Source organism: Photobacterium japonica (assembly GCF_050337005.1).
Classification (GTDB): Bacteria; Pseudomonadota; Gammaproteobacteria; order Enterobacterales; family Vibrionaceae; genus Photobacterium; species Photobacterium japonica.
Window position 1 is genome coordinate 1 of the sequence record NZ_JAKJSN010000033.1, and the last position, 57671, is coordinate 57671.

At 51.9% G+C, this 57671-nt stretch carries 49 protein-coding genes and 1 pseudogene (1 of these 50 running past the window's edge); 15 read left to right on the forward strand and 35 right to left on the reverse strand.

All coding sequences use genetic code 11. The features are described from left to right. Window positions 1–110 precede the first annotated feature (110 nt). From L4C36_RS13865 to L4C36_RS13875, 3 genes are all read right to left on the reverse strand, one after another. Entirely contained in the window at window positions 111–842 is a 732-nt protein-coding gene (locus L4C36_RS13865; RefSeq protein ID WP_428478394.1) for a hypothetical protein, read from the reverse strand. 148 nt (window positions 843–990) lie between these two features. Continuing rightward, window positions 991–1575, reverse strand: coding sequence for a uracil-DNA glycosylase family protein (locus L4C36_RS13870; RefSeq protein WP_428478395.1), 585 nt, complete (start codon window positions 1573–1575; stop codon window positions 991–993). Between the two features lie 94 nt (window positions 1576–1669). Then, entirely contained in the window at window positions 1670–2581 is a 912-nt protein-coding gene (locus tag L4C36_RS13875) for a D-2-hydroxyacid dehydrogenase (RefSeq protein ID WP_428478396.1), read from the reverse strand. A gap of 83 nt (window positions 2582–2664) precedes the next feature. Between L4C36_RS13875 and L4C36_RS13880 the strand changes: the two genes are divergently transcribed. Together L4C36_RS13880 and brnQ are read left to right on the forward strand one after the other, a co-directional pair. Continuing rightward, window positions 2665–3252: a YjaG family protein gene (locus tag L4C36_RS13880; RefSeq protein ID WP_428478397.1), complete on the forward strand. Its 588-nt coding sequence runs from the start codon at window positions 2665–2667 to the stop codon at window positions 3250–3252. 535 nt (window positions 3253–3787) lie between these two features. Next, complete coding sequence (brnQ, locus tag L4C36_RS13885) at window positions 3788–5113, forward strand: branched-chain amino acid transport system II carrier protein (RefSeq protein ID WP_428478398.1); 1326 nt, start codon at window positions 3788–3790, stop codon at window positions 5111–5113. 72 nt (window positions 5114–5185) lie between these two features. On the opposite strand, the gene L4C36_RS13890 is transcribed toward brnQ, so the two are convergent. Continuing rightward, entirely contained in the window at window positions 5186–6238 is a 1053-nt protein-coding gene (locus tag L4C36_RS13890) for a CNNM domain-containing protein (protein WP_428478399.1), read from the reverse strand. A 227-nt stretch (window positions 6239–6465) separates the two neighbouring features. Here L4C36_RS13890 and hupA point away from each other — a divergent pair, with 227 nt between their 5' ends. Continuing rightward, complete coding sequence (hupA, locus tag L4C36_RS13895; RefSeq protein ID WP_428478400.1) at window positions 6466–6738, forward strand: nucleoid-associated protein HU-alpha; 273 nt, start codon at window positions 6466–6468, stop codon at window positions 6736–6738. A gap of 40 nt (window positions 6739–6778) precedes the next feature. Then, window positions 6779–7486, forward strand: coding sequence for a DUF1481 domain-containing protein (locus L4C36_RS13900; RefSeq protein ID WP_428478401.1), 708 nt, complete (start codon window positions 6779–6781; stop codon window positions 7484–7486). Window positions 7487–7579: 93 nt separating this feature from the next. Here the strand turns inward: L4C36_RS13900 and purD are convergent, their stop codons facing one another. Then, the gene (purD, locus tag L4C36_RS13905; protein ID WP_428478441.1) at window positions 7580–8869 is read right to left on the reverse strand and encodes a phosphoribosylamine--glycine ligase; all 1290 of its coding nucleotides are present in this window, start codon (window positions 8867–8869) and stop codon (window positions 7580–7582) included. A 208-nt stretch (window positions 8870–9077) separates the two neighbouring features. Then, window positions 9078–10670: a bifunctional phosphoribosylaminoimidazolecarboxamide formyltransferase/IMP cyclohydrolase gene (gene purH / locus L4C36_RS13910; protein ID WP_428478402.1), complete on the reverse strand. Its 1593-nt coding sequence runs from the start codon at window positions 10668–10670 to the stop codon at window positions 9078–9080. A gap of 215 nt (window positions 10671–10885) precedes the next feature. Here purH and zntR point away from each other — a divergent pair, with 215 nt between their 5' ends. Both zntR and ppnP read left to right on the forward strand, forming a co-directional pair. Next, window positions 10886–11347, forward strand: coding sequence for a Zn(2+)-responsive transcriptional regulator (zntR, locus tag L4C36_RS13915; protein WP_428478403.1), 462 nt, complete (start codon window positions 10886–10888; stop codon window positions 11345–11347). A gap of 101 nt (window positions 11348–11448) precedes the next feature. After that, window positions 11449–11730, forward strand: a complete 282-nt coding sequence (gene ppnP / locus L4C36_RS13920; protein ID WP_428478404.1) for a pyrimidine/purine nucleoside phosphorylase — start codon at window positions 11449–11451, stop codon at window positions 11728–11730. Window positions 11731–11847: 117 nt separating this feature from the next. On the opposite strand, the gene L4C36_RS13925 is transcribed toward ppnP, so the two are convergent. From L4C36_RS13925 to L4C36_RS13980, 12 genes are all read right to left on the reverse strand, one after another. Continuing rightward, complete coding sequence (locus L4C36_RS13925; RefSeq protein WP_428478442.1) at window positions 11848–12384, reverse strand: fasciclin domain-containing protein; 537 nt, start codon at window positions 12382–12384, stop codon at window positions 11848–11850. Window positions 12385–12554: 170 nt separating this feature from the next. Then, window positions 12555–12851, reverse strand: a complete 297-nt coding sequence (fis, locus tag L4C36_RS13930) for a DNA-binding transcriptional regulator Fis (protein WP_005372656.1) — start codon at window positions 12849–12851, stop codon at window positions 12555–12557. A gap of 22 nt (window positions 12852–12873) precedes the next feature. After that, on the reverse strand, window positions 12874–13839 hold the full coding sequence (gene dusB / locus L4C36_RS13935; RefSeq protein WP_428478405.1) for a tRNA dihydrouridine synthase DusB: 966 nt from the start codon (window positions 13837–13839) through the stop codon (window positions 12874–12876). Window positions 13840–14002: 163 nt separating this feature from the next. Continuing rightward, window positions 14003–14887, reverse strand: coding sequence for a 50S ribosomal protein L11 methyltransferase (prmA, locus tag L4C36_RS13940; protein WP_428478406.1), 885 nt, complete (start codon window positions 14885–14887; stop codon window positions 14003–14005). A gap of 117 nt (window positions 14888–15004) precedes the next feature. Next, entirely contained in the window at window positions 15005–16462 is a 1458-nt protein-coding gene (gene panF / locus L4C36_RS13945) for a sodium/pantothenate symporter (protein WP_428478407.1), read from the reverse strand. Then, a complete protein-coding gene (locus L4C36_RS13950; protein ID WP_428478408.1) occupies window positions 16455–16736 on the reverse strand; it encodes a YhdT family protein in 282 nt (93 codons plus the stop codon). The genes panF and L4C36_RS13950 overlap by 8 nt, the downstream gene beginning before the upstream one ends. Before the next feature lie 176 nt (window positions 16737–16912). Next, window positions 16913–18256, reverse strand: coding sequence for an acetyl-CoA carboxylase biotin carboxylase subunit (accC, locus tag L4C36_RS13955; RefSeq protein ID WP_428478409.1), 1344 nt, complete (start codon window positions 18254–18256; stop codon window positions 16913–16915). Window positions 18257–18268: 12 nt separating this feature from the next. Next, complete coding sequence (gene accB / locus L4C36_RS13960) at window positions 18269–18733, reverse strand: acetyl-CoA carboxylase biotin carboxyl carrier protein (protein ID WP_428478410.1); 465 nt, start codon at window positions 18731–18733, stop codon at window positions 18269–18271. Window positions 18734–18753: 20 nt separating this feature from the next. Beyond that, window positions 18754–19209 carry a type II 3-dehydroquinate dehydratase gene (gene aroQ, locus L4C36_RS13965; protein WP_428478411.1) on the reverse strand — a complete coding sequence of 152 codons (456 nt, stop codon included), beginning with the start codon at window positions 19207–19209 and terminating at the stop codon, window positions 18754–18756. Window positions 19210–19583: 374 nt separating this feature from the next. Next, entirely contained in the window at window positions 19584–21533 is a 1950-nt protein-coding gene (gene acs, locus L4C36_RS13970; RefSeq protein ID WP_428478412.1) for an acetate--CoA ligase, read from the reverse strand. 249 nt (window positions 21534–21782) lie between these two features. After that, the gene (locus L4C36_RS13975) at window positions 21783–22412 is read right to left on the reverse strand and encodes a 3'-5' exonuclease (RefSeq protein WP_428478413.1); all 630 of its coding nucleotides are present in this window, start codon (window positions 22410–22412) and stop codon (window positions 21783–21785) included. A 14-nt stretch (window positions 22413–22426) separates the two neighbouring features. Beyond that, window positions 22427–24241, reverse strand: coding sequence for a DUF294 nucleotidyltransferase-like domain-containing protein (locus tag L4C36_RS13980; protein ID WP_428478414.1), 1815 nt, complete (start codon window positions 24239–24241; stop codon window positions 22427–22429). Window positions 24242–24564: 323 nt separating this feature from the next. Between L4C36_RS13980 and L4C36_RS13985 the strand changes: the two genes are divergently transcribed. Together L4C36_RS13985 and L4C36_RS13990 are read left to right on the forward strand one after the other, a co-directional pair. Next, the gene (locus tag L4C36_RS13985) at window positions 24565–25737 is read left to right on the forward strand and encodes a 3-phenylpropionate MFS transporter (RefSeq protein WP_428478415.1); all 1173 of its coding nucleotides are present in this window, start codon (window positions 24565–24567) and stop codon (window positions 25735–25737) included. Window positions 25738–25844: 107 nt separating this feature from the next. Continuing rightward, the gene (locus L4C36_RS13990; protein ID WP_428478416.1) at window positions 25845–29345 is read left to right on the forward strand and encodes a PAS domain-containing hybrid sensor histidine kinase/response regulator; all 3501 of its coding nucleotides are present in this window, start codon (window positions 25845–25847) and stop codon (window positions 29343–29345) included. A gap of 186 nt (window positions 29346–29531) precedes the next feature. On the opposite strand, the gene L4C36_RS13995 is transcribed toward L4C36_RS13990, so the two are convergent. The 5 genes and pseudogenes from L4C36_RS13995 to L4C36_RS14015 form a co-directional block, all read right to left on the reverse strand. Beyond that, window positions 29532–31235 carry a sodium:solute symporter family protein gene (locus L4C36_RS13995; RefSeq protein ID WP_428478417.1) on the reverse strand — a complete coding sequence of 568 codons (1704 nt, stop codon included), beginning with the start codon at window positions 31233–31235 and terminating at the stop codon, window positions 29532–29534. A gap of 11 nt (window positions 31236–31246) precedes the next feature. Next, window positions 31247–31513: a DUF4212 domain-containing protein gene (locus L4C36_RS14000; RefSeq protein WP_428478418.1), complete on the reverse strand. Its 267-nt coding sequence runs from the start codon at window positions 31511–31513 to the stop codon at window positions 31247–31249. A gap of 220 nt (window positions 31514–31733) precedes the next feature. Then, entirely contained in the window at window positions 31734–32372 is a 639-nt protein-coding gene (locus L4C36_RS14005) for a response regulator (RefSeq protein ID WP_428478419.1), read from the reverse strand. 244 nt (window positions 32373–32616) lie between these two features. Then, window positions 32617–33951: pseudogene (locus L4C36_RS14010) on the reverse strand (protein-disulfide reductase DsbD); the annotation flags it as partial. A gap of 345 nt (window positions 33952–34296) precedes the next feature. Continuing rightward, the gene (locus tag L4C36_RS14015) at window positions 34297–35214 is read right to left on the reverse strand and encodes a LysR family transcriptional regulator (protein WP_428478420.1); all 918 of its coding nucleotides are present in this window, start codon (window positions 35212–35214) and stop codon (window positions 34297–34299) included. Window positions 35215–35654: 440 nt separating this feature from the next. Between L4C36_RS14015 and L4C36_RS14020 the strand changes: the two genes are divergently transcribed. After that, a complete protein-coding gene (locus L4C36_RS14020; RefSeq protein WP_428478421.1) occupies window positions 35655–35819 on the forward strand; it encodes a hypothetical protein in 165 nt (54 codons plus the stop codon). Window positions 35820–35835: 16 nt separating this feature from the next. On the opposite strand, the gene L4C36_RS14025 is transcribed toward L4C36_RS14020, so the two are convergent. Further along, window positions 35836–37143: an anaerobic C4-dicarboxylate transporter gene (locus L4C36_RS14025; RefSeq protein ID WP_428478422.1), complete on the reverse strand. Its 1308-nt coding sequence runs from the start codon at window positions 37141–37143 to the stop codon at window positions 35836–35838. 111 nt (window positions 37144–37254) lie between these two features. Further along, complete coding sequence (gene aspA / locus L4C36_RS14030) at window positions 37255–38718, reverse strand: aspartate ammonia-lyase (protein WP_428478423.1); 1464 nt, start codon at window positions 38716–38718, stop codon at window positions 37255–37257. Between the two features lie 632 nt (window positions 38719–39350). Here aspA and L4C36_RS14035 point away from each other — a divergent pair. After that, window positions 39351–39899 (forward strand): FxsA family protein, encoded by a 549-nt coding sequence (locus tag L4C36_RS14035; protein ID WP_428478424.1) that lies wholly within the window; start codon window positions 39351–39353, stop codon window positions 39897–39899. Window positions 39900–39975: 76 nt separating this feature from the next. Here L4C36_RS14035 and L4C36_RS14040 read toward each other — a convergent pair whose 3' ends face one another. Beyond that, entirely contained in the window at window positions 39976–41319 is a 1344-nt protein-coding gene (locus L4C36_RS14040; protein WP_428478425.1) for an MATE family efflux transporter, read from the reverse strand. Between the two features lie 210 nt (window positions 41320–41529). On the opposite strand from L4C36_RS14040, the gene L4C36_RS14045 reads away from it, so the two are divergent. Both L4C36_RS14045 and groL read left to right on the forward strand, forming a co-directional pair. Next, window positions 41530–41820, forward strand: coding sequence for a co-chaperone GroES (locus tag L4C36_RS14045; RefSeq protein ID WP_428478426.1), 291 nt, complete (start codon window positions 41530–41532; stop codon window positions 41818–41820). Between the two features lie 41 nt (window positions 41821–41861). Beyond that, window positions 41862–43508 carry a chaperonin GroEL gene (gene groL, locus L4C36_RS14050; RefSeq protein ID WP_428478427.1) on the forward strand — a complete coding sequence of 549 codons (1647 nt, stop codon included), beginning with the start codon at window positions 41862–41864 and terminating at the stop codon, window positions 43506–43508. An 878-nt stretch (window positions 43509–44386) separates the two neighbouring features. Here the strand turns inward: groL and L4C36_RS14055 are convergent. The 3 genes from L4C36_RS14055 to epmB form a co-directional block, all read right to left on the reverse strand. Beyond that, window positions 44387–44893 (reverse strand): MgtC/SapB family protein, encoded by a 507-nt coding sequence (locus L4C36_RS14055; RefSeq protein ID WP_428478443.1) that lies wholly within the window; start codon window positions 44891–44893, stop codon window positions 44387–44389. Window positions 44894–45006: 113 nt separating this feature from the next. Continuing rightward, window positions 45007–45915 carry a 30S ribosomal protein S6--L-glutamate ligase gene (gene rimK, locus L4C36_RS14060; protein WP_428478428.1) on the reverse strand — a complete coding sequence of 303 codons (909 nt, stop codon included), beginning with the start codon at window positions 45913–45915 and terminating at the stop codon, window positions 45007–45009. 644 nt (window positions 45916–46559) lie between these two features. Continuing rightward, the gene (gene epmB / locus L4C36_RS14065; protein WP_428478429.1) at window positions 46560–47582 is read right to left on the reverse strand and encodes an EF-P beta-lysylation protein EpmB; all 1023 of its coding nucleotides are present in this window, start codon (window positions 47580–47582) and stop codon (window positions 46560–46562) included. A gap of 33 nt (window positions 47583–47615) precedes the next feature. On the opposite strand from epmB, the gene efp reads away from it, so the two are divergent. Beyond that, entirely contained in the window at window positions 47616–48182 is a 567-nt protein-coding gene (gene efp / locus L4C36_RS14070) for an elongation factor P (protein WP_428478430.1), read from the forward strand. 244 nt (window positions 48183–48426) lie between these two features. Next, window positions 48427–49815: an SPFH domain-containing protein gene (locus tag L4C36_RS14075; protein WP_428478431.1), complete on the forward strand. Its 1389-nt coding sequence runs from the start codon at window positions 48427–48429 to the stop codon at window positions 49813–49815. Window positions 49816–49922: 107 nt separating this feature from the next. Here the strand turns inward: L4C36_RS14075 and frdD are convergent, their stop codons facing one another. Genes frdD through frdA form a run of 4 tightly spaced genes read right to left on the reverse strand, consistent with a single transcriptional unit; the run spans window position 49923 to window position 53233 of the window. Continuing rightward, a complete protein-coding gene (gene frdD / locus L4C36_RS14080; protein ID WP_428478432.1) occupies window positions 49923–50285 on the reverse strand; it encodes a fumarate reductase subunit FrdD in 363 nt (120 codons plus the stop codon). Between the two features lie 10 nt (window positions 50286–50295). After that, window positions 50296–50679, reverse strand: a complete 384-nt coding sequence (gene frdC, locus L4C36_RS14085; protein ID WP_047874550.1) for a fumarate reductase subunit FrdC — start codon at window positions 50677–50679, stop codon at window positions 50296–50298. Between the two features lie 2 nt (window positions 50680–50681). Next, a complete protein-coding gene (locus L4C36_RS14090) occupies window positions 50682–51422 on the reverse strand; it encodes a succinate dehydrogenase/fumarate reductase iron-sulfur subunit (protein ID WP_428478433.1) in 741 nt (246 codons plus the stop codon). Continuing rightward, window positions 51422–53233 (reverse strand): fumarate reductase (quinol) flavoprotein subunit, encoded by a 1812-nt coding sequence (gene frdA / locus L4C36_RS14095; protein ID WP_428478434.1) that lies wholly within the window; start codon window positions 53231–53233, stop codon window positions 51422–51424. Before frdA ends, L4C36_RS14090 begins: the two co-directional genes overlap by 1 nt. A gap of 568 nt (window positions 53234–53801) precedes the next feature. Here frdA and epmA point away from each other — a divergent pair. After that, window positions 53802–54773, forward strand: a complete 972-nt coding sequence (epmA, locus tag L4C36_RS14100) for an elongation factor P--(R)-beta-lysine ligase (RefSeq protein ID WP_428478444.1) — start codon at window positions 53802–53804, stop codon at window positions 54771–54773. Window positions 54774–55141: 368 nt separating this feature from the next. On the opposite strand, the gene L4C36_RS14105 is transcribed toward epmA, so the two are convergent. Both L4C36_RS14105 and L4C36_RS14110 read right to left on the reverse strand, forming a co-directional pair. After that, on the reverse strand, window positions 55142–55867 hold the full coding sequence (locus L4C36_RS14105; RefSeq protein WP_428478435.1) for a carbonic anhydrase: 726 nt from the start codon (window positions 55865–55867) through the stop codon (window positions 55142–55144). Between the two features lie 253 nt (window positions 55868–56120). Next, window positions 56121–57671: the 3' portion of a methyl-accepting chemotaxis protein gene (locus L4C36_RS14110; protein WP_428478436.1), read on the reverse strand. The gene runs 333 nt beyond the window's last position; the window shows 1551 of its 1884 coding nt (coding positions 334–1884); its start codon lies off the right edge, out of view; the stop codon is at window positions 56121–56123.

Sequence of the window (57671 nt, forward strand, 5' to 3'; positions counted from 1 at the left end):
GTCATCGCATTTAGTTAATAATATATAACTATAATTATATTGATTCCAATAAATATAAATACACATTGAAGAAATAATAACGAATGATATTGCAAGGTAATGTTTTATTTTCATGACACAACCTCATTAATATAATCAACCGCATCTTTTCTACCTAGGCTTATCAATTCGGCCTCAATAGGTTTCCAATTAATGACATCATTAACTTTGTTCTGAATTCCTACAATTGTTTTATACATGCCATGATAAAGTGCGACTGCAAATTTTAAGGTATCATCTTCAGAACGACCTGACTTAGATGCAGCATTAATACGAATGGTAATTTGAGATAACTTATTAAGTGGTTTATCTAATTGCTTAGCTATATAGTATTTTGTTGAATAATCATCAAAGTTCTTCTTTAAATATTTTGGTGATGATACATCTTGAAAGGCTGGTTGACCTAATTGCCCTCTACCAATCGTCTTTCCATCAATGCCTAACTTCTCTAGAAAACTAAGGCGCTTAGTTTCTGCAGCATAGATCTTGTTGAGTAGGTTAACCGTTAATCTTCTCTGTATAATACTTGATTGAGGAAATCCTTGTTTGACGCTATCAATAGCGTATTGTTGATTAAAATATTTTAGTGAAAATGATGAATAAGTGGATAATTTTTTTATTGCTGCTTTATCACGAGTAGAGACTATTCTTAGCCCCTTTAATGCTAGTGCCTCGTATAAGCGAAGAATGTTTTCAGCGCTTAGAGATTTTATTTCCTGATTAGATAGTCGGCTTACAATGTTTTGTGCAACATTGTCTATTTGATTTCGTGGTGCATTATGTAATTGGTTCTTAATGTTCATGTATAAGTATCCATAAAATGAATACATGATTTCATATAACAGCTTTGTATCAATGCCATTATTTTAACTTGTGGAAGTACCTCTCAAAAGACCATTTCCGTTTACTTCTGTTTTGCTGTGTCAGTCTGAGCGTCTATCTCAAAGTGAGCTATATCTTCAACTGCTGGTGGACATACTCACGGATATACGGCACTACTTCTTCTTCAAACCACGGGTTTTTCTTTAGCCATAAGGTATTGCGGGGAGACGGGTGCGGCATCGGGATATAGCGCGGTGCCCAATTTCGCCACTGGCGGACGGTGTCCGTTAAGGTCTTCGGGCGGTCGGGCAGGTAGCGTTGCTGGGCATACTGACCGATCAGCAGTGTCATGCCTAGTTGTGGCAGCAAAGGCAGCACATGCGGGTGCCATTGCGGAGCACACTCTGGCCGAGGCGGTAAATCCCCGGATTTGCCTTTGCCCGGATAACACAAGCCCATCGGCATGATGGCGATTTGGCACGGGTCATAAAAAGTCTCCGGAGCGATGTCGAGCCAGCGACGCAGGCGGTCGCCGCTGGGATCATGCCAAGGAATGCCGCTTTCATGCACCCGTAGCCCCGGCGCCTGACCGATGATCAACAGTTTCGCGCTGCTCGCTGCCTGAATCACCGGGCGAGGCCCTAGTGGGAGATGATCCGCGCAGATCGTGCAGCGCCTTACTTGATCCAGTAGGTTATCAAGTTGTTGCGTCATCGCCAGTATCCTTTAGGTATGAGAAACGTTGGTATGGACTGCTGGCATGGGTTGATTGGTATAAATAGCTCGGCATTGAGCGTTTGGCTCCTATTTAATAGCCACGGGCAAAATCGATTTGATACAGCAAGGGCTCACCTTGGTGCCAGCGGCGGTAGTTATCGGCAAAAATGGCCATCACCTGCTCAGGGAAGCTCTCTGCCGCGATATGCGGGGTCACACTGATCTGTGGATGCCGCCAGAACGGGTGAGTGGCAGGTAGAGGCTCTTGCTGGAACACATCCAAGAAGGCATGGTGAATATGCCCCTTCTCGATAGCCTGCAACAACCCTTGCTCGCACACGGCATTGCCGCGTCCTACGTTGAACAACATGGCGTCCTGACAATGCGCCAGGCTATTTGCATTGAGCAGGTGGTGTGTCGCTGAGGTCGCTGGGAGCACAGAGACCACCACATCAGCCTGTGCCAGTGCTTCTGGCAAGGCATTGATGGCATAGCAGCGGGTAAACGTCGGTTCCGCAGTTGTGCCAGTGCGGTTGACGCCGATGACCTGCATACCGAAAGCGTGTGCCACTCGGGCTAAATGGCTGCCAATACTGCCTGTTCCCAGAATGACGATGCGTTGCCCTGCAATCGTCCGATAAGGCTGTGGCTGCCAGTGTTGCTGCTGTTGTTGCTGGTGGTAGGTGGCGACATGACGGGTCTGGTTCAGGAGTTGGCCAAACACGTATTCCGCGATTAAGGGCCCAAAGCAGCCTTTGATATTGGTCAGGCAGTAATCTTGTCGCAACGCGGGATGAATGAGGGCGTCGACACCCGCGTACGTCGATTGCAACCAGCGCAGGCGAGGAAATTGCCCCAGTTTCGCGATGATCGCTGGGGGATCCGCTAAAATGATGGAAGCGCGCTGGGGATCGTGGGTGAGGCTCAATTCAGGCAGTTGCGCTTGATGGAGCAAATCCTCGTAAAGGGCTTGCTGGCGGGAGACTATCATTACCTCATGCATTCTCTTATATCCCTTTTTCATATGTTGAAGTAGCCGGGGGATCGCAGTAAGATCCGGATCAAATCACTATTGCAGACAATCTAATGCTAAAGAATCCTGTTCAGCTTCGTCTAGAAAAATTAGAACCATGGCAGCACCTTACCTTTATGGTATCGCTTTGTGAAAGAATGTACCCGAATTACGCATTCTTCTGTCAGGAAACTGAGTTTGCTGATGCGCAGAAATACCGCTCTATCCTGGACAGTATCTGGGAGATCCTGACGGTAAAAAATGCCAAGATCAATTTTGAAAACCAGTTGGAGAAGCTGGAAGAATTGGTACCAAGCACTGATGATTTCGATTTGTATGCGGTAAACCCAGCGGTTGATGCGTGTGTGGCGCTGGCAGATTTGCTGCATGCGATGCTGGATCGTGATTTGATGCTAGAAACGCTGGAGAAGCTGAGTTCATTGTCTGCGGAAACCGTGGCCGATCTTGAGTATGCTCAGACGGGCATTGAAATCACCAATGAAAACCAAAAAGAAAATGAAGCGGTGTGTGCCGAGTGGGACATGCAGTGGGCGATTTTCCGTGCATTGAAAGAAGCGGAACGTCGCGATATTGATCTGATCAAAGGTCTTCGCCAAGAGTTGCGTGAAGATCAAATCAGCAACATCGGGATTGAATTGTAATCACCCCCATAGGGTTGATGTTGATGATTAAGAAGAGCCGTTCTCGGCTCTTTTTTTATACCTGAAATACGCACATCGCAAGATGCAAGGTGAGGGCGATGATAACCCCTTATCGTATCCCTTACAGGAATGTAATCGCCCTGTTAAGTGCTAAGTTCTGAGTTTTTGTTTTAATTTGGCATAAACAACCAGTTTTGTACGGTGAGCCTCGGTCAATACACTTATTTTATTTTGTCGCTTGTGTTGAAGGGGGGCGGACGTTTATAACAGTAGACGAACGGGAAAGCACAACGCTTTCTTCCATTAACCTGTTAGCGAGGAATGAGCATGCATGATTTGAAGCACCCATCAGTCATGATCTCCCACAGCACGTCTGTGGCGACGACTCAGCTCCTCCTGCTCTCTCTGACACTGATTCAGGGCTGACAGGCCGTACCGATTTTCTGTCAGCTTGGATTGAAGCTGACAGGGCAAAATTTTCTTCCGACATTTTCCTCTTGCCTCTTCCTCCAAGCGACAGCTAGCGAGGATAACTATGTTAAGCACACGCAATATCGCCGCCTTAGGCTTCATGACTTTTGCCATGTACCTGGGGGCCGGTAATCTGATCTTCCCCCCCTTCTTAGGCTATCAAGCCGGTGAGCACTTTGCCGCGGGTATGACAGGCTTTTTGCTCACGGGCGTCGGGTTACCCGCGTTAGCGTTGGTGATGGTCGCATTGGTGCGAGGATCTGATAATCTGACCGCCGCGCTACCTCGTCCGATTGCGACCAGTTTTTGGGTGATGGTGTTCATTGTGATTGGCCCTGCGTTTGTGATCCCTCGTGCTATTACCGTAGCGTATCAATTCAGCGTAGCGCCGTTTTGGGGCGACAGTGGGTTGGCCGTGTTTACCGCCTTGTTTTGTGCGCTGGCGATTGTGTTCTCGCTGTATCCGGGCAAGCTGGTGGATACTCTTGGCAAATGGCTGACACCCATGCTGCTGGCGATTCTGGCGGCGATGGCACTGGTAGCCTTCCTGTTTCCGGGCGAAGCCGTTCAACAGGCGACAGGGCCGTACCAGAACGGGGCATTGGCGGAAGGCTTAACCCAAGGCTACATGACCATGGATGCACTGGGCTCTATCGGCTTTGGTTGGGTGATTTTCCGAGCCATTCAGAGCATGGGGATCAGCTGTCCGAAAGCGACCGCGAAATACACCCTGATGGCCGCCGTGATGTATGCCGTGGCCATGGCCTTGGTGTATTTGGCGTTGGCTTATATCGGGGCGACCAGTGCCGGATTGGGTGAGGACTTTACCAATGGCGGCGATATTCTTACCGCGTTCACCATTGCGCATTTTGGCACGTTTGGTGTGCTGTTATTGGGCGCCGTGATGATTCTGGCGTGTTTGACGACCGCGATTGGTGTCACAACGGCCGGCAGTGAATTTTACAGTCGCACGTTCACCGCAGTGACGTACCGCCGCAGTGTATGGGCAACGATGCTGGTTGCTGGCTTGGTGGCGAATGTCGGGTTAGATCAGCTGTTGGCGATCACCTTACCGGCTGTCGTCGCATTGCACCCGATAGCGATCAGTCTGCTGTTGATTGCCCCGTTGCGTAAGCAACTCAACCGTACGGCGATGTTGGCGGTATTGGCGACAGCCTTGGTGTTTGGTGGGATTGACGCGCTGCATATTCTCGCAGCCATGCCGGCGGGGATTGAACCGTGGTTCAGCCAGTACTTACCGTTGTATGCGTATTACGCAGGCTGGGTGGTACCGACGCTGGTGGTCTTAGGCCTGAGTTGGGTCGGCTGTGTATGGCGTCAAACGTCAGTTGGTGCCCTACAGGCATGCAAGAATAACGCAATAAACTAAATGACAGACAAACAAAAAGGGGCCGATGGGCCCCTTTTTTTGACGGTAACAAACAGATACTTTGCTTATTGCTTAGTCGTCTTTGCTCTCAATCACACCGTGGGTTTTCTTCCACTTTTCCCAGCGTTGGTAAGCCAACTGCTGCATGTCGGTGTTTTTATCCGCTTCATCGACGATCTCTTCACCCACCAAGTGTTCAAAGATATCTTCCATGGTGACCAGACCTTGTACCGTGCCGTATTCATCCACGACCAATACCAGCTGTGAACGCTCTTTCATCAGCTGCTCAAACGCTTTAGGGACGCTTGAGGTGTTCATGATCACTGGCAGTGGGCGCATAAGGGCACCCAGTTCACGTTGGCCGCGGCCCGCTTGGCTTTCAGCGAACAGCTCGAGGCGGTGAACGAAACCAATGATGTTGTCTTTTTGCTCGGAGTAGATCAACGGGCGAGAGAACGGGCTGTCTTTGTGTTGTGACAGGAATTCATTGATTGGCTGTTCAGCATCGATACGGAACAGCACCGGGCGTGGGGTCATGATCTTCGTGACGTTCACATCACGGAATTGCAGCAGGTTCGCCAGGATCTTCGACTCACCTTCTGCCAGCTCGCCTGATTCGTGCGCTAGCATCGCCATTGCGGATAGCTCATCACGCAGCTTAGGGGCTTCGTGACCACGGGACAGGCGACGCGTAATTTGTTCTGAAACCCAAACAAACGGGGTCAATAGCAATACCATCCAACGCAGTAACGTCGCGCTAAGCGGCGCAAGCTGGCGCCAGTATGTGGCACCGATGGTTTTTGGAATGATCTCAGACAGCAGCAAAATGCCGACGGTTAGTGCGCCCGAGAAGACCCCTAGCCACTCACTACCGAATACCACGGCAGCTTGTGCACCTGCGGTAGCTGCACCGACAGTGTGAGCAACGGTATTAAGCGTGAGGATGGAGGCAAGAGGACGGTCAATATTTTCTTTCAAAGCAGCCAGACGTGGCGCAGCAGGGTGACCTTGATGGCGTAGGGTGCCAATGTAGCTTGGCGAAATACTGAGGAGTACGGCCTCAAGTACCGAGCAAATAAACGAAACACCAATCGCGACAGCGATGTAAATCGTAAGGAGTATCATGGTTACCTTGGTTAATTACTAACGGAGATGCCTATATTAATCGGTGCAGGAGTGAATAAATACAACTATTTCATCTTTCACCTTCGTAACATTTTGTGAACTTGCGCTCACTTTATGGTTAAAGACTCCCCACCTAACCACAGGATAGCTGACAAACCTTTGCCACACGGGCTTCTTTTGAATTAGAGTTGATGCGTCTTAAGAAAAAACCTTAGAAGGGAAACCTAATGAACAAGACCCAACTGATTGACCTGATCGCTGAAAAAGCAGATCTTTCTAAAGCTCAAGCAAAAGTTGCCCTAGAGTCAACTCTAGACGGCATCACGGCTGCGCTGAAGGAAGGTGACCAGGTTCAACTAATTGGCTTTGGTACTTTTAAAGTGAACCACCGTGCTGCACGTACTGGCCGTAACCCACAAACGGGTCAGGAAATTCAGATTTCGGCGGCGAACGTTCCTGCATTCGTTGCTGGTAAAGCACTGAAAGACTCAGTGAAATAATCTATACTCCGCCAGGTCTCTTATCTGGCGGAGTTTTTCGATGAAACCTCTCTTTCTTTTTCTCTCCCTCTCGCTTCTGGCGGGATGCGCCTCCAGCCCGACGGTTACCGTTCCTGAAAATAGTCTGACGCCTGTTTTGACTCACACAGGGGGCGAAACCCTTGGCGATCAAACTGCCGTGTATTGGTATACCTCACAGCAGAACCGTCCGGTTCGTCTCGCTGATTATGTGACGACGGGCGATCAGGGCCACTACCAGTCTGATTACCGTTGGCGTGCTGGCGAGCTTCGTGAGTTGCAACGTGAAGGCGAACAATTCGACGAGCAGCAACTGAAACCGTTTTCCTTAACGGTGCGTTACGACACCCAAGGCCGTGCGGTCTTTCAACGTTACACCCTCGGTGATGAACGCATCCCCCTGACCAATACCCAGCTGTATGAGCTGACCAAAGATGCCCAACAGGGCGTGGAGGTGGTGAAGCAGCAGCGTCGCCAAGGCCAGAGCTTGGTCCAAGGCCATTGGCAGCAAGGACACTTCTACCCGTGTGGCAAAGAAACCGCCCTATCCGTGACCTTTACGCCAGCCTTGCCGGATCATGTGCGTCAGCAGTTTGAACCGATCCAGCAATCGGGTTACATGGCGGTAGTCGGGGACGTGAAGCGTGATGCACTGAGTGCGCAACAGTTGTTGATTTTCAATGATGCTGCGTCGCAGTGCCTGAGTGCGCCGGCTTTATTGGATGGTTAAGACTGTCTGTTAGACACAAAAAATGCGCCATTGGGCGCATTTTTTGTTTTGAGGACGGGTGGTTTTTACCGCGCCTTTTTCATCCGCGAGTGATTAGCTGTTTTGTTCACGTGCAATGGCACGGTAGCCGATGTCATTGCGGTGGAACATGCCATCCCAGCGGATCTGTGTTGCCAGCGCGTAGGCACGCTGCTGCGCCTCAGAAACCGTATTCCCCAGTGCTGTCGCACACAGGACACGGCCACCATTGGTGACGACATCGCCACTCTGGTTCGCGGTGCCAGCATGGAAGACTTTCTCGCCGTCCACTTCTTGCTGTGGTAAGCCACTGATCACATCGCCTTTGTTGTACGCGGCAGGGTAACCCCCGGCGGCCAGCACGATACCAATCGATGCACGTGGGTCCCACTTAGATTCCACGCTGTCCAGCTTGCCGTCAATCGCCGCCAAACACAGCTCAACCAAGTCCGACGCCATACGCATCATGATCGGCTGGGTTTCCGGATCGCCAAAGCGGCAGTTGTACTCAATCACTTTCGGCGTGCCGTCAGCGTCAATCATCAACCCCGCGTAAAGGAAACCGGTGTACGGGTTGCCTTCTGCCGCCATGCCGCGCACGGTCGGGTAAATCACTTCTTCCATGATGCGGTTGTGGATCTCAGGTGTCACGACAGGGGCTGGTGAATACGCACCCATGCCACCGGTATTCGGGCCGGTGTCTTTGTCGCCGACACGTTTGTGATCTTGGCTGGTGGCCATAGGCAATACGTTTTCGCCATCGACCATGACGATGAAGCTGGCTTCTTCGCCATCAAGGAATTCTTCAATCACCACGCGGCTGCCGGCATCACCAAACATATTGTCCGCCAGCATGTCTTTAATTGCGGATTCTGCTTCTTCCAGCGTCATCGCCACAATCACGCCTTTACCGGCGGCTAAGCCATCGGCTTTCACCACAATCGGTGCACCTTGTTCACGCACGTAGGCAAGCGCAGGTTCGATTTCGGTGAAGTTTGCGTAGGCACCGGTTGGGATTTGGTGACGCGCCAAGAAATCTTTGGTGAAGGCTTTGGAGCCTTCCAGTTGTGCGGCGGCTTGAGTTGGGCCGAAAATCGGTAAGCCAGCTTCACGGAATGCATCGACCACACCAATGACCAGTGGCGCTTCTGGGCCGACAATGGTCAGCTCAATCTGTTTCTCTTGAGCAAAGGCCACCAACGCAGCAATGTCTTCCACGTCGATGTTGACGTTTTCTAGCTTGGGTTCCAGCGCGGTACCGGCGTTGCCCGGTGCGATGAAGATAGTGTCTACGTTCGGGTTTTGTGCGGCTTTCCAACCCAGTGCATGTTCACGACCGCCAGCGCCAATGATTAATACATTCATCATTTTATCCTTCACTGCTGCGCCCTTTCTCCGATCTCTGCGTCACCCATGCTCACTTATGTCCATAAGCTCCGCGTGCGTTCCTTGACCTCGAAAAAATGGCGTTGCATTTAATGGCTAAAATCGCTCTTTTACACAGAAAAGAGCGATGTCCTTAATTGTTTAGTGACTTACGAAAAAGTCGGTACTCATCTAGATGACGAGAGGATCAGTGGCGGAAATGACGCATGCCCGTAAAGATCATCGCCATGCCGTGTTCGTCGGCAGCAGCAATCACTTCGTCATCACGCATTGAGCCACCTGGCTGGATCACACACTTGATACCGGCTTCTGCTGCCGCATCAATACCGTCACGGAACGGGAAGAAGGCATCAGAGGCCATCACGCAGCCTTCCACTTGCAAGCCTTCGTCTGCGGCTTTAATGCCCGCAATTTTCGCTGAGTACACGCGGCTCATTTGACCCGCGCCCACACCGATCGTCATGTCACCTTTTGAGTAAACGATCGCGTTCGATTTCACGTACTTCGCTACTTTCCAGCAGAACAGCGCATCTTTTAGCTCTTCGTCGGTCGGTTGGCGTTGAGAGACGACTTTCAAGTCATCCTGCGTCACCATGCCTTGGTCGCGGTCTTGTACCAGTAGGCCGCCGTTGACGCGCTTCACATCAAAGCCCGTTGTCTTGCTGCTCCATTCGCCACACTCTAGCAGGCGTACGTTCTTCTTCGCCGCAATCACGGCAATCGCTTCAGCAGAGACTTTCGGTGCGATGATCACTTCCACGAACTGACGCTCAACAATGGCGGTGGCCGTTGCCGCATCTAGTTCACGGTTGAACGCAATGATGCCGCCAAACGCTGACGTTGGATCGGTCTGGTAAGCACGGTTGTAGGCTTCCAGAATGTCTTTCCCCAGAGCGACACCACACGGGTTAGCGTGTTTCACGATCACACAGGTCGGCTCGTCGAACTCTTTCACGCACTCAAGGGCGGCATCGGTATCGGCGATATTGTTGTAAGACAGGGCTTTACCTTGAATTTGACGCGCGGTAGAGACAGACGCTTCTTCCGGGTTCGCTTCCACGTAGAAAGCGGCGGCTTGATGGCTGTTCTCGCCATAACGCATGTCTTGTTTTTTCTCAAACTGCTGGTTGAAGGTGCGCGGGAATTTTGATGCCTCGTCGCCTTCTTTGTTGTCGCCGTAAGACGGCACCATGGTGCCGAAGTAGTTCGCGATCATGCCATCGTAAGCGGCCGTGTGTTCAAACGCGGCAATGGCCAAATCAAAGCGGGTGGCGTGGGTTAAAGAACCGTCATGGGCGGCCATTTCGGTCAGGACGCGATCGTAGTCGTGCGCGTTAACCACGATGGTGACATCTTTGTGGTTTTTCGCCGCAGAGCGCACCATGGTTGGGCCACCGATATCGATGTTTTCTACCGCATCTTCCAGTGTACTGTTCGGGTTGGCAACGGTGGCTGCGAATGGGTACAGGTTCACCACGACCATGTCGATGGGTGCAATACCGTGCTCGGCCATAACGGCATCGTCAGTACCGCGGCGGCCTAGCACGCCCCCGTGAATCATCGGGTGCAAGGTTTTCACGCGGCCATCCATCATCTCAGGGAAGCCTGTGTGATCGGATACTTCGGTGACCGCAATACCTTGCTCGGCGAGCAGTTTGGCTGTACCGCCCGTCGAGAGGATATCGACACCACGTTCAGCAAGTGCTTGAGCAAATTCAACAATACCGGTTTTGTCTGACACGCTAATGAGCGCACGGCGGATAGAACGAGCGTTTTCCATTGCTACCATCTCTTATATACACGGGGAATATTTGCCAAAAGCCATCGCGTGGGGTGCTGGCTTTTGGTAAATACCCTCGGTTAAACTCAACGATACAGGGCATGCCTTTGCTAGATGGATCCTTGTGATCAACGTGGCATATTTTACATTAATTCTCGTGTTGCGCAAACGTTTGCTTTTTGGCGTTGTGTCATCCGTAATAGAAAGGGCTTACGATGTATTTGATTGGGCAGCTGGCCAAGCGCTGTGAGGTCAGCAGTGACACCTTACGCTTTTATGAGAAGAACGGCCTATTAGTGCCGTCAGGGCGCAGTGACAGCGGCTACCGCTTGTACAGTGAAGACGATCTATCTCGTATCCGGTTTATCTTGCGAGCGAAGGCAGTGGGCCTGAGCTTGGAAGAGATCCGTGAGTTGTTGGATATCCAGTTAGAAGCCTGCCAACACAGCTGTGCCGAGGTGAAAGCCATTACTCAGGCCAAGTTAGATGCCGTCGACAGTAAAATCGCGGAGCTGAAACGGATCCGCCGTGCACTCAAAAAAGTCAACGATGCGTGCTGTGGCCATGCCGACGATAATGCCAGCCATTGTTCGATTTTAGGGGCGCTGGGGGAAGAGGATAGCGTGGATGCAGTACGTTCAGCCTCCGGTTGTTGCCGAGGGCATTCCCACTCGTGAGCACGGCGTGCGTGAGGCGCTGTTTTGCTATAAATTCTATTGGGCACATGGGCGAGTTGTGATAGCTTCAAGCTATTAGATTGTTATTGATAGGGAAAGTCATGTTAAAAGTGAACGAATACTTCGATGGTCAGGTGAAATCGCTGGGCTTTGAAACCTCCGGTGATCGTGCCAGTGTCGGTGTAATGGCCCCAGGTGAATACACCTTTGGTACGGCCGCTCCGGAGCGCATGACGGTAGTGAAAGGGGCATTGACAGTCAAACTGCCAGGCCACATTGAATGGGAAACCTACTATGCGGGTGATGACTTTGAAGTCCCGGGCGATTCGTCGTTTGACTTGAAAGTCTCAGAGCCGACGGCGTACCTGTGTGATTACTTGTAATCATGCAACGCATGCTGACGTTGAACATAAAAAAGCTTCGCACTGGCGAAGCTTTTTTTATGTCTGCGTTTTTATCGGGGGCCTCTTGTGATCGCGCCCCCGAGAGGTTATCCATGCTTATGACTGCGGTGGGATGAGTACCGTATCAATCACATGAATGATGCCGTTGCTGGCAGGGATATCGGCGGTGATCACACTCGCGTCGTTGATCATCACTTTGTCATCGGTTTCGGTAATGGTGACCGGATCGCCTTGCACGGTGACGGGCAGTTTCAGTTTGGTCACTTCTTCTGAGGAAATCGCCCCTGGTAGTACGTGGTAAGTCAAAATCGCTTGTAGCTTCTCTTTGTTCTCAGGCTTTAGCAGGGCAGCCAAGGTGCCTTCAGGAAGCTTGGCAAACGCCTCATCAGTCGGTGCGAGCACCGTATAAGGGCCTTTACCTTCCAGGACCTCCACCAAGTCCGCGGCTTTAATCGCCATGACCAGCGTTTGAAAGTCATCATTGTTCGCCGCGACCTGAACGAGATTTTTTTCGGCTTGTGCAGCTTTGCTACTTTTGCTGTCGCCATGGTGGTCCGCCCAAGCCAATGGGGTTGCGGCAAGCAGGAGGGCGGTGAGAGAGAGTGAAATAGCACGTAACATCCGATTCATCAGGGATTACCTCTTCTGTGTGTAGGAGGGAGCTGTGTAAGCTAACCAAGAGAGAATACGTTCAGATAGGCAGTATGGTTCACTCGTGATGAGGAGGCGTCTTGAGATTGAGACAAACAAAAAGGCCTACACAGAATGCAGGCCTTTTTGTTGTCGACAGCACTAAGCAAGGCTTAGTTCATGCCGTATTTCTTTAGCTTCTTGCGAAGTGTACCACGGTTGATACCCATCATGGTTGCAGCGCGCGTTTGGTTACCGCGAGTGTACTGCATGATGGTGTCCAGTAGTGGCTGCTCAACTTCAGCTAGCACTAGCTCGTACAGATCATCGACTTCCTGACCGTTTAACTGAGCCAGGTAGTTTTTTAGCGACGCCTTTACAGAGTCACGAAGTGGCTTCTGTGTAATTTGGTCTTGTGAAGTGACAGTTGTTACTGTTAATGCTTCGGAAGTCAGATTTTGTTCGAACATATTCTGTTAGCTCTTCTCGTATTTATGCAACGTTTTCGAAGTAGCCTTGCAGCGCATCAAGTTGCTGTTGGGCATTCTCGATAGCGTTGAAGGTTTGGCGGAACTCACCTGCTGGGGCATGCTCTTTCAAGTACCAAGACACATGCTTACGTGCGATACGCAAACCGAGGAACTCACCATAGAAACGATGAAGCTCCTGAACATGGCCCAGCATAATGCCTCCCACTTCGGTCATAGACGGCGCAGGGAGGTGTTCGCCTGTTGTTAAATAATGGTGGATTTCCTGGAAAATCCACGGCCTTCCTTGCGCAGGTCGGCCAATCATCAAGGCATCGGCACCGGTGTAATCCAGTACAAAGCGTGCCTTTTCCGGCGAGTCGATATCACCGTTCGCAATCACCGGAATCGAGATCGCTTCTTTCACTGTCTTGATGTAATCGTATTCTGCCTCACCTTTGTACATACACGCTTTCGTTCTGCCGTGCAGAGCGAGCGCCTGAATGCCACATTGTTCGGCTAACTTGGCAATATCAACGCAGTTTCGGTTATCCAGATCCCAACCGGTACGCGTTTTCAGCGTGACAGGTACATCAACGGCATCCACCACGGTACGAAGGATCTCTTCGACCAAATGCGGATGCTGCAGCAGGGCAGACCCTGCTAAGCGTTTGTTGACCTTTTTCGCAGGGCAACCCATGTTGATATCGATGATTTGCGCACCGTTTTCAACGCTGAATTGTGCCGCTTCGGCCATCAGTTTAGGATCTGCGCCGGCAATTTGTACCGAGCGGATCCCAGACTCGCCTTCATGCACCATACGGTTCTGGGACTTGGCAGTTTTCCACAGGTCTGGATTGGACGACATCATCTCGCTCACAGCCATGCCTGCGCCGAAGCGAAGACATAGTTCACGAAATGGCCGATCGGTCACACCTGCCATGGGCGCGACTATCAGCTGGTTTTTAAGTTGATAAGGACCGATCTTCAAACGTCTGTTCCTGACTATGCCAGTAAGGGCGCGCATTTTACGCATTTTTTCGCATTCTGAAAAGGCCAATAATTGAGCATTTCGATTTTGAATTGCGAAACTGTCTTTTTTTCAATCGATTGGCCAATAATCCAGCAGAAAAATAATGCGTCAGGCCACCGGCTTACGCCTTGTGTCCAGAGATGCGACACCAGTCTTCACGTACGGTTGTTGGGTCTAGCGTCAGTTCGTCGCTGTAGTACGTCGCCACGTCTTCGGCTTGGGTTTCTAGCACGCCAGAAATTGCCAGTAGGCCGCCGTCTTTGACCAGGCTCTTGATCACAGGGGATAGCTCACGCAGTGGACCGGCAAGGATGTTAGCTACGACCACATCCGCTTGGATGTCTTGCGGCTGATCTTGTGGCAGGAATAGCTCAAGTTGGTCAGCTACGCCGTTACGCTCTGCGTTATCGCGAGACGCCAAAATCGCTTGTGGATCGATATCAATACCGATCACTTTTGCGGCGCCCAGTTTGATGGCAGCAATTGCCAAAATGCCCGAACCACAACCGAAGTCGATCACGGTTTTACCGGTCAAGTCTTGGCCGTCAAGCCACTCTAGGCACAGTGACGTGGTTGGGTGGGTACCCGTACCAAACGCCAAACCAGGGTCTAGCATTACGTTCACAGCATCCGGCTCTGGCACTTCACGCCAGCTTGGGCAGATCCACAGGCGACGGCCAAAACGCATTGGGTGGAAGTTGTCCATCCACTCACGTTCCCAGTCTTTGTCTTCGATTTGCTCAATTTTGTAAGCGAAATCGTCAGCGATCAGCGGGCTGTTTTTCAGCATGCTTAACACGAAGTCCATGTCCGTTTCTGCGTCGTACAGGCCGATCACATCAGTGTCACCCCAAAGGCGGGTTTCACCCGGAAGGGGTTCAAAAACAGGCGTATCTTGTGCGTCAAGGAAAGTGGCTGAGACAGCGCCGGTCTCTTCCATCAGCATGTCGCCAATAGCTTCAGCATTGGTTGCTGTTGCGTTAAGTTTAATTTGAATCCAAGGCATGGTTATTTCGCTTTTTTGGTTAGCTACGGTTCAAGGGTGCGGAGTCTAGCATGAATTTTAGGCAGTATAAAAAAAGATAGCACCGAAAGGTGCTATCTGAAGGGGGATTGGCGCGGTTTACGCTTGTTGCGGGGTCTGGACGGGGACGGGCTTGGCCAGACTGCCGACGACAAAGGTGACTAAGCCCACCAAGAGGGTCGGGATGATGGCGTGTAGGCCCCCCATGTCTGGCTTGATAACTGACAAACCGATGTAACAGGCTAAGCCGCACACCATCGAGGCAAAGGCGCCGGTGGCAGACGCTTTCTTCCAGTACAGGCCCAACACCAGTGGCCACAAGAAGACAGCTTGCATGCCGCCAAAGGCCAACAGGTTCAGCCAGATGATCATGTCAGGCGGGTTCGTCGCCGCGACAAACACCAGCACAGAGAAGATCCCCGTGACCCACAGTGACAGCCTTGGTAACCGCTTTTCGGCATCAGGGGCGGTCAGGGCCTTCGGGTTGATGTAGTTGAGGTACAGGTCTTTGAGCAGCGTGGCTGAGGCCTGAATCAACTGGGAATCGATGGTCGACATGATGGCGGCCATCGGGCCCGCGAGAAATACGCCCGCGACCATTGGCGGCAGGACGGTCATCATCAATGTCGGCATGATCTGATCCGGGCTGGCAATATCAGGTACTAATGCCCGCCCTAGCGCGCCCGCCAAGTGCATCCCCAGCATCAACAAGGCCACCATCGCGGTGCTGATCACCATGCCTTTGTGCAGCGAGCCACTCGATTTATACGACATGCAGCGTACGGCGGCGTGAGGCAAGCCGATGACACCAAAGCAGACCAAGACCCAGAAGCTGAGCATGAACGGCTGGCTGAGGAACTGATCGGGCCCATAAGGGGAAATCAGTGCCGGGTCGATCGCATGCAGCGTTGTGATCATTTCCCCGACACTGCCACCGGCGTGGACGATGCCGATCAACAGCGCGATCGTACCGATGATCATCATGATCCCTTGCACCGTGTCAGTCATCACCACGGCGCGGAAGCCACCAATGGTGGTGTACAGGCCGACGGTGACGGCAAACAGCATCAAACCGTGTTGGTAAGACAAGCCAGTCACGGTCTGTAACAAACGTGCCCCGCCGACAAACTGCACCACCATGGTACCGAAGAAAGCCAACAGCAACGCGAGTGAAGCGAAGATCACCACGCCCCGGTTTTTATACCGCGCATACAGAATGTCATTCAGGGTGAGTGCATTGTGGCGACGGGCTTCGATGGCAAATTTTTTGCCCAGCACGCCCAGTGTCAGCCACGCGGCCGGTAACTGGATCATCGCCAGCAGTACCCAGCCTAATCCCATTTTGTAGGCCGCACCTGGCCCGCCAATGAATGAACTGGCACTGGCATAGGTAGAGGCCAGCGTCATGGCGAGCACAAAGCCCCCCATGCTGCGGTTACCCACCAAGTATTCGGTGAGGAAACCGTTGCCGGTGTCACGTTTACGGCTGGCGTACAGAGCCACCGCAAAAACAGCCATTAAATAAAGGACGAGGGGAATAAGGAGTTGGCTATTCATCGGTAGACTCCGGTTCGATTTCCAGTGACATGTCTTGATAGAGGTATTTCACCATCAGGCCACATAGCACAGTAAACAGAATAGGCCCGAGTATACAGGCGAGCAGAAACCACAGAGGGAAGCCTCCGTAGAGTGTTGGCAGGGCTTCCTCTGCCCCTGACGGTGCAAAGGCATAGGCCGAAATGTACCACCAGGCAAAATAGGCCAAGGCCAGCCCGATTGCCCACTGGGCCTCTTTATGGGCCTGCTGATAGCGCGCAGATAGCGTTTTCATGGCGTTGTTTCCATTGGGTGAGTGAATATACCGTGAGGGATTCGCTCAATCTTCACACAAATTAAGGGCGGGTATTGTGGCAAAAGTTAGGAGGGAGTGCTACATGAAGGGCAATATTGGTCGCGATGGACGTAAAAAAGGCTGCCGAAGCAGCCTTTTTATCAACATCGTGATCCTTAGTGGATACCGAGTTTCTTCTCAAGATAGTGGATGTTAGCCCCACCGTGTTGGAAGTTTTCGTCAGCCATGATGTCTTGTTGAAGCGGCACGTTGGTCTTGATGCCGTCAATGATCATCTCGCTCAGGGCATTGCGCATACGTGCAATCGCGACGTCACGGTTCTCACCGTAAGTGATCAGTTTGCCGATCATCGAATCGTAGTGTGGCGGAACGGTGTAGCCCGCATAGATGTGCGACTCCCAACGTACGCCCATGCCACCCGGTGGGTGGAAACGGTCGATTTTACCCGGACAAGGCAAGAAGCGAACTGGATCTTCGGCGTTAATACGGCACTCGACCGCGTGGCCTTTGATCTTGATGTCATCTTGGGTGAACGACAGTGGCTGACCCGCAGCAATGCGAAGCTGCTCTTTGATCAGATCCACACCCGTCACCATTTCCGTCACAGGGTGTTCAACCTGAATACGGGTGTTCATTTCAATGAAGTAGAACTCACCGTTTTCGTACAAGAACTCAAACGTACCGGCACCGCGGTAACCGATTTCGAGACAAGCACGGGTACAACGCTCACCGATGTACTTGCGCATCTCTTCGGTAATGCCCGGTGCTGGCGCTTCTTCGACCACTTTCTGGTGGCGACGCTGCATCGAACAGTCACGCTCACCCAGGTGGATCGCGCCGCCTTGGCCGTCAGCCAAGACCTGCACTTCAATGTGACGCGGGTTTTCTAGGAATTTCTCCATGTACACCATGTCATTGTTGAAGGCCGCTTTCGCTTCCGCACGGGTCATTGCAATCGCTTCGATCAAATCGGCTTCATTACGTACCACACGCATACCACGACCGCCGCCGCCACCAGAGGCTTTGATGATCACGGGGTAGCCGATACGTTTTGCGAAGGCTTTGTTCTTCACTTCATCATCGTCCAGTGGGCCGTCAGAGCCCGGAACACACGGTACACCGGCTTTTTTCATTGCCGAGATTGCCGCGACTTTGTCACCCATGATGCGGATGGTTTCCGCTTTCGGGCCAACAAAAATGAAGCCAGAACGTTCTACTTGCTCAGCAAAATCGGCATTTTCAGACAAGAAACCGTAACCCGGGTGGATAGCCACCGCGCCTGTGATTTCTGCTGCACTGATGATGCGAGGAATATTCAGGTAGCTTTCGGTACTTTTCGCCGGACCGATACAGATCGATTCATCGGCCAGCAGTACGTGTTTCAAATCGCGATCGGCAGTGGAGTGTACCGCGACCGTCTTGATCCCGAGCTCTTTGCAGGCACGCAGAATGCGCAGCGCAATTTCGCCTCGGTTCGCAATGACAATTTTATCTAACATAACTCGTCCTGGTTATTCGATGATGACTAGCGGCTGGTCGAATTCAACGGCATCGCCGTCTTCTGCAAGGATCGCAACGACCTTACCGGATTTATCCGCTTCGATTTGGTTCATCATCTTCATCGCTTCAACGATACACAGGGTATCGCCTGCGTTTACCGATTGGCCGATTTCAACAAAGGCTTTTGCTTCTGGGCTTGGCGCACGGTAGAAGCTGCCCACCATTGGTGACAGTACCTGGTGACCAGCCGGTTGTGCTGGTGCCGCTGCTACTGTTTCTGCAACAGGCGCCGGAGTGGGTGCTGGCGCAGTTACTTGTGCTGCAACGGGGGCAGGCGCCGCATACATTTGTTGTGCGACTGCCGTCGTCGGGTTACGGCTGATGCGTACGGATTCTTCACCTTCTGAAATTTCCAGCTCAGCAATACCCGATTCTTCTACTAGCTCAATCAGTTTTTTGATTTTACGAATATCCATTTACTTTTCTCTTATTCTGTTCAGTTGGCGTCTGCATGCAAGCGGTTAACGGCTGCTTGCAGGGCGAATACATAACCATCGGGCCCCAGTCCACAAATCACCCCCACCGCTTTATCGGAGAGGTAAGAATGGTGACGGAAGGGCTCACGGGCATGGACGTTAGATAAGTGCACTTCAATAAACGGGATGTTTACCCCCAGCAAGGCATCGCGGATCGCGACGCTGGTATGGGTAAAAGCCGCGGGATTGATGATAATGAAATCCACCTTGCCATAGGCATTGTGAATGGCATCAATCAGCACGTGTTCCGCGTTGGATTGAAGGTGATCTAACGTCACACCGAGTTCGGTTGCTTTGGCAGTTAAATGCGTCACGATGTGGTCTAGCGTCTGCTGACCATAGTGTCCGGGCTCACGTAAGCCTAATAAATTCAGGTTCGGGCCATTGATCAATAAAATTCGTTGAACGGTCGACATCTTGACGTTATATCACTCGTTTTAGAGGTTTTACTTTAACAACGTGCAGAAACCTGCAACTTTGCTTCCCTGTGTGCCGTTTTTATCTGCCAAAACATGCTTGAAGTGCAATTATAGAGAATTCAGCGCAAATCGCAGCAAAATACTGGTCTAATCAGCCCTTTTTAATCTGAACAGCTGTACGCCGTTGGATTTGGGCAGTGAATGTTCGCGCGGGCAGAAAAGCGCGTTAATCGCCCACTGTGCGTGGCCTTACGGGGTGAGACAATCTCTTGATGGGATGATTCCGCGGGTTTGTGTGCGGGATCAAAAAAGCCGCCCGAAGGCGGCTTATTGATTGCAAAAATGTGTAAACCGGCGAGAAATCGAGACGGTTATAACACTTTTTGTTTTTCTGCGATCAGCTTGTCGACTACGCTTGGATCCGCCAGCGTTGAGGTATCCCCCAGTGCCGCGGTGTCGCCGGTGGCGATTTTGCGCAGAATACGGCGCATGATTTTGCCTGAACGCGTTTTGGGCAGAGCATCCGTCCAGTGCAGGAAGTCTGGCGTCGCAATCGGGCCGATTTCTTTGCGCACCCAATTTTTCACTTCTTTATGCAGTTCGGCACTTGGGATCTCACCGTCGTTCAGGGTGATGTAGGCATAAATGGCCTGCCCTTTGATGTCGTGCGGGACACCGACAATCGCCGCTTCGGCAATTTTATCGAAGGCCACCAAGGCTGATTCGATTTCCGCCGTCCCCATACGGTGACCGGAAATGTTCAGTACGTCATCGACACGCCCCGTGATCCAGTAGTAACCGTCTTCATCGCGACGGGCACCGTCGCCGGTAAAGTACATGCCTTGGAACGTCGAGAAATACGTTTGCTCAAAGCGGTCGTGATCGCCCCACAGGGTACGCATTTGCCCTGGCCAGGAATCAATCATGACCAAGTTCCCTTCTGTCGCCCCGTCGAGGATGTTCCCCATATTATCAACGATGGCCGGTTGCACCCCAAAGAACGGACGGGTCGCTGAACCCGGTTTCAAGGCAGTAGCGCCCGGCAGCGGCGTGATCAGGATCCCGCCAGTTTCGGTCTGCCACCAGGTATCGACAATCGGACAGCGGCTGTCACCGATGGTGCGGTGGTACCATTCCCACGCTTCTGGGTTGATCGGCTCACCCACCGATCCCATCACGCGCAACGAGGTACGTTGGGTACCTGCGACGGCTTCATCGCCTTTGGCCATCAGGGCACGGATCGCCGTTGGTGCAGTATACAGGATGTTCACTTGGTGTTTGTCGACCACTTCGCTCATGCGGCTGGTGCTTGGGTAGTTGGGCACCCCTTCAAACAACAGGGTGGTGGCGCCATTGGCCAGCGGACCATACACCAAGTAGCTGTGGCCAGTGATCCAACCCACATCCGCCGTACACCAGTACACCTCGCCTTCTTGGTAATCGAACACGTACTTGAACGTCATTGTGGCGTACACCAGATAGCCGCCCGTAGTGTGTAATACGCCTTTCGGCTTGCCGGTTGAGCCCGAGGTATACAGGATGAACAATGGATCTTCGGCGTTCATGGCTTCCGGTTCACAATGTGAAGAGGCCACGGCGGTGGCTTCATGCCACCAGACATCGCGCGCGCTGTGCCATTCGATATCACCGCCGGTACGCTTGAGTACCACGACTTTTTCAACACTGGTGACGGCATCATTGGCCAATGCATCATCGACATTCTTTTTCAATGGCACCGCGCGGCCAGCACGCACGCCTTCATCGGCGGTCACGACCACTTTGGCATTGGAATCAATAATACGTCCTGCCAGTGCTTCCGGTGAGAAACCGCCAAATACGATGGTGTGTACCGCGCCAATACGGGTACAAGCCAGCATGGCGACCGCGGCTTCTGCAACCATCGGCATGTACAGGCAAACCACATCGCCTTTACGTACGCCTTGGCTTTTCAGGGCGTTAGCGAACTGACACACTTGCTCGTGCAGTTCGTTATAAGTCAGGGTGGCGTCATCATTGGGATCATCCCCTTCCCAGATAATGGCGGGTTGATCGCCACGGGTCGCCAGATGGCGGTCAAGGCAGTTGGCCGATACGTTGAGTGTGCCATCGGCAAACCAAGCAATGTTGACGTGTCCGGTATCAAACGAGGTCTGCTTCACTTGGCTAAACGGTTTGATCCAGTCAACGATTTGGCCGTGTTCACGCCAGAAGCCTTCAGGGTTGATCACTGACTGCTGGTACATCTCGCGATATTGTTCGTCGGTCACATGGGCGCTGGCAGCAATGTCCTGATTAACTGGGTACAGATGAACGTCACTCATTTTAATTCTCCTTGTGTTCCGTCATTGTCCGTAGTGGACCGGAATGTCTCGTCTCGTGGGCCGAAATACGTTGTGTGTGATATTAACTTCCGCTAGTTCGCGATGAGTCTCAATTAGACTTTAGGATGAGAGGCGGGCATGTGTGGGGGATTTGCGGCTGTTGCACGGTGGTTGCAGCCAAAAATTTGCACTTTATCGTTGTGGTAGTGCGTTGTTTTGGCTGGAGATAACGGTTCGTCACATTCGATGTTAGCTGCGCAATAATGACAGGGCGGGTCGGTCACCGTGCGTCAGGCGCACATAGATCATGGCTGCCGTGATGGTGTCTTGCAGGGCATCATGGCGTGGTGGCACCGGTAAATCAAGGTGGCGGCTGATCGCTTCTAAACTCAGATCAAAGTACGCATTGGGTAGCTGGCGTTCCAGTTGCTCATGGTAGAGGTGGCTGATCTCCACCAGCTTATTGGGTAGCGGAAAGTCGAAGTGTTGGCGAAAGTAACGGTCAAGAATCGTCTTGTCATAGCGGATATGGTAGCCCACCAACGGCCGATTACCGATAAAGTCCAGCAGCGTGCGCAGGGCGTGTTGGGTGTCGAGGCCGTGCTGCAGATCTTGATGGCGGATCCCATGAATCGCGACGGAATCCCCGTTCAAACTGGCGGGGGCGCGTAACGTTAAATGGATGGACTGGCTAGTCAGGATGCGGTTGGCGCAAATACGGGTCGCAGCAATGGTCACCAGTTCAGCCCGTTGAGGATCTAAGCTGGTGGTTTCACAGTCGAGCGAGACCAATTCTTCTCCGCGATAGCGTTCAAACAGTGAAGCATAGTCCGTGCCACGGTAGCGGCGTTGGTACCACCAGCGTTGTAAGATATTCATCGTTTATGCTCCCTCTAATCCCTGATCTGATAGTGATACCCTAACCAGGCTTTGAATTTCTTCACCACATGCAGACTGTGGCGTAACAAGTCGCGCTCGGCCCGGCTTAATTGGGTGAGATCGAGGTGTTGTTGCAGGCCATCGCCTGAGGTCGCCAATTGCTGGCGTAAACGTAATTTAATAAACAGCTTTAAGGCTTCACTGAGGTTGGAGGCCGTGGCGGGCTCAAGGACTTCTCGCTCGGCCAGTTGTTCAATGCGCACAAAGGTGTTGTTGTCATGAATGTCATACTCCAACGCCAAGGCGCGACATCCATGTACGATGGGGAAAATGCCCCCTTGCTTGATATCCAGTCCGGTTTTACTGGCCTTCAGATGGCCGAACAGGGTCAGCGGTACACTGAAATGCAGAGCTGGCCGTGTGAAGGCACTCAGGCGTTGGGTGTGGGCCGCCATCTGTTGGTGTAATTGCTGCTTGAGGGGTGTGAGCAAGTCGGTATCGCCGGCTACGGCATGGCTGTCCGCCAATATCGCTAATGCCATCAGTGATTGTGCTTGGCCACTGTGCGTCCAATGTGACACGGTGTGTAACCACTCACTTTGCGTTTTCACCCAGTGAGGGTTGTTGACCATCACCTTGCCCGGGCAGAGCGGGTAACCGAGTTGTTGCAAGGTGTGGATCAGGGTGGCCAGCGTGGCGGCTTGTTCTGGCCAGTCTGTGCCATCGGCCACGATCAAGGCATTGTCTTGATCGGTTTTCAGAATTTGCTCGCCCCGTCCTTCCGATCCCATCACCAATAAACAACACGCTGACTGGTACGCCTGTGGTACCACTAAGCGAAATGCTTTTTCGATGATTTGCTCATTGACGGTGGCGATCAGCTCCATCACAAAGCGGGTATGAATGCCGTTATTAAACAGGGTCTCAACCAAGCGGTGCTGGCTGTGGGCGGCAAAGGCCAATTCATCGACGGTTGTCGCTCGGGCAATTTGCAACGTCAGCACATGTGAGTGGGTGGAGAATAAGCTCAGCACTTGGGTCAGGTTGAGCATACCGACCACGTGATCGCCATGCTCAGACACGTGATGTACCGCGACCCGTTTGACCTTGTGGCGGGTCATCGCCAGCATGGCATTAAACAGGTAATCCCCTTGGTTAACACGGATCACCGGCGCGGTTGCTACGGCGCCCACCACACTGTCGTGGGCTCGGTGTTCCAGCATGACTGCATGCAGCAGGTTGGTACGGGTAATGATGCCGTAAGGCTGCCCGTCCCCCGCTTCAACCAAGGCCGCATCCAAGCGTTTCTGCTGTAATTGCTCGGTGGCAGACTGCAACGTGCAATCACGGGGCAGCATCAAACAGGGTTGAATGTTGCTGCTATCAATTTTGGTCAGAATGAATTCGGCTAAGTTTTGTTGCTGTTGGGCGGTGTCGATCCCTTGCTGGCGGCGGGCCAAGTCACTGTCAAAGTAGGCCGCAAACGGGCTGTTGTCGGTATAGAACGACAGAAACAATGCCTTGGGCAGCAGGTAGCACAAGGTGTCTTCCAGTGCGGTATAGCGGTGGCGGCAAGGGGGTGAGAGTAAGGCCTGCACATCAAACAGATCGTCGCGGGTGTAATGAGCCAGCACTTCGGTGCCATCGGCGGTGCGTTCTTCCACGCTGCCTTTAATGATGATCAACAGGTATTCACACTGGGCATCGGCTTCAATCAATGTCTCCCCGTGGCGGAAATACACCACATCCAAGGCATCACGCAGCTGTTGCTGTTGCGTGGGCGTCAGGCAATCAAACGGGGGCAAGGACGTATCAAAAGAGTCAGACATCGCATTCATCTCCGTAATGAGGGGATATGGTGTTCGCCCTCTCGACGGACAGCATGGGGGTGTTATGCATGAGCCGGGTGGGGATGAGAGGCGCTTGCATGCAGTGTCCAGTGTCAGTGGATTGACGGGGTTACGCCAGACGACTTTAGTCTACGTTGCAGGGAAACACGGCGCAGAACCCATTAGGGGGACGGGGGGAATACGGCGGTAAAACGGCAGAAAAAGAGGAAATAATCACAACGGATTATTTCATTGGGACGCTCTATAGTTGCAGGCATAATACGCGCTTTCCGACACTTATCTCCCACAAACTAGGACATGGCATGTTTAGAAGTAGCCCCTATGGATGGACCTCGCAGTACCTGCTCGGTTTTTTCTTCAATTATGGTGTATATCTCCCGTTTTGGGCCTTATGGCTCGCGCATTTAGGGGTAAGCGCCTCGCACATCGGTTTGCTGTTAGGGTTGGGCTTTGGGGTCCGTTGTTTGGCCAACTTGCTGATCACCCCGCGTATCCATAAGGTCGAGCATTTGATCCCCGCGCTGCGTATTTTCGGCGTCGCGGCATTAGTGAGTTGTATTGCCTATATTTTCTGTGGCAGCAATGTGTGGGTATTGGCCGCGATCACCGTGCTTTACAACATGATGATGGGACCGATTGTGCCGCTGTCGGACTCGCTGACGAACTATTACGCCAAAGAAGGCCACCTCGACTATGGTCGTACGCGCCTGTGGGGTTCGATTGCTTTTATTGCGGGCTCGACCGTGGTGGGCTTGTTGGCGGCGGCGTTTGACCCAAGTGTGATCCCGTGGGTGGCGGTCGTGGGTTTGGTCGCCATGCTGCTCTTTACCTTGCGTGCGCCGACCGTGACACCGGTGTCAGCGCCTGACAGCCATGCTCAGGGGCGTCCTGCGTTGTTGCAGATGTTACGTACCCCTGCCGTTTTGCGCTTTTTGACCATCATTGCTCTGCTGCAAGGCAGCCATGCTGCTTATTACAGTTTCAGTGCGATTTACTGGAAAGGGGCCGGTTACAATGAGGATGTGATTGGTTACCTGTGGAGCTTCAGCGTGGTGGCAGAAGTGGCCGTGTTCGCACTCAGTCAGCGTTTGTTTGCCGGCTGGAGTGTGATGGCGATGTTCCGTTTGGCTGCCGTGGGCGTCATGATCCGTTGGGGGGTGACCGCCAGCATGACCGAGTTACCGGTATTGTTCGCGGCACAGGCCCTGCACGGGGTGACGTTTGCTGCCGCGCACTTAGCGACGATCCGGTATATCCAACAAGCACAAAGCAACCAGATGGTGGCATTACAAGCCTTGTATAACGCCTTGCCGATGGGCGCTTTCATGGCGTTAATGACCGCATTGAGCGGTTGGTTATACGGCATGTGGGGCGGCGATGTGTTCTGGTTGATGGCGGTCATGGGTGTGCCTGCATTGTTTATGAACATTGAATCGACGGCATCAGCCCGAAAGGCGGCCTCACCGCAAGGCTAACTTGCAGACTGACCAACAAGAAAAACTGTGATCCCTCAGATTGGTGCGTGCCAGTGGTTTGGTTACACTGGTGCGCACAATCTGTTAACAATCATTAGGGATGACGCATGGCACAGGGATGGATGGTCGTGCTGGTAACATTGGCCTACCTCGGGCTACTGTTCTGGATCGCGTGGTATGGCGACCGCAAAACACACTGGATGGCCCGTTGGCGGCCATGGATTTACAGCCTGTCGATAGCCGTGTACTGCACCTCGTGGACCTTCTATGGCACCGTGGGGCAAGCCAGTCGGGATCTCTGGTCTTTCCTGCCTATCTATGTCGCTCCTATTCTCGTCTTTACCTTGGGTTGGCGCCTGCTGGCCCGTCTTATCTTGATCGCCAAGCGCGAACATATCACCTCGATTGCGGATTTCATTGCTGCTCGTTATGGCAAATCACAAGGGTTGGCCGTGACGGTTACCCTGATCGCGGTGATTGGCATTCTGCCCTATATCGCGTTGCAACTGCGTGGGATCACCATGGGGTTGACACAAATCGCACCTTCTCTGGGAGAAAGCATTGGCGGGGAAAGTCTCGGGCTGTTTGGTGCCGGACAGACTGATCTCGCTTGGCTGGTGACGGGGGCGCTGGCGGTGTTCACCGTGTTGTTCGGCACCCGCCACATCGATACCACCGAGCACCACCGCGGCATGATGATGGCGGTCGCGTTTGAGTCACTGGTGAAACTGGCGGCGTTCATGATTGTCGGCCTGTTTGCGTTGTATTTACTGTGGGATCACAGCGTTATCGACAGCGTGGTTTTTAGCGAATGGCAGCCTGCGTCGCCCCATTGGGGCAGTTTACTGATCCACACCTTGTTCACGATGGCGGCGATCATCTGTTTGCCGCGTCAGTTCCACACCACGATTGTGGAAAATGAGCAGGCGCAAGATCTACACCGAGCGCGTTGGGTGTTCCCCGGTTATTTGGTGTTGATGGGGATCTTCGTGTTGCCATTGGCGTTAGCAGGGCAATTTTTATTGCCACAGGTCGCCGCCGATACCTATGTCATCAACTTGCCGTTACAGCAAGGGGCGGAGGGGATCGCGTTGCTGGCATATCTGGGCGGTACGTCGGCGGCCAGTGGCATGGTGATTGTCTCGACCATTGCGTTAGCCATCATGGTCTCCAATGATTTGGTGTTGCCGTTATTGCTGCGTCGAATGCGGATGTCAGGGCGCAAGTTCAGTGCCTTTTCTGGTTTACTGCTGACGGTACGACGCGGTCTGATTTTGCTCTTGTTGTTGGCGGCATGGGGGTTCTATCACGTTTTGGGTGAAATCCCGTCCTTGTCGGCGATTGGCTTATTGTCCTTTGCGGCGATTGCCCAATTTTCCCCGGCGTTGATCGGTGGCATTTACTGGCGAGAGGGGAACCGCAAAGGGGTATACGCCGGGTTGTCTGGCGGGATCACGATTTGGGCCATCACCATGATGGGGCAGACCCAGATGTTGGCCGGTACCAGTGAAACCAATGTGTTGCTGTGGTTGTTGACGCCGCCCCCGTGGCCGCTGCTGGGGGCGCTATCGAGTGTCGATTGGGGCATGCTGTTGAGCTTGCTGGTGAACACCGGATTGTATATTGGCGTGTCGTTGCTGACGCGTTCCTCGCTGACCGAGCGGTTACAAGCCGCCTCGTTTGTTGGGGCACCGTTGCCGGAAAGCGGCGATGGCGATGCCAGCTTATACCAGACCCGCGTGACCGTGGCCGAGTTGGAAATGCTGGCTGCCCGTTTTGTCGGGCGTCAACGGGTACGCCAAGCCTTTCGGTTGTACAGCGAACAATATGGGGATCAGAGTGCAGACCCGCATCAGGGCTTATCGCCCGAGCAGCAAGCTCCCTCCAGTTTGATCCGCCACACCGAACGGGTGTTGGCGGGAGTATTCGGTGCCTCATCGGCCCGTTTGGTGCTGACCTCGGCATTGCAGGGACGCAAGATGCAACTGGAAGAGGTTGCCACCATTGTCGATGAAGCCTCGGAATTGTTTGATTTCAGTCGCGGCTTATTACAAGGGGCGATTGAGCACATCAGTCAGGGGATTGCCGTGGTGGATAAACAATTGCGGCTGGTAGCATGGAACCAACGGTATTTGGAGTTGTTTACCTTTCCGCCGGGGCTGATCCAAGTGGGCCGGCCCATTGCCGAGGTGATCCGCCATAATGCCGAACTGGGGCTGTGTGGCCCTGGCGATCCAGAGGCGCACGTGGCCAAGCGGGTTGAACACCTCAAAATTGGCACCGCCCATACGTCGTCGCGCATTCGTCAGGATGGACAAGTTATCGAGGTACAGGGCAACCCCATGCCGGGGGGCGGGTTTGTCATGAGCTTTACCGATATCACCCAATTTCGCCATGCCGAGCAGGCGCTCAAAGAAGCCAATGAGACCTTGGAAGAGCGGGTGCGCAAGCGGACGAGTGAGTTGGAAGCCCTGAACCGCAAATTGGTGGTAGCCACCCAGCATGCAGAACAGCAAGCACATTCCAAAAGCCGCTTTTTGGCCGCGGTCAGTCATGACTTGATGCAGCCGCTCAATGCCGCGCGTTTGTTCTCGTCAACACTTTCGGAAGTGACCAAAGATGCCGAGAGTGCGCAGTTAGCCCATCATATTGAAAGTGCGTTGGGAGCGGCAGAAGAGTTGATTGGTGACTTGCTGGATGTGTCCCGTTTAGAAGCGGGTAAATTGCAGATCAATGTGCGCGCGTTTGCGATCAGCGACGTGCTGGAGACCCTGAGTGCGGAGTTTGGCGCGATTGCGCGTCAGCAAGGGATCACCTTTGACGTGGTACACAGTGATGCGGTGATCCATTCTGATCCCAAATTACTCCGTCGGGCGTTGCAGAACTTTTTGACCAATGCGTTTCGCTATAACCCGCAGGGGAAAGTGGTGTTGGGGGTACGCCGTCAGGGAGATCAGATACAGATTGAAGTGTGGGATAACGGCCCCGGTATTCCGGCATCGAAACAAGCCCACATTTTTGATGAGTTTACCCGTATCGAGAACAGCGGCAGTGAGCACGGCTTAGGACTGGGCTTGGCGATAGCGCGCGGGATCAGCCGCGTGCTGGATCATCCGTTGTCACTGCGGTCATGGCCGGGTGACGGCACGGTGTTTGCGCTTGCTGTCCGGCGCGGGGTGAAAGTGGCGGTGCAGGCCGCCCCTGTGGCAGAAGAGCGCGCCGCCCCGTTAGCGGGTGTGCGCGTGCTGTGCGTGGATAACGAGCCTGACATTTTGTTGGGAATGGACACGTTGCTGGGGCGCTGGGGCTGTGAAATCCGCTTAGCCGAAACCGTGGTGGCGGCCATGCAGCAACTCAATGATGGCTGGCAGCCGGACTTTGTCTTGAGTGACTACCATTTAGCGAACGGGCAAACCGGCCTGCAAGTGTTGCAGCAGTGCAGTTTACGGTTGGGGAAAACCTTCTGCGGCGCGGTGATCAGCGCTGATCGCACCGACGAGACCCGTAAAACCATTGAAGGGCACGGGTTCACGTTCATCAGCAAGCCCGTCAAACCGTTGAAACTGCGCACCTTGTTGACGCAGTCGAGAAAAACGTCGACGGTGTAATCGATACTTGCAGGGTAGAAAAAAATCGCGATCGCTCCCTTCGGTCGCTTAATAAAAACGGCGCCTTCGGGCGCCGTTTTGTCGTTAGGAGGTGTGTTGGAATATGTTTTTAGTGTCGAGTGTCGAGTGTCGAGTTTCTCGTTACGAGTATCTAGGAACGAGGATCTCGCTGCTCGATACTGACGATTAGTGATCGTGTGCTTCGCCAGCGCCTTTCGGGTAACGAATCGACTCCACCATCTCTTGGACATCTTCAGGCACTTCTGCGGTGAACTTGTTCACAACAATCGAGACGACAAAGTTCAGACACATACCGAGCGTACCGATGCCTTCTGGGCTGATACCGAACCACCAGTTTTCTGGTGTGCTCGCGGCTGGGTTAATGAACTTGAAGTAGATGATGTAGGTTGCAGTGAAGGCAATACCGGTGATCATCCCTGCAATCGCGCCTTCTTTGTTCATCTTCTTATAGAAGATCCCCAGAATAATGGCCGGGAAGAACGAGGCTGCTGCCAGACCGAAGGAGAATGCGACCACCTGTGCCACAAAGCCCGGTGGATTGATCCCGAGGTAACCAGCCCCGACAATCGCCACAGCAGCACCGATACGGGCAGCCAGCAGTTCTTGTTTGTCGGTCATGTTTGGGCGGAAACCTTTCTTCAGTAAGTCATGTGAGATAGAGGTGGATATCACGAGGAGCAGACCGGCTGCCGTTGACAGGGCTGCCGCTAAGCCACCCGCTGCCAGCAGGGCAACGACCCAGTTAGGTAGGCTTGCCAACTCTGGGCTTGCCAGTACGATGATGTCACGGTTGATGTCCATCTCGTTACGCTCATCGCCAGAGTAGAACATTTTGCCGTCGTTGTTTTTATCTTCCCATGTAACCAGACCGGTTTTTTCCCAGTTCGTCACCCAGCTTGGGGCTTGTTCTGCGGCGACACCTTTCATGTCTGGCCCGTTAATGGTTTCAATCATGTTGACGCGGGCAAACGCGGCCACAGACGGTGCGGTGGTGTACAGCAGAGAGATGAACAGCAGTGCCCAACCAGCAGAGATACGGGCATCTTTTACGCGTGGCACGGTGAAGAAGCGAATGATAACGTGAGGCAGACCTGCCGTACCGACCATGAGTGCGGCACAGATGAAGAACACATCCACCATACTTTTCGAGCCGTCGGTGTAGGCGGTGAAGCCGAGTTCTGTGGTTAAGCCATCGAGTTTATCCAGGACATAGGTTTCTGAGCCGCTGACGGTAGAGCCGAGGCCAATTTGTGGCACCGGGTTACCGGTGATCATGATAGAGGTGAAAATCGCAGGAACCAGGAAAGCAAAAATGAGGACACAGAATTGAGCTACCTGGGTGTAGGTGATCCCTTTCATGCCGCCCAAGACCGCGTAGAAGAACACGATACCCATCCCGATGATGATACCCATGTTGATGTCCACTTCGAGGAAGCGGGCAAACACCACGCCGACACCACGCATTTGACCGGCCACGTAAGTGAACGAGACGAAGATGGCACAGAACACGGCCACCATACGGGCAGTTTTGGAGTAGTAACGCTCCCCGATGAAATCCGGCACGGTAAACTGGCCGAACTTACGCAGGTAAGGGGCAAGACAGAGTGCAAGGAGCACGTAGCCACCGGTCCAGCCCATGAGGTACACACCACCATCGTAACCGATGAAAGAGATGATACCGGCCATTGAAATGAACGATGCGGCTGACATCCAATCCGCGGCGGTTGCCATCCCATTGGCAATCGGGTGAACACCGCCACCAGCGACGTAAAACTCACTGGTGGAACCGGCGCGCGCCCAGATGGCGATACCGATGTAGACGGCAAACGTGATGCCCACCAAGATAAATGTCCAAGTTTGGATTTCCATGACTCTCTCCCTTAGTCTTCCTGTACGTTGTACTTACGGTCAAGCGCATTCATACGTACCACGTAGACAAAGATCAGCGCGACAAACGTGTAAATGGAACCTTGTTGTGAGAACCAGAAGCCCAGCTTAAAGCCCCCGAACTGAATGTTGTTGAGCGCATCGACAAACATAATGCCGGCGCCGTAAGACACGAGAAACCAGATGGCCAGTAGCGAGCTCATCGTGGCGAGGTTTTCTTTCCAGTAGGCTTGTGCCTGCTCCTTGGATTCAAACGCCATTGTTATCTCCTTTCATGTCGTCACTTTCTACGTTAATGAAATGTTACGAGATGACAATAGCAACGTTTGCCGCGTGGCACAGTCCAACTTTAGTCGAGCGGAGAACGACAAAATCGCCGTTCTGGCGGCGATTTTGTGAGTTTGAGCAGGGATTGGGGTCTATACGGAAAAAGCCGTCTTAGCCAAAGGTCTATATGGCGATAGGTATTTTTTGCATTTTTTATTGCGGCGTGAGATCCATTTGTTGCAGCAAGATCACCGCTTGGGTGCGGTTCTTTACCCCTAATTTGCGAAAAATCGCGGTCATATGGGCTTTGATGGTGGCTTCCGACACATTGAGCTCATAGGCGATTTGTTTATTGAGCAACCCGTCAGAGAGCATGCTCAATACCTTGTATTGTTGCGGGGTGAGGGCGGCAATGCGTTCGGTGAGGGCGTGATAGTCGTCATCGACCTCACCCAGTCCGTCCGGGAACACCGGTTCGCCATCGAGCACTTGGTTTAACGAGTGGATCAGGGCCCGCATGTCGCTGGATTTGGGGATGAACCCAAACGCGCCGTGGCTGCGTACTTGACGGATCACGTTGGTTTCTTCGCTGGCAGAAATGACCACGATGGGTAAATCGGGGTATTGGCTGCGCAGCTGGATCAGGCCAGACATGCCGTTGGCACCGGGCATCTTCAGATCAAGCAGGAGTAAGTCGACCTCGGGATCTTTTTCCAGCAAGGTCAGTAAGCTGGTGAGGGAGTCTGCTTCAAGCAGCGTGGCTCCGCTGATGGCCATGTGCACTGATTGAAACAGCGCATTACGGAACAACGGGTGGTCGTCGGCAATAACGATGGTGTAGTGAGCGTCCATGTGCAGATACATCTAGTTGTTTTTTACCACGCTATCACCTGACCAAAAAGAGATCAATTCGTTAACACGCAAGATCTGCGGTTGATCAGATCTGGGTAGAATCTATTGCAAATGACGCTGGGGGAGACGTTGATTTGGTGAGGAAAAAGTATAAAGCTGCACGCTCACTGACCGCCTGTTGCCAATAAAAAAAGCGTCTGAGGAGTCAGACGCTTTTTTGTCTCTGGCCGATTAAGGGGCCAGATCAAGGCGGCGGTGGCGTGTAGAGCTGATGATCCCGAAGGTGAGCGAGGAAAGGCGCCGCCTTAGTGAAGCCGGTCAGGCGGGCGCGTTCAAGGCGGTTGCCCTCAGCATCCCAGAAATCGATCGTCGGCAGGCCGAGCACATCCATATCTTGTAGCAGCTCGAAATCGGTGCGGGTGTTGGCGGTGACATCCGCTTGCAACAGGACGAAGTGATCCAACTGCTGCGCCACCTCGGGGTCGTGAAACGTGTGCTCATCAAATTCCTTACATGCCACGCACCAGTCGGCGTAGAAATCGAGCATCACCGGTTTGCCATCAGCGCGGGCGTCTTCCAAGGCGATCGCCAAATCATCAATATTCTCGATACGCTTGAAGGTCACGCTCACGGTAGGGGAGGCGGCCGATGTGTCGACCAGCTGGTGGTAAATCGGCACGGCAGAGGCAAACATGCCTAAAAACGCCACCACACCCAGTGCGGTACTGTGCCACGTGCGGAGTGGAGCTTTCTGATCTAACCGTGTTTTGGCTTGGCCGGTTTTACGTTGTTGTGCCTTATCGATCTGCATCCTCACATAATACAGCCAGCCAAAGGTGGCGATCCCTAAACAGCCCCACAGCAGTGGCATGACGTGTGCAGGCAGGATGCGCTCGAGCAGAAACAGCGGCACGGCAAGCAAGACAAAGCCAAACACGGTTTTGACGTGTGTCATCCATTGTCCCGCTTGCGGCAGCAGCTTGTTACCAAACATGGCCGCCAACATCAGTGGGATCCCCATGCCGATCGCTAAGGCGTACAAGGCCACGGCGCCCGTCAGTAAGTCCCCACTTTGCGCGACGTAGATCAGCGCGCCAGAGAGCGGGGCGGTGGTGCAGGGAGAGCAGACTAAACCGGAAATTGCCCCCATTACAAAGACCCCGCCACGGTGGCCCCCTTGTTGTTGGTTGCTAAGACCATTGAGCCAGGTCTGTATGCGGCTGGGCAGTTGCAGGGTATAAACGCCAAACATCGACAGCGCTAACAACACGAACAGGCCGCTGAGGCCGATCAGGATGTACGGATGCTGCATCGCGGCTTGAAATTGCATGCCCGCCGAAGCAACCACTAACCCCAAAACGGTGTAGGTCAGCGCCATGCCCTGTACGTACGTGAAAGCCAAGCCAAAGGCACGGCGGTGGCTGAGTTGCCCGTTGCCCAACACGATGCCGCTTAAGATGGGGTACATGGGGAGCACGCACGGTGTGAAAGCCAACCCGATACCTAGCGCCAAGAACAGCAACGGTGTCCACCATTGCTCGGCAAGCCCTGCTGCCAGTTGATCTTGTTGGGTTGTGGGAGTTGATGCCGTGGGGGAGACCGTGTTATTCCCCGTCACAGTGGTTGCAAGAAAGTGAGTGGTCACTTCGATTGTTTGGCTTGTTATGTCTGCGTTAGAGCCGGACGATTGAACGATTGAGGGCGTTGGAGAGAGGCTGAAGGCCTGTGCGGGCAGACTGGTGAGTAGCCAGCCTGTACTCAGTAGCCAAGCTATAGCGAATAGCCAGCCTTTGCAGGATAAGGGAATCAAAGTGCGGCCAAGGCCGCGCGGTGCAAAGCGGAAAAGGGTCATCAAATAGGGCTCACCATCGCGTGTCAGTTTATTCACTATACCCTTTCAAACCGCCTTGAGCAGTGTTCTGTTTCAGTCCATGTCAGCGAGTGGGCGCTGCTTCACGAGACTGTCGCGCATGAAATCGATGAACTGGCGAACGTGGGCGGGAATGTAGCCCATGCCCTGATACAGCATATAGATCGGCCGAGGCGGTGACTGCCAGCCGTCCATCATGGTGGCGAGCTGACCATTTTTCAGCGCATCGTCCACCACATAATTTGGCAGGCTGGCAATGCCTAAGCTGTGGATCGCGGCTTGTTTGACGCTGTTGAGATCGGCAATCGCCATTTTGACCGGCGAGTTGATCCACAGTATTTCATCGGGATGTTTGGCGTCATCACAAGTGAGTGCCCACTCAAACTCTGGCACGCTGGCTAAGCGGGCATGATGGTTGAGATCGTCCGGGTGGGTCGGCTCACCACATTGTGCTAAATAGGCCGGGCTGGCGACCAAAATACGTTGGGATTCGCCAATTTTCGCGGCGGCGAAACTGGAGTCTGGTTGTTGGCCGACCCGAAACACCACATCGTATTGTTCAGGGTTGTAATCGTGGTGCTGGTTCGACAAATGGGTCAGCGACAAGGTGATCTCCGGGTGCTGAGCCAAAAACTGATTAAACAACGGCATGAGCTGATAGGTGAGCAACCCGACCGGTGCCGAGATGCGTAAGGCCCCACGCGGCTGGCTGTGGCTGTTGTCATGCAGCTCGGTGGTGGCCGCTTCCAGTTGTTCCAATAATGGCTGGCAGCGTTCGTAGTAATCGTGCCCGAGCGGGGTCAGGGCCACATTGCGGCTGTCGCGGATCACCAACTGGCTGCCCAGCGTATCTTCCAGTCGCTGCAAGCGGCGGCTGAGGGTTGCAGGGGGGATGTCGAGTGCATCGGCGGCGGCGCGGAAACTGCCGTGTTGAGCTATCGCAATCAGGGTGCGCAGGTCGTCTAATTTCATACCATTTTTGCATCGCTGCATAACGCTTTTACCTCTATCGTTCAGCGTTCCCAAGGGCTACTATACTTGGGCAGGCTGCCTGTCTGGCCTGCTCTGTAGCAAAAAAGAGACATGATGCCGGTGACCGTGTTGGGATTAACACATTACCGGATAGGATAGAAACGATGGGAATCCGTTTTTATCCACTGTCTTCGCCCTAGGATGGGGCGGAGACATTTATTTCACCTATTCTTCTGACGTCCGAGTCACTCCGTTTCAGTCGTTCATCCCTTGAACCCCATCGCGTGTATTCTTCTTTATCTTCGTCGTTTTTTCTTTGATGTATCTGCGTATTCAGTCAATGTATTTTGCCAACCCGTGGCAGCGCGTTGTCGATCCCGAAAATCGGGGGGAGGCAATGCGGTATTATCGCTGTATGATGCGTCGTGTACGGCTTTAGCATGCAAGTATTTACTGACCTGTTAGGCTTTTATTATCAAGCTTTGACAGTGTTGATGCCTGATATTGAATGCCCTGATAGCCAGCTTGATATCGCCTCTGTTTTCTTGCGCTTACCTGACCCTTACACGGATACAAAAAAGGCTGCCCAAGGGCAGCCTTTTTGATGCTAGGAGCTGATGATTACAGCACCATGCCGCCCACGATGAAACCAAGGATAACCGAGGTTGAAATCGTGACCACGCCTGGAATGAAGAACGGGTGGTTGAAGACCAAGTTACCGATACGGGTTGAACCGGTGTCATCCATCTCAACGGCTGCAAGCAGTGTTGGGTAAGTTGGTAGTACGAACAGCGCACTCACTGCCGCGAAAGACGCGATAGCCGTTAGCGGTGCCACACCAATCGCCAATGCCGCAGGCATCAATGCTGTGGTGGTTGCACCTTGTGAGTACAGCAGCATAGACGCAAAGAACAGAACCAGTGCCAGCATCCATGGGTAGTCGCTCAATAGCTCGCCAGCCACTTCTTTGATGCCATCAACGTGACCGTTCACGAACGTTGTACCTAGCCAAGCCACACCCAACACACACACACACGCTGTCATACCAGAACGGAATGTTGGTGCCGACGGGATTTTCGCCGCATCAATACCGGTAGTGAACACGATAGCCGCCGCCGCTGCCAGCATGAAGGTCATGATAGCTTCGTTACGGCCAAGCGCAGGATTGGTGATAAGACCGACTGAATCAGAAATAGCCGCGGCGTAGCCCACCACAATGATGATGGCGGTCAAGAAAATGAACGTCGCTTTTTTCGCGGATGCAGGGATTTCACGCTTGGTCGAGCCTTGCAGCTTGATCAGGCCTTTTGCTAGGCGCTCTTGGTAAACCGGATCATCTTTCAGTTCACAGCCTAGGAAGTTCGCCACAAAGGCACCGACCATACAGGCAACAAACGTGGTAGGGATACAGATAGCAAGCAACGTTAAGTAGCCTACTCCGAGCGGTTCAAGAAGGCCTGAGAAGAAGACAACCGCTGCGGAGATAGGCGAAGCTGTGATCGCAATTTGTGACGCTACCACGGCAATAGACAGTGGACGAGAAGGACGGATGCCTTGCTCTTTAGCAACTTCAGCGATAACGGGAAGCGTTGAAAACGCCGTGTGACCCGTACCGGCCATCAAGGTCATTAGGTACGTCACAATCGGGGCGTAAAACGTAATGTGTTTCGGGTTTTTACGCAGGAAGTTTTCGGCCAGTTCTACCAGCCAATCCATACCACCGGCCACTTGCATCGCTGCAATTGCGGTGATCACGGACATGATGATCAAAATAACGTCGATAGGGATGTAGCTCTGGCTTGTCGGCATGCCCAAGATTAGGGAAAGCACGATCACACCGGCACCACCGGCCAAACCAATACCAATACCGCCAATACGCGCACCCAAATAGATAAACGCGAGAACGACTAAAAGTTCAATACCAACCATAAGATTGTCCTGTCTGAAGAGTTAAAAGTGTCAAAAATGTTAAAAGGGGAATCTGTCGCAAAAAAAAGGCGGATCTTCATCCTGAAAATCCGCCGAGCTTTGGGTTACTAATTAGTTGTAACGTTGAGCTTTGTATTCTGGGTGCATCAAGTTCTGCACAGAGAAGATGTCATCTAGCTGCTCTTCAGTCAGTAGACCGCGCTCTAGGACAACTTCACGTACGCTCTTACCGGTTTCAGCACAGATCTTACCAACGATGTCGCCTTCGTGGTGACCGATGAACGGGTTCAAGTAAGTTACGATACCGATAGAGTTGAACACGAAGTATTCACACACTTCTTTGTTCACTGTGATGCCGTCGATACACTTGTCACGCAGGTTCACACACGCGTTTTTCAGTAGGTCGATAGACTCAAACAGTGCCTGACCAATCACTGGCTCCATCACGTTCAACTGAAGCTGACCTGCTTCTGCTGCGAAAGTGATAGTGGTGTCGTTACCGATCACTTTGAAACACACTTGGTTAACCACTTCTGGGATTACTGGATTAACTTTAGCAGGCATGATTGAAGAGCCCGCTTGCATTTCAGGTAGGTTCAATTCGTTGAAGCCAGCGCGTGGGCCTGAAGACAGTAGACGAAGGTCATTACAAATCTTAGACAGTTTCACGGCAGTACGCTTCAGTGCACCGTGTACCATCACGTAAGCACCACAGTCAGACGTTGCTTCAATCAAGTCTTCTGCAGGTACACATGGTAGGCCTGTTACTTCAGCAAGACGCTGAACCGCAAGCTCTTGGTAACCGGTTGCTGCGTTTAGGCCCGTACCGATAGCGGTTGCACCTAGGTTAACTTCCAGTAGTAGCTGTGCGGTGTACTGAAGGTTTTTGATTTCTTCTTTTAGCAAGATAGCGAAGGCACGGAACTCTTGACCAACCGTCATTGGTACCGCGTCTTGAAGCTGGGTACGGCCCATTTTCAGGATGCCACCAAATTCAACGCCTTTTGCGTCAAACGCTTCTTGTAGGTAAGCCAACGCGTCAAGCATTTGCATGATGCTGTTGTATACCGCAACACGGAAACCGGTTGGGTAAGCACAGTTCGTTGACTGTGACTTGTTCACGTGGTCGTTCGGGTTAACGATGTCGTATTCGCCTTTTTCCTTGCCCATAAGCTCAAGTGCAAGGTTAGCGATCACTTCGTTCGCGTTCATGTTAACAGACGTGCCCGCGCCACCCTGATAAACATCAGAAGGGAACTGATCCATGCACTTGCCTGTTTCAAGGATCACATCACACGCTTTGATGATGTATTCGCCCACTTCTGAAGGGATAGCGCCTAGCTCTTTGTTCGCCATTGCTGCAGCTTTCTTTGTGAAAACCATGCCGCGAACAAATTCTGGCACGTCAGAAATTGTCGTTTGAGAGATGTTGAAGTTTTCAACGGCACGTAGCGTGTGCACACCCCAGTAAGCGTCAGCAGGAACGTGACGTTCACCAAGAAGATCTTCTTCGATACGGGTTGCAACGTTGTTTAGCATTGCTTCATTTTGTTCTAAATCAATCATCTGAGACATGAGGAGAGCCTTAGGGGAATCTGCTAATTAAATTCAAATATTGAGCCAATTCTTACACTTTAGAATCCATTCCGCAGAGATTTTGGCTAGATGATCGTACCTGACATCTATAATCTGAAGCCGATAATACTCCCCTTTAGGGGTAAAAACATAACCCAGATCACTTTTTGAATCTGACTGAAAACATTTGCATTGTAATGCGATATGGCTCACAAAAACTGTTAACAGTAGCACGTGATTATATGATGAAAAATGACCAAATATAACAAAATGTGAAATTTCTGTTTATAAGGGTAGAAAGAGAATCGTCGCAATGCGTATTGCGCATTGTCAGAGAAAGATTGAAATCATCAGCGGGATCCCCATATAGAAGACAGGTAAGCCTGCCCCACGCGGTATGCGGGATGAAACAGGAGTGTGCGCGATAGCCATTGCTGGCAGAAAGCAACGTTTATACCCAAGCTGCTTCACAAATTGAGGGAGAAAACGTGTTGCTTGTGCGTGTAATCCGGACAATACAGAGGACGTCAATACACCGTGGTGTGCGCGACGGCAAAAGTGACCGATCATCGTCTATATATTAAAACGATGAGGCCGCTTGGGTATAACTGCTAACCAGCTAGAGGTAAATCGTGTTTCCGATACTTTTGTTACTTTTTATTGCCGTGCCGATTATCGAGATCGCCCTGTTTATTCAGGTAGGGGGATTTTTAGGGCTATGGCCGACTGTCGGGCTGGTCTTGCTCACCGCCTTTGTGGGTGCCAGTTTGGTGCGTAGCCAAGGGATTGCCACGTTACTGTCTGTGCAGAGCCGTTTGCAGCAGGGGGAATTACCGGCCCAGCAGATCGTCGAAGGCCTGATGCTGGCGGTGTCGGGGGTGTTGCTGTTAACACCGGGCTTCATGACCGATGTGATGGGATTGACTGTCTTGTTACCTGCGCCGCGTGCATGGCTGGCGAAACAGCTAATGAGCCGCGTCAATGTGCAGGGCATGAACACCGGTGCCGGTTTTGGTGGGGGCTTTAGCAGCCACGACCCGTTCCAGTCACAGCAAGGTGATCCGTTCGAGCGCAACCCGTTCCAGCAAGACAGCCAGCAAGGCGATGTGTTTGATGGTGAGTTTGAACGTAAAGACGGGCATAAACCACGTAAAGATGATGATTCCCCGCGTTTGCCTTAAGGCTTGCGACCATACGGTTGACGCCGTTTATGACAATAAAAAAGACAGCCTAGGCTGTCTTTTTTGTTCATGCTGTTCACATGTTTTTTCGCAGTTTGAGTGCATAAAAGTAGGCAGCTAAGCCACTTATTATGTTGGCGAGGGCGATGCCAATGAACAGCCCTTCCGTGCCCCACCAATGACTCCCCAACCACGCTGCCGGCAGCAATAAGCCGAACAGGCGGATCACATTCCAGATCAGTGCATCAAGCGGACGGTGCAGGGCGTTCAGGGCGCTGATCAGCAACATACACACCGCTTGGAGGCCGTAACTGGCCGGCACCACCACCAAATAATGCCAGAGCTGCGATTGTACCGCGTGATCCTGACTGAACAGGGACGACAGCGGCCAGCTCAGCGGCACCATCATGATAAAAATCAGCAGTTGAAACAAAATGGCAAAGCGCATCGCGGTAAACAGCGCGCCAAACGCCCGTTCGGGTTTATCCGCCCCGAGGTTTTGCGCCATGAACGGCATCAGCGCAGAGCCTAAGGCTATCATCACTGTGACCAATATCGACTCGATCCGCATGGCCGCGCCGTAGGCCGCCACCGACGCCGTGCTTTGTGCGGCCAGCAAACTCATCAGTAGGGTACCGGATAGCGGGTTTAAGGCGTTAGACAGCCCTGCTGGGGTGCCGATGTGTAAGATTTGCTGCCAATCGTGCCATAACGTGCGGGGTTGGGGGCGTGCCAGCAGTTTTTCACGGCGAATAAGAATGTACAGCGAGCCTATCAAGGCAAAGGCCCAGCTGATCCCACTGGCAATCGCAGCGCCTTTTACGCCCAATGCAGGCACAGGGCCGGCACCGAAGATCAGTAAAGGATCCAGTACACCATTTATCGCCCCGGCAAGGATCATGATCTTGGCCGGGGTTTTGGCATCGCCCGTGGCACGAATAGCACTGTTACCTGCCATCGGGATCACCAGTAACGGGATGGCGAGATACCAGATCGACATGTAATCGTAAATGGTCGGCAGCAGGCTGGCTTTTGCCCCCATCAATGAAAACAACGGTTCAATGGTGTAAAAGCCGATAGTGGCGGCCACCATGACCATGACGACAGCCAATAATAAGCCGTGGGTCGTCAGCCGGGCAGCGCTGTGCGTGTCACCCGCCCCCAGTAAGCGGGCAATGCTGGTGGAGATCCCGACACTGATCCCCATGGTGATGCAGTTCAGGGCAAACGTAATGGGAAAGGTAAAGCTGACCGCGGCTAAGGCATCGGTGCCCAGCAGTGAAATAAAGAAGGTATCGACCAGATTGAACATCAAGATGGCCACCATGCCGAAAATCATCGGAATGGCCAGGCGTTGAAGCGCAGCTGGGATCGGATCAGACAATAGCCCGTGTTTATCGGGCGTGTTTGCTACAGCCATAATGATCTCGGGGTTGGAATGCTTGCCTACCCTAATGCAAAGAGTGTGATCGAGCAAAAATTCTGGCAGATATTTTAGAAAAAATTGCCCCCCAGCACTTGGGTTCTCAAAATTCGACCCAACATGTCTAGGTAACAGAAAAAGTAAGTCGCCAAAGGGCGCTTACCTTATTAATCGAATAGTTATTACCTAAATCAGGAGAGACGACCGATGAACATTCGTCCATTACATGACCGAGTTATCGTTGAACGCCAAGAAGTTGAATCTAAATCTGCTGGCGGCATCGTCCTAACTGGTTCAGCGGCAGAAAAATCGACGCGCGGTACCGTACTGGCAGTCGGCAAAGGCCGTATTCTTGAGAACGGCACAGTACAACCATTGGACGTTAAAGTGGGCGATACCGTGATCTTTGCTGAAGGCTACGGCACGAAGACTGAAAAAATTGATGGTAAAGACGTCCTGATCATGTCTGAAAATGACATCATGGCAATCGTTGAATAATCCGATCACCTCAAATTTAGAATTAAGAAAGGAAGACTGACATGGCTGCTAAAGACGTAAAGTTTGGTAACGATGCACGCATTAAGATGCTAGAAGGTGTAAACATTCTGGCTGACGCGGTAAAAGTAACATTGGGTCCTAAAGGCCGTAACGTTGTACTGGATAAATCATTCGGTGCACCTGTTATCACCAAAGATGGTGTGTCTGTTGCGCGTGAAATTGAACTGGAAGACAAATTCCAGAACATGGGCGCACAAATGGTGAAAGAAGTGGCTTCTCAGGCGAACGACGCCGCGGGTGACGGTACAACAACCGCAACCGTACTGGCACAAGCGATCATCGCTGAAGGCCTAAAAGCCGTTGCTGCGGGCATGAACCCAATGGATCTTAAGCGCGGTATCGACAAAGCGGTTGTTGCTGCGGTTGAAGAGCTAAAAAATCTGTCTGTACCGTGTGCTGACACCAAAGCGATTGCGCAAGTAGGTACGATTTCTGCTAACTCTGATGCAACCGTGGGTAACCTGATTGCAGAAGCAATGGAAAAAGTCGGCCGTGATGGCGTTATCACGGTAGAAGAAGGTCAAGCTCTGCAAGACGAGCTAGACGTGGTTGAAGGTATGCAGTTTGACCGCGGCTACCTATCCCCTTACTTCATCAACAATCAAGAAGCGGGCAGCGTTGATCTAGACAGCCCATTCATTCTGCTTGTTGACAAAAAAGTATCGAACATTCGTGAGCTACTGCCAGCCCTTGAAGGCGTAGCAAAAGCCTCTCGTCCACTGCTTATCATTGCAGAAGACGTAGAAGGCGAAGCCCTAGCAACGCTAGTGGTGAACAACATGCGTGGCATCGTGAAAGTGGCTGCTGTTAAAGCACCTGGTTTCGGTGACCGTCGTAAGGCGATGCTACAAGATATCGCAGTACTGACTTCTGGTACGGTGATTTCTGAAGAAATCGGTCTAGAGCTAGAAAAAGTGCAGCTAGAAGACCTAGGTCAAGCGAAGCGCATCACTATCACCAAAGAAACCACGACTATCATTGATGGTTCTGGTGAAGAGTCGATGATTTCAGGCCGTGTTGCTCAGATCCGTCAGCAAATTGAAGATGCGACGTCTGATTACGACAAAGAGAAACTACAAGAGCGCGTAGCGAAGCTGGCTGGCGGTGTTGCAGTGATCAAAGTTGGCGCCGCGACTGAAGTTGAAATGAAAGAGAAGAAAGACCGCGTTGAAGATGCCCTACATGCAACACGTGCAGCGGTAGAAGAAGGCGTGGTTGCCGGTGGTGGTGTAGCCCTTATCCGTGCAGCAGCGAAAGTGGCGGGCCTAACTGGCGATAACGAAGAGCAGAACGTGGGTATCCGCGTTGCACTTCGCGCGATGGAATCGCCAATTCGTCAAATCACCAAGAACGCAGGCGACGAAGAGTCGGTTGTGGCGAACAACGTACGTGCAGGCGAAGGTAACTATGGTTACAACGCGGCAACGGGCGAGTACGGTGATATGATCGAAATGGGTATCCTAGACCCAACGAAAGTAACGCGTTCAGCACTGCAGTTCGCAGCCTCTGTGGCTGGCCTAATGATCACCACTGAAGCGATGATCACTGACCGCCCAATGAAAGATGCACCAGCAATGCCTGACATGGGCGGTATGGGTGGCATGGGTGGTATGGGCGGCATGATGTAATGCTCCTGTCTCTTTGAGATAGACCCCTTTTGTTAAAAGCGGAGACCTCGGTCTCCGTTTTTTTATGCCTGTTATTTCCTCGAATACTTGTTATTCCTCTTCCTCAACAGACCTGTCCTCAAAGACGCGTCTTCTTATTTTGCTTCTTATTTTCCTGTGTGTGACAGCGCTGGGTCATTGGTCATAGTTCACGGGATAAAACCCTCAAAAAGCTGCACGCAATTTTATACCATATAAAACAATGGCTTACGCAGCATGGTTTGGTGGCTTGTCGACAGTACTTAGAATGAGCATTAAAAAGGTATGATTTTAAGTAAAAGGTGTACGCCTCTTGCGGCGATCTGCTTAGCATTATTCATACGGCACGATGATATTCATTTTGCATGAGACTAAAAGGATTGCCATAGGCTTTATGCGGCATTCAAGGTTCGTGCGATAAAACGCTCGAAAAGCTGTACGTGATTTTAATTCTTATAAAACAATGGTTTAGATCGGGTGTTTTTGTTGGCCTACAGGTGTTGTTTTGCGGTCAGCTTTTAGCTGTTAATCGCGATAAAAGCTGATCTTTCTGTGATAGCAGGATGATAAGCACACACTATATAGGGTGCCATGTAACCCTAGCAAAATGCTCAGAAAGCTGTACGTATTTTTATTTCTTTAAAAACAATTACTTAGTGGCTATTTGTTGTGGTTGAAATGATACGCCAAAAGCGTACAGGTAAAAGGTGTTAATGCTTTATTTTGTTGTACCTTGTGTAAGAGGAAGAATAAAAGGAGAGATAAGAGGAAGCGATGCTCGCCCCCATCATGCACTGAAGAGAAATAAGTACATGCATGAGGGCGAAGGGAAGCCGATGCTGGAGGCTTGCGCTGAGGCGTTATTGCTCGGTGTTAGCCGATGACACGGCGTTTTTTTTCTGATGACGCTGACGGCGATCAGACAAGTGCGCATGCACCCCGTGACGTAAAAAGCGCACACTGTTTTCCAGTTTATCGACCCCGAACAAAATCAGGACGATCAAGCCCGTGACCAGCATCGCGCTTTGTCCGTATCCCAAGCCGATGGTGATCCCCAGCGCGGCGAGCATCCACACTACGGCAGCAGAGGTCACGCCGTGGATTTGCCCGTCACGGGTCATCATCACCCCTGCACCAAGGAAGCCAATACCGGTGATCACCTGTGCCATCACGCGAGAAATATCCGCATTGTTGGCCGACAGGGTTTCGCCCAGCGTGATGAAGAAATAGGTGCCGAGAATGATCAGCGTTGAAGTACGGATCCCCACGGGTTTACCGCGCAGTTGGCGTTCTAAACCAATGACGGCACCACAGACGGCACATTGTAAAATGGCCGGCCAAGTGAAAGGGGGGATGTCAGGCAGTATCACGTTGTTGTCCTTGATGTTATCGGTGTGGCGAAACGGAAAAAGCAGCCCGAGGGCTGCTTTTTAATGTGTCTTTCTACTGTGTATCAGTGCGACGCGTGGCTTGCGAAGGCTTATTGCTGATCGTTACGTCGACGGTGAGCAGGTTTGCCTGCATTTTTCTCGATGTACTCAACAATCATACCCGCAATGTCTTTGCCGGTTGCGCCTTCGATGCCTTCAAGACCCGGTGACGAGTTCACTTCCATCACCAATGGACCACGGTTAGAACGCAACAAGTCCACACCCGCTACGCTAAGGCCCATGGCCTTCGCTGCAGCAATCGCAGTTTTACGCTCTTCTGGCGTAATGCGGATCAGCGATGCGCTACCACCACGGTGCAGGTTAGAGCGGAATTCGCCTTCTGCGCCCTGGCGTTTCATTGCGGCAATCACTTTGTCGCCGATCACGAAGCAACGGATATCAGCACCGCCGGCTTCTTCAATGAATTCTTGGATCATGATGTTGGCCTTCAGGCCCATGAACGCTTCAATCACACTCTCTGCGGCTTTCTGGGTTTCAGCCAGTACAACGCCGATCCCTTGTGTGCCTTCCAGCAGTTTGATCACCAGTGGTGCACCGCCGACCATTTTGATCAGATCAGGCACATCATCCGGCTTGCTCGCAAAACCGGTAACCGGCATGCCAACGCCTTTGCGGCTTAGTAGCTGCAATGAACGTAGCTTGTCACGTGAACGCGTGATGGCAATCGACTGGTTGACCGAAAACACATCCATCATTTCAAACTGACGTAATACCGAACAGCCATAAAACGTAATATCAGCACCGATACGCGGAATAATGGCATCAAAATCCACTAAATCCTGACCTTCGAAATGAATCGATGGTTTGACGGAGTTGATATTCATGTAGCAACGCAGTGCGTTAATGATCACAGCCTCGTGGCCACGTTCTTCAATCGCTTCACGTAGACGACGGGTTGAGTATAGGTTTTCGTTCTGGGAGAGAATGCCAATTTTCATTGCGTTACTCTTTATAAGGATGTTTCAGTGAGACTGCATGCCGTGAAGTTTGGCTGCCTTCACTTATATAAGCAGAGTGGAGCGCGACTATGCGCTTCATTGGTCTAAAAAGCGAGTATTTGAAGCATGATCTTTTTTTATTGCTCTGATAAGAATATTTCATGCGTGGTAGGTAAACACGGAGTGCGTTTGAGTGGCCATGGGCCAAATGCTTGGCGTGAGCTTGCTTGTTAAAAAGCGTGAAAAGCTGTACGTTTATTTATGTGTTTAAAATCAATGCTTTATAAGGAAATTTCGTAAGGCTAACTGCGGTGCTAGAAGTGTTCGGCTTTTTGCTGTTTTTCGTGTGTAAAGCTGATCTTTTTTCTGTTGATGCGATCGATTGATAACAGATAAGTACAAGGTAAGAAAGGAAAAGATACTGATGAGCGAATAAGGGAAAAAGCTCAAAAAGCTGTACGAAAATAAATCCTTTAAAAACAGTTACTTATGTTTGTTGTTGTTGCGGTTGGATTAAAGGTGTATTTCGAGCAGGAAAACGGTGAACTTTTGTTTTAAAGCTGTACCTTTTACTAAGTGCCCGACCTGAATGATGCCTGAGAAGGCGTGTGAATAACACGCCTGACTGGCCGAAAGGGGGGGGCTTACTCGAGGTGTAGATCTAAGGGGGTTTTACTGCTGCGGCCGCCGATTTCTCGGGTTAAGCGAGGCACCAGATAACCAGAGACATTGTCCATTAAGCCCGCCATTAATTGGCGAGCTGTGGTGTCATCGACCATGAAATGGGCCGCGCCTTGTACGCGGTCGAGCACGTGCAGGTAATACGGCAAAATGCCCGCTTTGAATAAGCTTTCACTGAGTGCAATCAACGCGGGAACGTTGTCATTCACGCCTTTTAGCAACACGCCTTGGTTGAGCAGGGTGACATTGGCCTGTTTCAGGCGCAGCATGGCACTGCGTAGGGTGTCATCAATCTCATTGGCATGGTTGATATGGGTCACCAAGACTGTGCTCAGGCGGCTCTCTTGCAGCAACTGACACAAGGTATCCGTAATGCGGTTAGGCATCACCACGGGCAGGCGTGAGTGAATACGTAAGCGCGTAACGTGCGGAATGGCGGCAATGCCTTCCAGTAACCATGCCAGCTCGCTGTCTTTGGCCATGAGTGGATCCCCCCCAGACAGGATCACTTCATTGACCTGTGGCTGGCTGGCGATGTAATCGAGCGCCAACTGCCAGTTGCGTTTGCCGCCTTGGTTGTCCTGATAGGGGAAATGGCGGCGGAAACAATAGCGGCAATTCACCGCACAGCCGCCTTTGACGATCATTAACACGCGGTTACGGTATTTATGCAGCAGCCCCGGGATCGCATTGTCTTGTTCGTCGAGTGGGTCCTGTGAATAGCCGTCATGCACCTCAAACTCTTCCGCCAACGGCAGCACTTGTCGCAGTAACGGATCGTGAGGGTTGCCAAGTTCCATTCTTTCGACAAAGCTCTTAGGCACACGCAGCGCAAATAATTTGCGAGCCGCCAACCCTTGTTCCCACGGGGCAGGGTCAATTTGCAGGGTTTTCAGGAGCAGGAGCGGATCAGATATCGCATTCGCAAGCTCATTAAGCCAGTTTTGCTCAACAGTTGGTGCGTTTCGGGTTATGATGTGCGGCATTAAATACAACTCGAAGATGTTAAGAGGATAAGAATGGCGTCTTTCAGCACCAATGAATTCCGCGGCGGAATGAAAATTATGCTAGATAATGAACCGTGTGTCATTCTAGAAAATGAATTTGTAAAACCAGGCAAAGGCCAGGCATTCAACCGCGTTCGCATCCGTAAGCTGCTTTCTGGCAAGGTTCTTGAGAAGACTTTCAAATCGGGCGAGTCCGTTGAAGCTGCTGACGTAATTGATACTGAGCTGGATTACTTGTACAGCGACGGTGAATTCTTCCACTTCATGAACAACGAAACCTTCGAGCAAATCGCCGCTGACGTTAAAGCAGCCGGTGATAACGCGAAGTGGTTGGTTGAGAACAACACGTGCACATTGACACTGTGGAACGGCAACCCGATTGCTATCACACCACAGAATTTCGTTGAGCTAGAAGTGATTGAAACCGATCCAGGCTTGAAAGGTGATACACAAGGCACAGGTGGTAAGCCTGCGACACTGTCTACCGGTGCGGTAGTGCGTGTTCCTTTGTTCATCTCAATCGGCGAAGTGATCAAAGTTGATACACGTTCTGCTGAATATGTTGGCCGCGTTAAGTAAGTTAACGTTGCTGATAAAAAAAGGTCGCTAAGGCGGCCTTTTTTATTGCCTGCTTTTTATTTTTCATCGGTTTTGACTGCTTCAGTCTTTCGTCTTCTGTTCTTCTCTCGCGCTTACATGGCCGTTTCAAGCGGTTTATCGAGTGAGGCGACACTTTCCCTGTCTCTTGGGCAAACGCTCTGAAAATCCCGCTGAGGATCTTTTATCCTACCTGTTGGTTGTTGTGATTAACAAAGGTGAGAATATGGATATGAAGCCTGAAGTACAAACGACGCTGAAACGGCGTGTGTCGCTGCCTTTGGTTGGCGGGATCTTGGGATTGGCTGCTATCGGGGGATTGATCAATCAGTCTATTTTAATGACCGATGCGGGTTACACCTATGTGCATCAGAATAATGTGACTGGTGATTTGGATGTGTTTAATCAGCCGGGGATCCATTTTCGGATGCCGTTTTTATCAAAAATCACCCAGTATGATCAGGTGATCACCGTTTCTTACGGCAATACCACGGGAGAAGATTTCTACCAGCGTCTGCCTGCGATTCAGGTGCGTTTTGCCGATACGTATATCGGTGAGATCCCGGTGACCTTCCGATTCAAACTGTCGCTTAACCCTGAATCTGTCATTAAGATGCATCGGGAGTTTCGTAACAATAACAATTTGATTGATGCGTTGTTGGTGAAAAATGCCCGCAACGTGACGGTGATTACCGCTACCCAATACACCGGGGAGGAATTTTTCCAAGGCGGCCTGAACCAGTTTAAATCCAAGTTGGGCGATCAGCTGCGTGATGGGATCTACATGACGGAACGCCGTCAGGTGGAAGTGGAGCAAATCGATTTAGCGCCGGTGGGGGTGAATCAATCCAATTCTAACCAGCTACAGCGCACCCAGCAGCTCGTGTGGAAGACGGTGCCGGTGTTGGATGCCAACAGCAAGCCAATCCGTCAGGATAACCCGCTGAGCCAGTATGGCATTGCGGTGACGCAGGTCACGATTGGGGATCCGCAACCGGAAGAGCAGTTGGATAAACTACTGACCGATAAAAAGCGGTTAGTGGCGGATCGCATTCGCGCGATTCAGGAGCAAGAAACCTCCAAGGCACAGGCCGAAACCGAGCAGTTACGTAAGGAAATTCAGCGTACCCGTGAAGTGCAAGATGCCCAGCGTAATAAAGAGCTGGCGATTATCTCTCAGCAGAAAGAAGTCGAGATCGCCCGTCAGATCGCTGAGCGTGAAATCGTGGAAGTCGAGAAGACAAAGCGTCTGGCAGAAGTTGATAAAGAAAAAGAATTGGCGATAGCCCAAGCGAACTTGGCGATTCAGAAAGCTAATTCGTTATCGACGGAATATGAGGCGAAAGCCATTCTTGCTAAAGGGCGGGCAGAAGCCGAGATCCTCAAGGCGAAATACGATGCTTATGGGTCTAACCGCGATGTGTATCTGGCCGAGCTGAACCGTGATGTGTCGACGGCGTTATACAGCAACCTGAAAAACTACCAGATTGAAATGCCGAGGAACTACTTTGGTGGCAGTGAGGGGGGCAAGCTCACCACGAACCTCGATGTGATCACCGGGTTTGGTGCATTGGGCATTGTGGAAAAAAGTGAGAAGCTGGCTGCGAGTGAGTAAGTTCTCTGACGTGAATCTTGCCGTCTTTCTTGCAGAGATATAAGCATTAAAAACAGGCATAAAAAAAGCACCGCTCAGCGGTGCTTTTTCATTGGGGGAACAGGCGATTAGATCATGAAGACAAAGATCACAGCCAGTGCAGACACAAGGAAGGCCGCCGCGTAACACGCGATTTTGCCCACTGTACCGGTGTGGAACTTCAGATCATGCATACCGTGGTGTAGACGGTGCATCGCATGCCACATTGGCAATGCCAATGTCGCGATAGTGAACAACGCACCGATCAGGCTGGTGACAAAACCAGACACGCGCTCATAGCTCATCGCATCAGCATCAAGCATGCCCAATGGCACCATGATACCCATGACTAGAACGGTCACAGGGGTTAGCATGGCAAACCATGTACCGCCTGCACCAAATAGGCCCCACCATACTGGTTCGTCGGAACGCTTAGGATTTAGATTGACCACAGTGCTCTCCTTAAACAAGTACGAGTACGAACAGTGAAATAGCGGCGACCGCTGCCCACTGAGCAAGAACGATGATTTTCTTATCTACCGCTTTGCCTTTCAGTTTGATCGGCATTACTTGCGGCATCATGCTGAAGAATGTCTGTGCGTGGAACAGGCTACCGGCCAACGCAAGAATATTCAGAATGATCACGACAGGGTTGGCCATAAATTCTAGCCAGCCCGCCCATGCTTCAGGGCCTTTCACTAAGCTGCCTAGACCGAAGGTCAAACAGATAGTGAAGAAAATCAATGGCAGTACAGTTGCTTCACGCACCATGTAGAAGCGGTAAAAAGGGTGATCTTTCCACCATGTGCGAGTCATTTCGCGAACGTAAGGTTTACGGTTGCTCATCCTTATGCCTCCTGAGGTTTCAGCATGGCAATAACGAAATCTTTAGACGATTCCACTTTGCCTTGGTTAACCGCTGCTGCAGGATCTACGCTCTTCGGACAAACTTCAGAACAGTAACCTACAAATGTACAGCCCCATGCACCGTTTTCACCGTTGATCAGCTTCATACGCTCATCAGCGCCGTTGTCACGGCTGTCTAGGTTGTAGCGGTGTGCCAGTGTCAGTGCAGCCGGACCGATGAACTCAGGGTTCAGGCCGAACTGTGGACACGCGGCGTAACACAGACCACAGTTGATACAACCAGCGAACTGCTTGTATTTGGCCATCTGTGCTGGCGTTTGGTTGTTTGGACCGTCTTCAGGCTTACGATCGTTACCGATGATGTACGGCTTGATCGCTTCTAGGCGCTCGATGAACGGTGTCATGTCGACGATCAAGTCTTTCTCGATAGCAAAGTTAGACAGTGCTTCGATTTTCAGACCGTTCGGGTATTCACGTAGGAAGGTCTTACACGCCAATTTAGGCACGTTATTGACCATCATGCCGCACGAACCACAAATCGCCATACGGCAAGACCAGCGGTACGCCAAATCTTTATCTAGGTTATCTTTGATGTAACCCAAAGCATCAAGCACAGACATGGTGTCGTTGAACGGCACTTCAAACAGCTCAAAGTACGGTTCTGCGTCTTTGGCTGGGTCATAACGCATGATCTCTACTTTTTGAATGCGATTGTCCGCCATTATGCCTGCTCCTCTTGTTGCTTTTGTTCAGCAGCTTCTTTCGCAGCCGCTTCTTCAGCTGCCGCACCGTATAGACGGGCTTTAGGCTGAGATTTCGTGATGGTCACATCGCTGTATTCGATGCGTGGTGCGTTATCACCGTCGTAGAAGGCTAACGTGTGCTTCAGGAAGTTCACGTCATCACGCTCTGTGCAGCCATCGTCCAAACGCTGGTGTGCACCACGTGACTCGCGGCGATTGATGGCTGAGTGCGCCATGGCTTCTGCGACTTCTAGGCCGTAACCGATTTCGATGGCGTAAAGTAGGTCAGTGTTGAACACTTTACCTTTGTCTTTGATGCTGATGTTTTTGAAACGCTTACGCAGTTCAGCCAGCTTCTCAACCGTTGCTTCCATCAAATCTTGTTGACGGTAGATACCACAACCGGCTTCCATGGAGTGGCCCATTTCAGTACGGATATCAGACCAGTTTTCATCGCCTTCTTGTGCCAATAGAGCATCAATGCGCGCTTGAACGGCTTGGATTTGTGTGGCGATAGCCTCGTCATTCCAGCCTTGGAATGCTTCAGCACGTTTCGCCGCGCCTTCACCGGCCAAACGACCGAAGACCACAAGCTCAGCCAAGGAGTTTGAACCCAGACGGTTTGCACCGTGCAGGCCAACAGACGAACATTCACCCACAGCGAACAGACCCTTGATGCGGGTTTCGTTGCGGTTGTCTGTTTCGATACCGCCCATGGTGTAGTGCACGGTTGGACGAATTGGAATTGGCTCTTCTGCCGGATCCACGTTCACGTACGCTTTTGCTAGCTCACAGATGAACGGTAGACGCTCGTGCAGGTATTCTTTACCTAGGTGGCGCAAGTCAAGGTGAACCACATCGCCCAATGGGTGCTTGATGGTGTTGCCTTTTTGCTGCTCGTGCCAGAAGGCTTGAGAAACTTTGTCACGTGGACCCAGTTCCATGTATTTGTTCTTTGGCTGGCCGATTGGTGTTTCTGGGCCCATGCCGTAGTCTTGCAGGTAACGGTAACCATTTTTGTTCAGCATGATACCGCCCTCACCACGACAACCTTCGGTCATCAGGATACCGGTGCCAGGTAGGCCCGTTGGGTGGTACTGAACAAATTCCATGTCACGCAGTGGTACGCCGTGGCGGAACGCCATTGCCATACCGTCGCCGGTTACGATACCGCCGTTGGTGTTACAGTTGTACACACGGCCTGCACCGCCCGTTGCTAGCACAACAGACTTGGCTTTAATACAAACCAACTCACCTTCAGACATGTGGATAGCCACAAGACCTTGTACTTCGCCGTTGTCTACGATCAGGTCTACCACGAAGTATTCGTCGAAGCGCTTGATTTGATCGTATTTGATCGAGGTTTGGAACAGGGTGTGTAGCATGTGGAAGCCGGTTTTGTCGGCAGCGAACCACGTACGCTCCACTTTCATCCCGCCGAAACGACGCACGTTCACGTCACCGTTTTCTTTACGGCTCCATGGACAGCCCCACTGTTCTAGTTGGGTCATTTCACGCGTGGCGTTTTCTACGAAATACTCGACAACGTCCTGCTCACATAGCCAGTCACCACCGCCAACGGTATCGTTGAAGTGGTTATCTAAGCTATCTTCATCCTTGATGACAGCGGCGGAACCACCCTCTGCTGCCACAGTGTGTGAACGCATTGGGTATACTTTAGAAATCAGTGCGATTTCCAAGTCTGGGTTTGCTTCTGCAGCCGCAATAGCAGTACGCAGGCCGGCACCGCCAGCGCCGATTACAGCGATATCTGTGGTAATAGTCTTCACAGCTATCCTCCGAAGGTAAGACGATAAAATTTAAAAAAGCACGCCGCAGCGTACTTATCCTTGAAATCCTGAGGGGTATTTTATGCAACTGGCCCGTGAGAAAATATGATTTAGACGCGGCTTTTTTAATGAAATAGCCCGAAAGTGTAAGGTTATTACAAGAAGTGTGATTATTATCACAAGTTGGTGTGTTTTCTGTGTGTTAACCGATCGAAATAAAATGTTTTATTTGTTTCTGGCTCATTAACGGCGTGTTTCTGGTTTTGTTTCTAACTGCTTAATAAAAAAAAGATTATTGATCGTGAAGTCCATGTAAATGTGATTTTTTGTGGTGGTTGTTTGAGTGTTGTAATTGTCGCGTTAATTTTGCGTGCGTTTTTGGCGGTTGCTTTGCGCGTTTTTTGCAGGATAAATGATCATTTATTTTCATAATTATTCATACCAATAAGGGCGAGCCGAGAGGCCTGTGGTGAGAGGGGGAAGATCCTGGCTGAGAGGCTGTGAGCTGGGGGGAAGTTTGCTAGAATGGCAGCAGATATTGCACATAACATGAAAGATAAATCGCGTGATGACAACTCAGTGGCAACCAACAGCAAACATGGCTCAGCTTAAGCAGCGGGCAGCAACCCTTGGCGCAATTCGACGCTTCTTTGCTGAACGTGAGGTAATGGAAGTGGACACGCCGGCGATGAGTCAGGCGACGGTCACCGATATTCACCTGCATACCTTCCAAACCCAGTTTGTCGGCCCCGGTTTTGTCCATGGCCAGACCCTGTATTTGATGACCAGTCCCGAATTTCACATGAAGCGCCTGTTAGCGGCGGGCAGCGGGCCTATTTACCAGATCTGTAAATCCTTCCGTAACGAGGAATCGGGACGTTATCACAACCCAGAATTCACCATGCTGGAATGGTACCGCCCAGGGTTTGATCATCATGCCTTGATGGATGAGATGGATGCCTTATTACAGCTGGTATTGGGGACGGGTGCTGCAGAGCGTATGACGTATCAACAGGCGTTCCTGAGCGTACTTGGCGTGTGCCCATTAGAAGGGTCGATGGATGCGTTGAAGCGAGTGGCTGGTACGTTAGGGCTGTCAGATATCGCGGATCCGGAAGAAGACCGCGATACGTTATTACAGTTGTTGTTTAGCATCGGTGTTGAGGCGAAGATCGGTCAACAGGTACCGGCTTTTGTATATGATTTCCCTGCCTCTCAGGCGGCATTGGCACGCATTAACCCACAAGACAGCCGCGTGGCAGAACGTTTTGAGGTGTATTTCAAAGGGATTGAACTGGCTAACGGCTTTAACGAGTTGTCTGACGGCGATGAACAATTACGCCGTTTTGAAGCGGATAACCGTAAGCGTGAGAGCATGGGGTTAGCCCCACAACCGATTGATTACCACTTGGTTGAGGCGTTACGTGCTGGTTTCCCAGAGTGTGCAGGCGTGGCGTTGGGGATTGATCGTTTGATCATGCTGGCGCAAGAATGGGATCATATTGATCAAGTGACGGCCTTTCCGATCGAGATTGCATAACGGGATCGCCATGACGATCTTGATGTTAAAAAAGCGCGGCCAGAGGCCGCGCTTTTTTTATACCGATGAGAGGCGTGCCAATCATGCGTCTCTCACCGGTTGGCCCAATACAGGGACTGAACAGCGGCCATGCTGGGGGAACAGCGAGTTTTCATCCATTGCAGACAATCAACAGGTTAGGATTCCAAGGTCGTTTATCGCAACAGGTCAAAGGATAATCAAAGTAATAGGTTAATGCAAATGATTATCAAATGTAATTTATTCTCATCTGTTTCAGTGCCACTCTTTTCTCTTTTATTTTCGTCCCTTTTTACTCTTCTTCCCCTTTGTTATACCGACGGGATCCCGCGGGACGATCGTGGCTGGATCTATTCCAGCACGACACGTGCATTGAGCGGCTGTAGTGGACGTGCATTGTTGCCCATCACCTTATGCAGCGTATCCGTTTGGGCTTTTGTGGCGGCTTGGGTTTCTTGCATCACGTACCAGCGTACCCCTTCGCTACACGGCGGTGTCGTTAATGAGCCGTTGAAGCGGTAGTAATCCCGCTCACGCGGCAAGAGGTCAGCCGGATTAAACGGCGTGGCCAGTGCGGCGGTCTGATCCGTTTGTGGGATGGTCGCCAGCAGAGCGGTAAACGCTTCGTTGCCGCGCGGTCCGGTGTCAAACATGGCCCCAATCACCGCCAGTTGTCCTTGGCTGTTAGCGTGCACGAAATGCACTTCCAGTGGGTACTGCTTACCGTCAATGTAGTTTTCTGACGGGGTATGGAAGTGGAATTGTTTGAGGGCAAAAGTCTCGTTATCCACCGTGAGGGTATTGTTACCGCTGACGTTGGCCTGAATGGTATGGCCGTTGTTGACTACGCCCGTCACCGTGCCTTGGTAATCCAACGTTAATGGTGCGATATCGGCGTCGATGGGGTTGCGAATATCAATCGGCGTCTGGTTGACCCCTTGGCCACAGGTCGTGTAGGTCTCACCCCAGTGCTCAGCCCCGTGTTTGCCTTCATAGCTCCACTCGGCCGCCTGTGCTGCGCTTACGCTACAAGCCAGCAGAGCCAGCGCGAATGCCTGTCGTGTTTTATTCGCCATCGTTGTTCTCCTCTCGATTATGGGTGGTTGCTCGTGGATGGGATCGGATTGGTGGGATGGATACGCTGGGTATAGCGCCAATGAGAACAAGAGGATATCGCGTTTAGGGGGCGGGAGTGGGACACAGGAGAGCAGATCGAACGGTGACTCGCACTGTTGTGAGGGGTGTAAAAGGCGATGCATGATTTTTTGTGAGAGAGATAAAAAAAACAACCACCGAAGTGGCTGTTAGTCAGTGCAAAGTCGACATGCGTTAGATGGTAAAGCGGGAGACATCTTCACGCATACTGTTGGCGGCGTGGTACATATCACGGGCGCTTTGAGTCGCTTCGTCCGTTTGCAGCGCCAGATGATCCGACACGTCTTTGATCGCCTGCGTGTTACGGCTGATGTCTTCACTCACCGCACGCTGCTCTTCGGCGGCGCTGGCGATTTGTGTCGCCATGTCAGAAATGTCAGTGATTGCGGTGGTGATATGGAGCAGGCGCTCACTCGCCGCTTCCGCAAAGCCCACGCTTTGATCGGCCAAACCGGTGCTGGCTTGCATGCTATCCACCGCCTGACGGGTATTTTGCTGCAACGTATCAATCATGCCACGGATCTCTTCGGTGGAGTCATGGGTACGCTGGCTCAGTACGCGTACTTCATCGGCGACCACGGCAAAGCCGCGGCCTTGCTCGCCCGCACGGGCCGCTTCAATCGCCGCATTCAGTGCCAGAAGATTCGTCTGCTCGGCAATGCCCTGAATGGTCGAGAGAATGTGGTTGATGTTCTGGGCGTTGCTTTCCAACTCGTGGATCACGGAGGCGGCATCTTGCACTTGGTGCGCCAGCTGGGTGATGGCTTCACGGTTTTGACCAATCACTTCCTGCCCTTCGGCGCATGCCGTGGTGGAGGCATAGGCCGCAGACGCGGTCATTTCAGCGTGGCTGGCCACTTCGGCAGAGGTCGCTGACATTTCATGGATCGCGGCAGCGATTTGATTGATGTCGTTTTGTTGCTCACTCACCTTTTGTGTCGACAGTTCGGTCTGCTGGGCTGACATCTCGGCTTGCTCACCCAAGGTATGGGATTGCGCCACAATGCCTTTGATCATGCTTTGTAGCTGGGCCAAGAAGCGGTTCATGTGATCCGCTAATTCACCGATCTCATCCATGCGCTCCACGTCGATACGCTGGGTCAAATCGCCACTGCCTTGCGCCAGTTGGGCTACCGATTCGCTCAAACGGGTCAGAGGGCGCAGTAAGCTGTTGATGATGAGGCTCGCCATCACAGAGATCACAAGATATAGCGCGATCGAGGCCAACAGTACAAAACGGATTTGTTCGCCAATGGAGGCATAGGCCAAAGCCTTATCTTCCACCAAACCCAGCGTCCAATCGGTACCGGCGATCGGGGTCGCGTAGATCAGTTTTTCCTGTCCGTCGCTGTCGAGGACAAAGGTGTTGATGGCTTGATTGTTTTCCATCTGCTTTAGCAGGCTGGCCGTCAACTCACGGTCGAGCGCGGTCAGTGGTTTCTGGGTCAGTGATTCATCGCGATAAGCCACGATTTTATTATTCCCGTCCACCAAAAAGGCAAAACCGGCATTGTCTAATTTCAGGTTCAATACCTGCTCAATGATGTCAGTGATGGTTAAATCCGCCGCCAGCACCCCTTGATACTGCCCTTGGAATGCTTTCGCTACACTCACCACCATGCTGCCATCAAAATCTTGATACGGTTCGGTCAAGATCAGTGAGCCCTGACGCATCGCATCTTGATACCACGGGCGGGTACGAGGGTCGTAATCGGCAGGCCAATC

What these genes read in the sequence shown, in the direction of transcription:
- L4C36_RS13865 (WP_428478394.1), bottom strand. Translation starts at nt 842, where the DNA reads ATGAACATTAAGAACCAATTACATAATGCACCACGAAATCAAATAGAC.
- L4C36_RS13870 (WP_428478395.1), bottom strand. Translation starts at nt 1,575, where the DNA reads ATGACGCAACAACTTGATAACCTACTGGATCAAGTAAGGCGCTGCACG.
- L4C36_RS13875 (WP_428478396.1), bottom strand. Translation starts at nt 2,581, where the DNA reads ATGCATGAGGTAATGATAGTCTCCCGCCAGCAAGCCCTTTACGAGGAT.
- L4C36_RS13880 (WP_428478397.1), top strand. Translation starts at nt 2,665, where the DNA reads ATGCTAAAGAATCCTGTTCAGCTTCGTCTAGAAAAATTAGAACCATGG.
- brnQ (WP_428478398.1), top strand. Translation starts at nt 3,788, where the DNA reads ATGTTAAGCACACGCAATATCGCCGCCTTAGGCTTCATGACTTTTGCC.
- L4C36_RS13890 (WP_428478399.1), bottom strand. Translation starts at nt 6,238, where the DNA reads ATGATACTCCTTACGATTTACATCGCTGTCGCGATTGGTGTTTCGTTT.
- hupA (WP_428478400.1), top strand. Translation starts at nt 6,466, where the DNA reads ATGAACAAGACCCAACTGATTGACCTGATCGCTGAAAAAGCAGATCTT.
- L4C36_RS13900 (WP_428478401.1), top strand. Translation starts at nt 6,779, where the DNA reads ATGAAACCTCTCTTTCTTTTTCTCTCCCTCTCGCTTCTGGCGGGATGC.
- purD (WP_428478441.1), bottom strand. Translation starts at nt 8,869, where the DNA reads ATGAATGTATTAATCATTGGCGCTGGCGGTCGTGAACATGCACTGGGT.
- purH (WP_428478402.1), bottom strand. Translation starts at nt 10,670, where the DNA reads ATGGAAAACGCTCGTTCTATCCGCCGTGCGCTCATTAGCGTGTCAGAC.
- zntR (WP_428478403.1), top strand. Translation starts at nt 10,886, where the DNA reads ATGTATTTGATTGGGCAGCTGGCCAAGCGCTGTGAGGTCAGCAGTGAC.
- ppnP (WP_428478404.1), top strand. Translation starts at nt 11,449, where the DNA reads ATGTTAAAAGTGAACGAATACTTCGATGGTCAGGTGAAATCGCTGGGC.
- fis (WP_005372656.1), bottom strand. Translation starts at nt 12,851, where the DNA reads ATGTTCGAACAAAATCTGACTTCCGAAGCATTAACAGTAACAACTGTC.
- prmA (WP_428478406.1), bottom strand. Translation starts at nt 14,887, where the DNA reads ATGCCTTGGATTCAAATTAAACTTAACGCAACAGCAACCAATGCTGAA.
- panF (WP_428478407.1), bottom strand. Translation starts at nt 16,462, where the DNA reads ATGAATAGCCAACTCCTTATTCCCCTCGTCCTTTATTTAATGGCTGTT.
- L4C36_RS13950 (WP_428478408.1), bottom strand. Translation starts at nt 16,736, where the DNA reads ATGAAAACGCTATCTGCGCGCTATCAGCAGGCCCATAAAGAGGCCCAG.
- accC (WP_428478409.1), bottom strand. Translation starts at nt 18,256, where the DNA reads ATGTTAGATAAAATTGTCATTGCGAACCGAGGCGAAATTGCGCTGCGC.
- accB (WP_428478410.1), bottom strand. Translation starts at nt 18,733, where the DNA reads ATGGATATTCGTAAAATCAAAAAACTGATTGAGCTAGTAGAAGAATCG.
- aroQ (WP_428478411.1), bottom strand. Translation starts at nt 19,209, where the DNA reads ATGTCGACCGTTCAACGAATTTTATTGATCAATGGCCCGAACCTGAAT.
- acs (WP_428478412.1), bottom strand. Translation starts at nt 21,533, where the DNA reads ATGAGTGACGTTCATCTGTACCCAGTTAATCAGGACATTGCTGCCAGC.
- L4C36_RS13975 (WP_428478413.1), bottom strand. Translation starts at nt 22,412, where the DNA reads ATGAATATCTTACAACGCTGGTGGTACCAACGCCGCTACCGTGGCACG.
- L4C36_RS13980 (WP_428478414.1), bottom strand. Translation starts at nt 24,241, where the DNA reads ATGTCTGACTCTTTTGATACGTCCTTGCCCCCGTTTGATTGCCTGACG.
- L4C36_RS13985 (WP_428478415.1), top strand. Translation starts at nt 24,565, where the DNA reads ATGTTTAGAAGTAGCCCCTATGGATGGACCTCGCAGTACCTGCTCGGT.
- L4C36_RS13990 (WP_428478416.1), top strand. Translation starts at nt 25,845, where the DNA reads ATGGCACAGGGATGGATGGTCGTGCTGGTAACATTGGCCTACCTCGGG.
- L4C36_RS13995 (WP_428478417.1), bottom strand. Translation starts at nt 31,235, where the DNA reads ATGGAAATCCAAACTTGGACATTTATCTTGGTGGGCATCACGTTTGCC.
- L4C36_RS14000 (WP_428478418.1), bottom strand. Translation starts at nt 31,513, where the DNA reads ATGGCGTTTGAATCCAAGGAGCAGGCACAAGCCTACTGGAAAGAAAAC.
- L4C36_RS14005 (WP_428478419.1), bottom strand. Translation starts at nt 32,372, where the DNA reads ATGGACGCTCACTACACCATCGTTATTGCCGACGACCACCCGTTGTTC.
- L4C36_RS14015 (WP_428478420.1), bottom strand. Translation starts at nt 35,214, where the DNA reads ATGAAATTAGACGACCTGCGCACCCTGATTGCGATAGCTCAACACGGC.
- L4C36_RS14020 (WP_428478421.1), top strand. Translation starts at nt 35,655, where the DNA reads ATGCAAGTATTTACTGACCTGTTAGGCTTTTATTATCAAGCTTTGACA.
- L4C36_RS14025 (WP_428478422.1), bottom strand. Translation starts at nt 37,143, where the DNA reads ATGGTTGGTATTGAACTTTTAGTCGTTCTCGCGTTTATCTATTTGGGT.
- aspA (WP_428478423.1), bottom strand. Translation starts at nt 38,718, where the DNA reads ATGTCTCAGATGATTGATTTAGAACAAAATGAAGCAATGCTAAACAAC.
- L4C36_RS14040 (WP_428478425.1), bottom strand. Translation starts at nt 41,319, where the DNA reads ATGGCTGTAGCAAACACGCCCGATAAACACGGGCTATTGTCTGATCCG.
- L4C36_RS14045 (WP_428478426.1), top strand. Translation starts at nt 41,530, where the DNA reads ATGAACATTCGTCCATTACATGACCGAGTTATCGTTGAACGCCAAGAA.
- groL (WP_428478427.1), top strand. Translation starts at nt 41,862, where the DNA reads ATGGCTGCTAAAGACGTAAAGTTTGGTAACGATGCACGCATTAAGATG.
- rimK (WP_428478428.1), bottom strand. Translation starts at nt 45,915, where the DNA reads ATGAAAATTGGCATTCTCTCCCAGAACGAAAACCTATACTCAACCCGT.
- epmB (WP_428478429.1), bottom strand. Translation starts at nt 47,582, where the DNA reads ATGCCGCACATCATAACCCGAAACGCACCAACTGTTGAGCAAAACTGG.
- efp (WP_428478430.1), top strand. Translation starts at nt 47,616, where the DNA reads ATGGCGTCTTTCAGCACCAATGAATTCCGCGGCGGAATGAAAATTATG.
- L4C36_RS14075 (WP_428478431.1), top strand. Translation starts at nt 48,427, where the DNA reads ATGGATATGAAGCCTGAAGTACAAACGACGCTGAAACGGCGTGTGTCG.
- frdC (WP_047874550.1), bottom strand. Translation starts at nt 50,679, where the DNA reads ATGAGCAACCGTAAACCTTACGTTCGCGAAATGACTCGCACATGGTGG.
- L4C36_RS14090 (WP_428478433.1), bottom strand. Translation starts at nt 51,422, where the DNA reads ATGGCGGACAATCGCATTCAAAAAGTAGAGATCATGCGTTATGACCCA.
- epmA (WP_428478444.1), top strand. Translation starts at nt 53,802, where the DNA reads ATGACAACTCAGTGGCAACCAACAGCAAACATGGCTCAGCTTAAGCAG.
- L4C36_RS14105 (WP_428478435.1), bottom strand. Translation starts at nt 55,867, where the DNA reads ATGGCGAATAAAACACGACAGGCATTCGCGCTGGCTCTGCTGGCTTGT.